The sequence below is a fragment of the Streptomyces sp. LARHCF249 genome (genome assembly GCF_052871255.1).
In genome coordinates this window covers 320,828-378,498 of sequence record NZ_JBIXJQ010000008.1, presented here as the reverse complement: position 1 = coordinate 378,498, position 57,671 = coordinate 320,828, and the positions used below count along the sequence as shown (strand labels likewise).

Annotated in this window: 34 protein-coding genes, 1 pseudogene and 1 riboswitch (2 of these 36 running past the window's edge); of the genes and pseudogenes, 15 read left to right on the top strand and 20 right to left on the bottom strand. The window is 73.8% G+C overall.

Annotated features, from left to right (window positions below):
• Both ACIPUC_RS24895 and ACIPUC_RS24890 read right to left on the bottom strand, forming a co-directional pair.
• On the bottom strand, positions 1-1,804 hold part of the coding region annotated (locus ACIPUC_RS24895) for an SDR family NAD(P)-dependent oxidoreductase (RefSeq protein ID WP_446592266.1) (this coding region is incomplete at its 3' end). Its footprint begins 7,062 nt before the window's first position; 1,804 of 8,866 annotated nt are visible.
• Between the two features lie 34 nt (positions 1,805-1,838).
• Positions 1,839-18,218: a type I polyketide synthase gene (locus ACIPUC_RS24890; protein ID WP_446592265.1), complete on the bottom strand. Its 16,380-nt coding sequence runs from the start codon at positions 18,216-18,218 to the stop codon at positions 1,839-1,841.
• A 328-nt stretch (positions 18,219-18,546) separates the two neighbouring features.
• Between ACIPUC_RS24890 and ACIPUC_RS24885 the strand changes: the two genes are divergently transcribed.
• From ACIPUC_RS24885 to ACIPUC_RS24875, 3 genes are read left to right on the top strand one after another with little or no spacing between them, the layout of a single operon-like run.
• Entirely contained in the window at positions 18,547-20,106 is a 1,560-nt protein-coding gene (locus tag ACIPUC_RS24885; protein ID WP_446592263.1) for an acyl-CoA carboxylase subunit beta, read from the top strand.
• 39 nt (positions 20,107-20,145) lie between these two features.
• Complete coding sequence (locus tag ACIPUC_RS24880; protein ID WP_446592262.1) at positions 20,146-20,343, top strand: acyl-CoA carboxylase epsilon subunit; 198 nt, start codon at positions 20,146-20,148, stop codon at positions 20,341-20,343.
• Positions 20,344-20,371: 28 nt separating this feature from the next.
• On the top strand, positions 20,372-21,133 hold the full coding sequence (locus ACIPUC_RS24875) for a thioesterase II family protein (protein WP_446592260.1): 762 nt from the start codon (positions 20,372-20,374) through the stop codon (positions 21,131-21,133).
• Positions 21,134-21,171: 38 nt separating this feature from the next.
• Here ACIPUC_RS24875 and pqqB read toward each other — a convergent pair whose 3' ends face one another.
• The 6 genes from pqqB to ACIPUC_RS24845 form a co-directional block, all read right to left on the bottom strand.
• Entirely contained in the window at positions 21,172-22,083 is a 912-nt protein-coding gene (gene pqqB / locus ACIPUC_RS24870) for a pyrroloquinoline quinone biosynthesis protein PqqB (RefSeq protein ID WP_446592258.1), read from the bottom strand.
• A complete protein-coding gene (gene pqqE / locus ACIPUC_RS24865; RefSeq protein ID WP_446592256.1) occupies positions 22,080-23,192 on the bottom strand; it encodes a pyrroloquinoline quinone biosynthesis protein PqqE in 1,113 nt (370 codons plus the stop codon). The genes pqqB and pqqE overlap by 4 nt, the downstream gene beginning before the upstream one ends.
• Positions 23,183-23,437: a pyrroloquinoline quinone biosynthesis peptide chaperone PqqD gene (gene pqqD, locus ACIPUC_RS24860; protein WP_446592254.1), complete on the bottom strand. Its 255-nt coding sequence runs from the start codon at positions 23,435-23,437 to the stop codon at positions 23,183-23,185. Before pqqD ends, pqqE begins: the two co-directional genes overlap by 10 nt.
• A gap of 26 nt (positions 23,438-23,463) precedes the next feature.
• A complete protein-coding gene (pqqC, locus tag ACIPUC_RS24855) occupies positions 23,464-24,159 on the bottom strand; it encodes a pyrroloquinoline-quinone synthase PqqC (protein ID WP_446592252.1) in 696 nt (231 codons plus the stop codon).
• Between the two features lie 58 nt (positions 24,160-24,217).
• Complete coding sequence (gene pqqA, locus ACIPUC_RS24850; RefSeq protein WP_215146397.1) at positions 24,218-24,322, bottom strand: pyrroloquinoline quinone precursor peptide PqqA; 105 nt, start codon at positions 24,320-24,322, stop codon at positions 24,218-24,220.
• Between the two features lie 171 nt (positions 24,323-24,493).
• Positions 24,494-24,769 (bottom strand): hypothetical protein, encoded by a 276-nt coding sequence (locus tag ACIPUC_RS24845; protein WP_446592287.1) that lies wholly within the window; start codon positions 24,767-24,769, stop codon positions 24,494-24,496.
• Between ACIPUC_RS24845 and ACIPUC_RS24840 the strand changes: the two are divergent.
• Positions 24,684-25,504 (top strand): annotated as a pseudogene (locus tag ACIPUC_RS24840) (ion transporter). The gene ACIPUC_RS24845 and the pseudogene ACIPUC_RS24840 sit on opposite strands and share 86 nt — an antisense overlap.
• A 20-nt stretch (positions 25,505-25,524) precedes the next feature.
• Here ACIPUC_RS24840 and ACIPUC_RS24835 read toward each other — a convergent pair.
• A complete protein-coding gene (locus ACIPUC_RS24835; RefSeq protein WP_446592250.1) occupies positions 25,525-26,574 on the bottom strand; it encodes a phosphatidylinositol-specific phospholipase C domain-containing protein in 1,050 nt (349 codons plus the stop codon).
• A 197-nt stretch (positions 26,575-26,771) separates the two neighbouring features.
• Between ACIPUC_RS24835 and ACIPUC_RS24830 the strand changes: the two genes are divergently transcribed.
• Together ACIPUC_RS24830 and ACIPUC_RS24825 are read left to right on the top strand one after the other, a co-directional pair.
• Positions 26,772-27,716: a trypsin-like serine peptidase gene (locus ACIPUC_RS24830; protein WP_446592248.1), complete on the top strand. Its 945-nt coding sequence runs from the start codon at positions 26,772-26,774 to the stop codon at positions 27,714-27,716.
• A 77-nt stretch (positions 27,717-27,793) separates the two neighbouring features.
• Positions 27,794-28,408: a TetR/AcrR family transcriptional regulator gene (locus tag ACIPUC_RS24825; protein WP_446592246.1), complete on the top strand. Its 615-nt coding sequence runs from the start codon at positions 27,794-27,796 to the stop codon at positions 28,406-28,408.
• Positions 28,409-28,669: 261 nt separating this feature from the next.
• On the opposite strand, the gene ACIPUC_RS24820 is transcribed toward ACIPUC_RS24825, so the two are convergent.
• Positions 28,670-29,602, bottom strand: a complete 933-nt coding sequence (locus tag ACIPUC_RS24820; RefSeq protein ID WP_446592244.1) for an oxidoreductase — start codon at positions 29,600-29,602, stop codon at positions 28,670-28,672.
• A 189-nt stretch (positions 29,603-29,791) separates the two neighbouring features.
• Between ACIPUC_RS24820 and cbiE the strand changes: the two genes are divergently transcribed.
• The 4 genes from cbiE to ACIPUC_RS24800 all read left to right on the top strand — a co-directional run bounded on the left by cbiE (position 29,792) and on the right by ACIPUC_RS24800 (position 33,119).
• Positions 29,792-31,045 carry a precorrin-6y C5,15-methyltransferase (decarboxylating) subunit CbiE gene (cbiE, locus tag ACIPUC_RS24815; RefSeq protein ID WP_446592242.1) on the top strand — a complete coding sequence of 418 codons (1,254 nt, stop codon included), beginning with the start codon at positions 29,792-29,794 and terminating at the stop codon, positions 31,043-31,045.
• Positions 31,042-31,791 (top strand): precorrin-4 C(11)-methyltransferase, encoded by a 750-nt coding sequence (gene cobM / locus ACIPUC_RS24810; protein ID WP_446592240.1) that lies wholly within the window; start codon positions 31,042-31,044, stop codon positions 31,789-31,791. The genes cbiE and cobM overlap by 4 nt, the downstream gene beginning before the upstream one ends.
• Positions 31,781-32,662: a cobalt-precorrin-6A reductase gene (locus ACIPUC_RS24805; protein WP_446592238.1), complete on the top strand. Its 882-nt coding sequence runs from the start codon at positions 31,781-31,783 to the stop codon at positions 32,660-32,662. Before cobM ends, ACIPUC_RS24805 begins: the two co-directional genes overlap by 11 nt.
• 64 nt (positions 32,663-32,726) lie before the next feature.
• Entirely contained in the window at positions 32,727-33,119 is a 393-nt protein-coding gene (locus ACIPUC_RS24800) for a hypothetical protein (protein ID WP_446592236.1), read from the top strand.
• 81 nt (positions 33,120-33,200) lie between these two features.
• Here ACIPUC_RS24800 and ACIPUC_RS24795 read toward each other — a convergent pair whose 3' ends face one another.
• From ACIPUC_RS24795 to ACIPUC_RS24785, 3 genes are read right to left on the bottom strand one after another with little or no spacing between them, the layout of a single operon-like run.
• On the bottom strand, positions 33,201-34,700 hold the full coding sequence (locus ACIPUC_RS24795; RefSeq protein ID WP_446592235.1) for a precorrin-2 C(20)-methyltransferase: 1,500 nt from the start codon (positions 34,698-34,700) through the stop codon (positions 33,201-33,203).
• The gene (locus tag ACIPUC_RS24790; protein ID WP_446592233.1) at positions 34,697-35,344 is read right to left on the bottom strand and encodes a precorrin-8X methylmutase; all 648 of its coding nucleotides are present in this window, start codon (positions 35,342-35,344) and stop codon (positions 34,697-34,699) included. The genes ACIPUC_RS24795 and ACIPUC_RS24790 overlap by 4 nt, the downstream gene beginning before the upstream one ends.
• A complete protein-coding gene (locus ACIPUC_RS24785; protein ID WP_446592286.1) occupies positions 35,341-36,573 on the bottom strand; it encodes a cobalamin biosynthesis protein CobG in 1,233 nt (410 codons plus the stop codon). The genes ACIPUC_RS24790 and ACIPUC_RS24785 overlap by 4 nt, the downstream gene beginning before the upstream one ends.
• Before the next feature lie 574 nt (positions 36,574-37,147).
• Positions 37,148-37,253: riboswitch (cobalamin riboswitch) on the top strand.
• 53 nt (positions 37,254-37,306) lie between these two features.
• Here ACIPUC_RS24785 and cobN point away from each other — a divergent pair.
• The 3 genes from cobN to ACIPUC_RS24770 all read left to right on the top strand — a co-directional run bounded on the left by cobN (position 37,307) and on the right by ACIPUC_RS24770 (position 45,648).
• Positions 37,307-40,924: a cobaltochelatase subunit CobN gene (gene cobN / locus ACIPUC_RS24780; RefSeq protein WP_446592231.1), complete on the top strand. Its 3,618-nt coding sequence runs from the start codon at positions 37,307-37,309 to the stop codon at positions 40,922-40,924.
• Between the two features lie 371 nt (positions 40,925-41,295).
• Complete coding sequence (locus ACIPUC_RS24775) at positions 41,296-43,320, top strand: ATP-binding cassette domain-containing protein (protein WP_446592229.1); 2,025 nt, start codon at positions 41,296-41,298, stop codon at positions 43,318-43,320.
• A 111-nt stretch (positions 43,321-43,431) separates the two neighbouring features.
• Entirely contained in the window at positions 43,432-45,648 is a 2,217-nt protein-coding gene (locus ACIPUC_RS24770) for a terpene synthase family protein (protein WP_446592227.1), read from the top strand.
• 45 nt (positions 45,649-45,693) lie between these two features.
• Here the strand turns inward: ACIPUC_RS24770 and ACIPUC_RS24765 are convergent, their stop codons facing one another.
• From ACIPUC_RS24765 to ACIPUC_RS24735, 7 genes are all read right to left on the bottom strand, one after another.
• Positions 45,694-46,926: a GNAT family N-acetyltransferase gene (locus tag ACIPUC_RS24765; protein ID WP_446592225.1), complete on the bottom strand. Its 1,233-nt coding sequence runs from the start codon at positions 46,924-46,926 to the stop codon at positions 45,694-45,696.
• A 116-nt stretch (positions 46,927-47,042) separates the two neighbouring features.
• Positions 47,043-48,290, bottom strand: a complete 1,248-nt coding sequence (locus ACIPUC_RS24760; protein ID WP_446592224.1) for a YncE family protein — start codon at positions 48,288-48,290, stop codon at positions 47,043-47,045.
• 139 nt (positions 48,291-48,429) lie between these two features.
• Positions 48,430-49,677 carry an XdhC family protein gene (locus ACIPUC_RS24755; protein WP_446592222.1) on the bottom strand — a complete coding sequence of 416 codons (1,248 nt, stop codon included), beginning with the start codon at positions 49,675-49,677 and terminating at the stop codon, positions 48,430-48,432.
• A 112-nt stretch (positions 49,678-49,789) separates the two neighbouring features.
• Positions 49,790-51,253: an NCS2 family permease gene (locus tag ACIPUC_RS24750; protein ID WP_446592220.1), complete on the bottom strand. Its 1,464-nt coding sequence runs from the start codon at positions 51,251-51,253 to the stop codon at positions 49,790-49,792.
• A 322-nt stretch (positions 51,254-51,575) separates the two neighbouring features.
• Positions 51,576-53,981 carry a xanthine dehydrogenase subunit D gene (gene pucD / locus ACIPUC_RS24745; protein WP_446592218.1) on the bottom strand — a complete coding sequence of 802 codons (2,406 nt, stop codon included), beginning with the start codon at positions 53,979-53,981 and terminating at the stop codon, positions 51,576-51,578.
• Positions 53,982-53,983: 2 nt separating this feature from the next.
• On the bottom strand, positions 53,984-54,592 hold the full coding sequence (locus ACIPUC_RS24740) for a (2Fe-2S)-binding protein (protein WP_446592216.1): 609 nt from the start codon (positions 54,590-54,592) through the stop codon (positions 53,984-53,986).
• A gap of 2 nt (positions 54,593-54,594) precedes the next feature.
• Positions 54,595-55,491 carry an FAD binding domain-containing protein gene (locus tag ACIPUC_RS24735; protein WP_215146374.1) on the bottom strand — a complete coding sequence of 299 codons (897 nt, stop codon included), beginning with the start codon at positions 55,489-55,491 and terminating at the stop codon, positions 54,595-54,597.
• A 254-nt stretch (positions 55,492-55,745) separates the two neighbouring features.
• On the opposite strand from ACIPUC_RS24735, the gene ACIPUC_RS24730 reads away from it, so the two are divergent.
• Positions 55,746-57,425 (top strand): PucR family transcriptional regulator, encoded by a 1,680-nt coding sequence (locus ACIPUC_RS24730; RefSeq protein WP_446592214.1) that lies wholly within the window; start codon positions 55,746-55,748, stop codon positions 57,423-57,425.
• Between the two features lie 165 nt (positions 57,426-57,590).
• Positions 57,591-57,671, top strand: partial view of a hypothetical protein gene (locus ACIPUC_RS24725; protein ID WP_446592213.1) — the beginning only. 705 nt of this gene lie beyond the right edge of the window; 81 of the gene's 786 nt are visible here — the first part of the coding sequence; it begins with the start codon at positions 57,591-57,593; its stop codon lies beyond the right edge, outside the window.

The window sequence follows — 57,671 nt, the reverse complement described above, 5'->3', positions numbered from 1 at the left end:
CGTTCAACGCCTCCGCATCCTCACCCCACACCACCTCCCGCAGCGACCGCCCCAGCAACGGGTCGACCTCCGCACACACCGCGTCGAAAGCCTCCGCGAACACCGGGAAGGACGCGTACAACTCCCGCCCCATCCCCAACCGTTGCGCACCCTGCCCCGTGAACAGGAACGCCGTCCGCCCACCCGACTGCGGCCGGCCGGTCACCACCCCCGGGTGGGACTCGCCCGCCGCAAGGGCGGCCAGTGCGCTCTCCCGGTCACCCACGACCACGGCCCGGTGTTCGAACAGGGACCGGGAGCTCGCCAGGGAGTGGCCGACGTCCGCGGGCCGGAGCTCTTCTCCGTGCACCCGCGCGAGCAGTGCCGCCGCCTGGTCCGCCAGCGCCCGCTCGGACTTCGCGGAGAGCACCCACGGCGCCACCGTGGGCAGTGGGCCCACCGGGTCCTCGGCGGCCGCCGCCTCGGCGGGTGCCTGCTCCACGATCACGTGCGCGTTGGTCCCGCTCAGCCCGAACGAGGAGATGCCCGCGCGCCGCGGCCGGCCCTCGGTCCGCCACTCGCGGGCCTCGGTCAGCAGTTCCACGCTCCCCGCCGACCAGTCCACCTGATCCGAGGGCGCGTCCACGTGCAGAGTCCGGGGCAGCACGCCGTGCCGCATCGCCATGACCATCTTGATGATGCCCGCGACACCAGCCGCGGCCTGGGTGTGCCCGAAGTTGGACTTGACGGAGCCCAGCCACAGCGGCCGGCCTTCGGGCCGCTTCCTGCCGTACGTGGCCAGCAGCGCCTGTGCTTCGATCGGGTCGCCCAGGCGGGTGCCGGTGCCGTGCGCCTCCACCGCGTCGACCTCGGCCGCCGTCAGCCCGGCGTCCGCCAGGGCCTGGCGGATCACCCGCTGCTGCGCCGGACCGTTGGGGACGGTCATGGCGCTCGACGCGCCGTCCTGGTTGACGGCGGAACCGCTGACCAGCGCGAGCACCGGATGGCCGTTGCGCCGCGCGTCGGAGAGCCGCTCCAGCAGCAGGACGCCCGCGCCCTCGCCCCAGCCCGTACCGTCCGCGGCCGCCGCGAACGGCTTGCAGCGGCCGTCCGGCGCGAGCCCGCGCTGCTCGCTGAAGTACACGAGCATGTCGGGGGTGGACATCACGGTGACGCCGCCGGCCAGGGCCAGGGAGCACTCCCCCGACCGCAGCGCCTGGGCCGCCATGTGCAGGGCCACCAGGGAGGAGGAGCAGGCCGTGTCGACGGTCACGGCCGGGCCCTCGAGGCCCAGCGTGTACGCGGTGCGTCCCGAGACGAAGCTGCCCGCGCTCCCGTCGGCGTAGTCGTGGTACATCACACCGGCGTAGACGCCCGTCCGGCTGCCCTTCAGCGTGGTCGGATCCACCCCGGCCCGCTCGATGGCCTCCCAGGAGATCTCCAGCAGGAGCCGCTGCTGCGGGTCCATGGCCAGTGCCTCGCGCGGGCTGATCCCGAAGAACGCCGGATCGAACGCGGCCGCGTCGTAGAGGAACGCGCCGTCCCGGGCGTACGACTTGCCCGGCACCCCCGGCTCCGGGTCGTACACGCCCGGGTCCCAGCCCCGGTCGGCCGGGAACCCGGACACCGCGTCGGTGCCGTCGGCGACCAGCCGCCACAGGTGCTCCGGCGTGCCGGCCCCGCCGGGGTAGCGGCACGCCATGGCCACGATCGCGATCGGGTCGTTGCTCGCGGCGGTGAGCCGGGCGTTCTCCTCGCGCAGCCGCTCGTTGTCGGTGAGTGACTTGCGCAGGGCTGCGACGACCTGTTCCACCGATGTGCTCACGTCATCCTCATCATTCAGATCGGGGATCAGGGGATCAGCTGGGTTCGCCGCCGGCCAGGGCGGCGCGTACGAGGTCGTCCACGTCCATCTCCTCGATGGCCGGGCCCTGTTGCGCCGGAGCGACGGCGGTCACCTCGGCAGGGCCGGTCTCGCCCGGTCCGGTCTCGCCCGGTCCGGACTCCGCCAGGCCGAGCAGTGCGTCGAGGAGGCCGGACGCGCGCAGCCGCGCGGCCGGGATCGACAGCAGGGCCCGCCTGATGCCGTCCTCGTCGAGCGGCTCCCCCGCCGGGTCGGGGTCCGCCTCGGGCTCCAGTTCCTCCCGCAGGAACCCGGCCAGGGCCGCCGAGTTGGGGTAGTCGAACATCAGCGTGGCGGGCAGCCGCAGCCCGGTCGCCTTCTGGAGCCGGTTGCGCAGTTCGATGGCCCCGAGGGAGTCCAGGCCGAGTTCGGTGAAGCCGCGGTCGGCCGCGATCCCCGCCGGGTCGCCGTGGCCGAGTACGGCGGCCGCGTGGCCCCGTACCAGTTCCTCCAGGTAGCGGACCCGCTCCGGCCCGGCGGTCAGCCCGGCCAGCTTGCGCCGGACCAGGGAGCCGCCGGTGTCGCCGGAGCCCGCGGACGGGACCACCGTGGGCTTGGCGGCCTTGCGGACCGGCGGTCCCGCCAACGCCCTGAGCAGGGCCGGGATTTCGTCGGCCCGCTCGCGCAGTGCGGCACGGTCGAGCCGGACCGGGGCGAGCAGGGCCTCGTCCCGTGCGAGCGCCGCGTCGAACAGGGCCAGCCCGTCGTCGAAGGACAGCTCCAGCACCCCGGAGCGGCCCATCCGGCGCAGGTCTGCCTCGGTGAGCTCCGGGCCCTCGCCGACCGTGCCCTCCCACAGGCCCCAGGCCAGCGAGGTGGCCGCGAGACCGGCGGCGCGGCGGTCGGCGGCCAGTGCGTCGAGGAAGACGTTCGCCGCCGCGTAGGTGGCCTGTCCGGCGGACAGGATCTGGCCGCCGGCCGAGGAGTAGAGCACGAAGGCGGCCAGCCCGAGGTCCTTGGTCAGCTCGTGGAGGTGCCAGGCGGCGTCCACCTTGGGCCGCAGGACCCGGCTCACCTGCTCCTTGGTGACCGCGCCGACCAGGGCGTTGTCCATGACCCCGGCCGCGTGCACGACACCGGTCAGCGGGTGCGCGGCGGGGATCTCGTCGAGCAGGGCCGCCAGCGCGTACCGGTCGGCGGCGTCGACCGCGACGATCCGTACGGTGGCGCCCGACTCGCCGAGTTCCTTGCGGAGTTCCTCGGCGCCCGGAGCCTCCGTACCGCGCCGGCTGGTCAGTACGAGATGGCGTACGCCGTGCTCGGCGACCAGGTGCCGGGCGAGCACCCCGCCCAGCAGGCCGGTGCCGCCGGTGATCAGTACGGTGCCGTCCGGGTCCCAGTGCGGGGCCGCGGCGTCCGCGGGTGCGGTGAGGGCGTAGCGGGGTACGAGGATCCGGCCGGCCCGCAGGGCGATCTCGGTCTCGGCGGTGGCGACGGCCGCGGGCAGGGCCCGCACCGACTCGTCCGTCCCGTCGAGGTCGACGACGGTGAAGCGGCCCGGGTTCTCGGCCTGCGCGGCGCGCAGCACGCCCCACAGCGGGGCCTGTACGCAGTCCACGGTGTCGGCGGGGCCCACGGGCACGGCGTTGCGGGTGACGAGCACCAGGCGGGAGTCGGCGAACCGCTCGTCGGCCAGCCACTGCCCGAGTCCGTCGAGGAGCCGGCCCACGGAGGTGCGGACCTGCTCGGGAACGCCGCCCGTGGTTCCGAAGACGTCGGAGACATCGGAGACGTCGGGCGCGGTGAGCACGACCGTGCCGGGCGCGTGCGGCGCCGGGGCGAGGTCGGCGAGCGAGCCGACCGTCCGCAGGCCGGGGAGAGCGGACCCCACGACCACCCAGTCGTCGACGGAGTGCGCCGCCCCGGACGGCTCGTGCGGCTGCCAGTCGACGCGGTAGAGGCCGGCGCCGCGGTGGCCGCCGCCCGCCAGCTGCTCGGCGGACACCTCGCGCACCACCAGGGACTCGACCGTGGCCACGGGCTCACCGGTCGGCGCGGTGATCCGCAGGGCGACGGCGTCGGGGCCGGGCTTGGTCAGCCGCACGCGCAGGGCGGCGGCGCCGGAGGCGTGCAGGGTGACGCCGTTCCACACGAAGGGCAGGGCGGCCCGGACGGGTCCGTCCCCGTCCCCGTCGAAGATGCGCTCCGCGTGCAGGGCCGCGTCGAGCAGTGCGGGGTGCAGGGCGAACGCGGCGGCCCCGGTCCGGGCGTGGTCGGGCAGCGTGATCTCGGCGTACAGCTCGCCGCCGCGCCGCCAGGCGGCCGTGAGGCCCTGGAACACCGGCCCGTAGCCGTACCCGAGTCCGGCGAGGTCCTCGTACATCCCGCTCACGTCGACCGGGTGGGCGCCGGCCGGGGGCCAGGCCTCCGGATCGGTGTCGGGGACCGCCGGCTCGGGGGCGAGCACACCACGGGCGTTGCGGGTCCACGGGGCGTCGGGATCGAGGTTCTCGGCGCGTGAGTAGAGGGTGACGTCGCGCCGCCCCGTAGCGTCCGCCTCGCCCACGACGACCTGCACGGCGACTCCGGTGTTCCCGGGCAGCAGGAGCGGGGTCTCCTGGGTCAGCTCCTCCAACCGGGCGCAGCCCGCCTCGTGTCCGGCGCGCAGCGCCATCTCGACGTACGCGGTGCCGGGCAGCAGCACGCTGCCGTGCACGGCGTGGTCGGCGAGCCAGGGGTGGGTGGGGACGGAGATCCGGCCGGTGAGCACGGGGGCGCCGGTCTCGGGCGAGACGACGACCGCGCTGAGCAGCGGGTGCCCGGCGGGCTGCTGGCCCAGTCCGGCCGCGTCACCGACGGCGGCGGGGGCGTCGAGCCAGTAGCGGGTGCGCTGGAAGGGGTAGGTGGGGAGGTCGACCCGGCGGCGGGTGCCGGTACCGGCGAAGAAGGCCTGCCAGTCGACGGCCACGCCGTGTACGTGGAGCTGTGCGAGGGAGGTGACCAGGGTCTGCGTTTCGGGCCGGTTCTTGACGAGTCCCGCGACGAGTACGGCGTCGGCGGCGCTCTGCGCGGCCAGCCCGGTCAGGATGCCGTCGGGGCCGATCTCCAGGAACCGGGTCACTCCCTGCTGTTCCAGCGTGCGGACGGCATCGGCGAAGCGGACGGCCTCGCGGACCTGGCCGACCCAGTACTCGGGAGACTGCCAGGCTTCGGACGACTCGCCGGTCACCGTGGAGACGACGGGGACGCGCGGCGGGCTGAACCTCAAGTCCCCGGCCACGGAACGGAACTCGTCCAGCATCGGATCCATCAGGGCGGAGTGGAAGGCGTGCGAGACGGCCAGACGGCTGGTCTTGCGACCCGCCGCGCCGAAGTGCTCACCCACGGCCAGGACCGCCGCCTCGGCACCCGACACCACCACCGACCGCGGACCGTTGACCGCCGCGATGCCCACCCCGTCGGTCAGCAGCGGCAGGACCTCCGCCTCCGTCGCCTGGACGGCGAGCATGGCGCCCCCGGCGGGGAGTTCCTGCATCAGCCGGCCACGGGCGACCACCAGCCGGGCCGCGTCCGCGAGGGACAGCACCCCGACCGCGTGAGCGGCGGCGAGCTCGCCGATCGAATGCCCGGCCACCACGTCGGGCCGTACGCCCCACGTCTCCACCAGCCGGAACAGCGCCACTTCGAGGGCGAACAGGGCGGGCTGGGTGAGCGCGGTCTCGTTCAGCGCCTCCGCGTCCCCGCCCCAGACGACCGCACGCAGCGACCGTCCCAGCAGCGGGTCGATCTCCGCGCACACCGTGTCGAAGGCGGCCGCGAAGACGGGGAAGGACGCGTACAACTCGCGCCCCATTCCCAGCCGTTGCGCTCCCTGCCCGGTGAACAGGAACGCCGTCCGCCCACCGGACCGGGCGGAGCCCCGTATGCCGTCACCGTCACCCTCGATCTCCTCGAGGAAGGCCTCGAGCCCGCTCAGCGCGCTCTGCGCGTCCGCGGCCAGGACGGCTCCGCGGTGTTCCAGCGCCGCCCGGCCCGTGGCCAGGCTGTAGGCGAGGTCGCCGAGGTCCGGTGCCGGGCCGGCGAGCAGCCGGGCGTGGAGCTCCCGTGCCTGGCGTGCCGGGCCGTCCGCGTCGGAGCCGGACAGCAGCAGCGGCCATACCGCAGGGGAGGTCGGGGCGGGGAGCGGGGCCGGGTCCGGGGCCGGCTCCGGTGCCTCCTCGACGATCAGGTGGGCGTTGGTGCCGCTGAGGCCGAACGAGGAGACGGTGGCCCGGCGCGGCCGGTCCGCCCGCCGGGGCCAGGGCCTGGCCTCGGTGAGGAGCCGTACGTTCCCGGCCTCCCAGTCGACCTCGGGCGACGGCTCGTCCACGTGGAGGGTCTTGGGCATCAGGCCGTTGCGGAGGGCCATGACGGACTTGATGACACCGCTGACGCCGGCCGCGGCCTGGGCGTGTCCGATGTTGGACTTGATGGAGCCCAGCCACACCGGGTCGTGGGCGGGCCGCCCGCGGCCGTAGGTGGCGAGCAGGGCCTGGGCCTCGATCGGGTCGCCGAGCCGGGTGCCCGTGCCGTGGCCCTCGACCAGGTCCACGTCGGAGGTGGTGAGGCCGCAGGTGGCCAGCGCGCGCTGGATGACGCGCTGCTGCGAGGGGCCGTTGGGGGCGGTCAGTCCGTTGCTGGCGCCGTCCTGGTTGATGGCCGAGCCGCGGATCACGGCGAGGACCTCGTGGCCCAGGAGCTGTGCGTCGGAGAGCCGTTCGACCAGGAGCAGGCCGACGCCCTCCGCCCAGCCCGTGCCGTCGGCGGCGCCCGCGAAGGCCTTGCACCGGCCGTCGGCGGACAGGCCGCGCTGCTGGGCGAACTCGACGTAGATCTCGGGCGTGGACATCACCGTCACACCGCCGGCGAGCGCCATGCCGACCTCGCCGCGGCGCAGCGCCTGGCAGGCCATGTGGAGGGCGACCAGCGACGAGGAGCAGGCCGTGTCCACGCTGACGGCGGGGCCTTCGAGGCCGAGGGTGTAGGCGACGCGGCCGGTCAGGATGGAGGCCGCGGTGCCGTTGCCGAGGTAGCCGGCGACGTCGTCGGGGATGTGCTGGAGGCGCGAGCCGTAGTCGTGGTACATGACGCCCGCGTAGACGCCGGTCTGGCTGCCGCGCATGGTCGTGGGGTCGATGCCGGCGCGTTCGAAGGCCTCCCAGGCCGCCTGGAGCAGGAGGCGCTGCTGCGGGTCCATGGCGATGGCCTCGCGGGGGCTGATGCCGAAGAACGCGGGGTCGAACTCGGCGGCGTCGTAGAGGAATCCGCCGTCGCGGGCGTACGTCTTCCCGTGCAGGCCGGGCTCCGGGTCGTAGAGGGCGTCGGTGTCCCAGCCCCGGTCGGCGGGGAATCCGGCGATGGCGTCGCGTCCTTCGGCGACGAGTTCCCACAGGTCTTCGGCGGAGCGCACCCCGCCGGGGAAGCGGCAGCTGATCCCGACGATGGCGATGGGTTCGTCATCGGAGAGTCCTGCCGGGACCGCGGGCTGCTCCGGGGCCGCTTGCGGCTCTCCGCCGCCGAGTTCGGCGTCGAGGTGGTCGGCGATGGCGCGGGTGGTCGGGTAGTCGAAGACGAGGGTGACGGGCAGGCGCAGTCCGGTGGCGGTGTTCAGCGCGTTGCGCAGTTCCACGGCGGCGAGCGAGTCGAAGCCCAGTTCCTTGAAGGCGCGGTCCGCTCCGACGGCCTCCGCCGATGCGTGCCCGAGGACGGCCGCGACCTGGGCGGCCACGAGGTCGAGTAGGGCCCGGCGGCGTTCGGTGGCGCCGAGTGCGGCCAGCCTGCGGGCGAGGCTGTCGCCGACGGGTGCGCCGTTCGCCGCGCCGCGGCGGGTGGCGGGCCGGCCGGCGGCCGCGGCGGCGCGCAGCAGCGGCGGGAGGTCGGCGCCGCGGGCGTGCAGGGCGGCGGGGTCGACCTGGAGGGGGGCGAGCAGGGCGTGCCGGGTGCGCAGGGCCTCGTCGAAGAGGGTGAGGCCGCGGTCGGCGGGGAGGGCGGGGAGGCCGAGCCGGTTCATCTTCTCGACGTCGGCGTCGGTGAGTTCGCCGCCGAGGCCGGTGTTGACCGCCCACAGCCCGTACGCGAGGGAGGTGGCGGGGAGGCCGGCCGCTCGGCGGTGGGCGGCGAGCGCGTCCAGGAAGACGTTCGCCGCGGCGTAGTTGCCCTGTCCTGCGGGCAGGACGAGTCCGCCGGCCGAGGAGAACATCACGAAGGCGGACAGGTCGAGGCCCTCGGTGAGTTGGTGCAGGTGCCAGGCGGCGTCCGCCTTGGGCCGCAGGACGGTGTCCAGGCGGTCGGGGGTGAGCGTGCCGATCAGCCCGGGGTCCACCACGCCCGCCGCGTGGACGACGCCGGTGAGCGGGTGCTCGTCGGGGACCGACCGGAGTACGTCGGCCAGTGCGGTGCGGTCGGCGGCGTCGCAGGCGGCGACGCGGACGTCCTGGGCTCCGGCTTCGAGGAGCCGCTCGCGCAGTTCGGCGGCGCCTGGGGCCTGCGGGCCTCGGCGGCTGGTGAGCAGCAGATGGCGCACGCCGTGGCGGGTGACGAGGTGGTGGGCGAGGCGGGCGCCGAGTCCGCCGGTGCCGCCGGTGATGAGGACGGTGCCGTCGCCGGTCCAGGGGGCGTCCGCCTCGGGTACGGGGGTCGGCAGCAGCCGTGGGACGAGGAACCGGCCGTCGCGCAGGGCGAGTTCGGGCTCGCCGTGGGCCAGGGCGGCGGCCGCGGCGGCGGGGAAGTCCGCCGGGTCGATGTCCGGGTCGGTGTCGAGCAGGATGATCCGGCCCGGGTTCTCGGCCTGGGCCGCCCGGACGATGCCCCACACGGGGGCCTGGGTGAGGTCGGGGGCGGTGTCCGCGGTGGTGGCGACCGCGCCGCGGGTGACGACGACCAGGGTGGTGAACTCGAACCGCTCGTCCGTCAGCCAGGACTGCAGCAGGCCCAGTACGTACGAGCTGACGGTGCGCGTGGCTTCGAGTACGGGCCGGCGCACCGGGGTGGGGCAGCAGGCCAGGACGACGGCCGACGGGTCGCCGAGGATGGCCAGGCCGTACTCGTCGAGCACCACGAGGGAGGAGGTGCGGACGGGTTCGGCCGGCTCGGGGAGCGGGGTCCACTCGATGTGGTGAAGGGCGTCGGAGAGGGGACCGTCGGCCGGTTCCAGCTGGGCGGCGGAGACGGGCCGGCAGATCAGCGAGGCCACGGTCATCACGGGGCGGCCGGTCTCGTCGGCGACGACCATCGCCGACTCCTCGGCGCCGCGGATCCGGCGTACGTACACGCGCAGGGCCGCGGCTCCCGTCGCGTGCAGGCAGACCCCGCTCCAGGCGAAGGGCAGCAGCGCCTCGGTGCCGCCCTCGCCCTGGTCGACGAGGACGTCCACGTGCATGGCGGTGTCCAGGAGCGCCGGGTGCAGCCCGTAGCCGGCGGCCTCGCCGCGCACCGAGTCGGGCAGGGCGACTTCGGCGAACAGTTCGTCGCCGCGCCGCCAGGCGGCCGTCAGGCCCTGGAAGGCGGGCCCGTAGCCGTATCCGCGCTCGCGCAGGCTCTCGTACGCCCCGGTCACCTCGACGGGGGTGGCGCCGCGCGGCGGCCACTGGGTGAGGTCGGCCTCGACGTGCGGGGGCGTGCCGGTGGCGAGGAAGCCGGTGGCGTGGCGGGTCCAGGCGCCTTCGGGGGCGCCGTCCGGCCGGGAGTGGATGTGCAGGGGGCGGCGGCCGGACGCGTCGGGGGCCCCGGCGGTGACGCGCAGGGCGGCGGCGCCGGCGGCGGGCAGCACCAGCGGCGCTTCGAGGGTCAGTTCCTCCAGGAGGTCGCAGCCCACCTGGTCGCCGAGGCGTACGGCGAGCTCGACGAAGCCGGTGCCGGGCAGCAGTACGGACCCGTGCACGGCGTGGTCGGTGATCCAGGGCTGTCCGGCGGCCGAGAGCCGGCCGGTCAGGACGACGGAACCGGAATCGGGCGCCACGACGGCCGCGCTGAGGAGGGGGTGTTCGACGGGGTCGAGACCGGCCGAGCCGAGGTCTCCGGTGGCGGCGGGTACGTCGAGCCAGTAGCGCTCCCGCTGGAAGGCGTAGGTGGGCAGGTCGACGAGGGTGCCCGGGCGGGCCTGACCGCCGAGCACGGCGGGCCAGTCGACGGCGCTGCCGTGCGCCCAGGCCGAGCCGATGCCGGTGAGGGCTTCGCGGGCCTCGTCGCGGTCGCGGCGCAGCAGGGGGACAAAGGCGGTGTCCTCGTGGCCGGCCGAGCCGGCGCCCAGCGCGGTGAGCACGGCGTCGGGGCCGATCTCGACGAAGGTGCGGACGCCCCGTTCCTCGGCGCGGCGCACCGCGTCGGCGAAGCGGACGGGCTCGCGGACCTGGCGGGCCCAGTAGGCGGGCGACTGCCACGGTGCGGAGGTGTCGCCGGTGACGGTGGAGACGACGGGGATGCGCGGTTCGTGGAAGGTCAACCGTGCGGCCACGGCGGCGAGTTCGTCGAGCATGGGTTCCATGAGCGCCGAGTGGAAGGCGTGCGAGACGGAGAGGCGGCCGGTCTTGCGGCCGGCGGCGGCGAAGTGCTCGCCGAGTGCGAGGGCGGCCGCCTCGGTACCCGACACCACCACCGACCGGGGCCCGTTGACGGCCGCTATGCCCACTCCGTCGGTGAGCAGCGGCAGGACCTCCTCCTCCGTGGTCTGGACGGCGACCATCGCGCCGCCGGCGGGCAGGGCCTGCATCAGCCGGCCGCGTGCGACGACGAGTTCCGCCGCGTCGGCGAGGGACAGGATGCCCGCGGCGTGCGCGGCGGCCAGCTCGCCGATCGAGTGCCCGGCCACCAGGTCGGGCCGCAGGCCCCAGGTCTCGGCCAGCCGGAACAGCGCCACTTCGAGGGCGAACAGGGCGGGCTGGGCGAGGGCGGTGGCGTTCAGCGCGTCCGGGTCCGCGCCCCAGACCACCGCGCGCAGCGGCTGCCCGAGGTGCCGGTCGAGCTCCGCGCACGCGGCGTCGAAGGCCGCGGCGAACACGGGGAAGGCGGCGTACAGCTCCCGGCCCATGCCGAGCCGCTGGGCTCCCTGGCCGGTGAAGAGGAAGGCGGTCTTGGCGTCCTGGGCCGCCGCGGCGCCCGCGAGGAGTTCCAGCGAGCGGGACAGCTCGGCCCGGTCGGCGCCCAGGGCGACGGCGCGGTGCTCCAGCGCCGCGCGGCCGGCGGCCAGGACGTGGGCGGCGGGGGCCAGTTCCCCGTCGGAGAGCGAGTCCAGGCGTGCCCGGAGCCGGTCGGCCTGGGCCCGCAGGGCCTCGGGGGTGGCCCCGGAGACCGGCCAGGGGACGGCGGGGAGCGCGGCGCCCGGCAGGGCCTCGACGGCCGCCTCTGCCGGTTCCGCTTCCGCCTCCGGTGCCTGCTCGATGATCACGTGGGCGTTGGTGCCGCTGATCCCGAAGGAGGACACACCGGCCCGCCGCACCCCGGCCGGCGCGAGGGCCCATTCCCGGGCCTCGGTGAGCAGTTCCACCTCGCCGGCCGACCAGTCCACCTGGTCGGACGGGCTGTCCGCGTGGAGGGTGCGGGGCAGCACGCCGTGGTCCATGGCCAGGACCATCTTGATGATGCCCGCGACACCGGCCGCGGCCTGGGTGTGGCCCATGTTGGACTTGACGGAGCCGAGCCACAGCGGCCGGCCCTCGGGGCGTTCCTGCCCGTAGGTCTCCAGCAGGGCCTGCGCCTCGATCGGGTCGCCCAGCCGGGTTCCCGTACCGTGCGCCTCCACCGCGTCGACCTCGGCGGCCGTCAGCCCGGCGTCGGCGAGGGCCTGGCGGATCACCCGCTGCTGCGCCGGACCGTTCGGGGCGGTCAGGCCGTTCGACGCACCGTCCTGGTTCAGCGCCGAGCCACGCACGACGGCCAGCACCCGGTGCCCGTTGCGCCGCGCGTCGGAGAGCCGCTCCAGCAGCAGCACGCCCGCGCCCTCGCCCCAGCCCGTACCGTCCGCACCCGCGCCGAACGACTTGCAGCGGCCGTCGGAGGCGAGGCCGCGCTGACGGCTCATGTCGAGGAAGGTGTCCGGGGTGGACATGATCGTGACCCCGCCGGCGAGGGCCAGCGAGCACTCCCCGGCGCGCAGCGAGCGGGCGGCCATGTGCAGGGCCACCAGCGAGGAGGAGCAGGCGGTGTCCACGCTGATCGCCGGGCCTTCGAGGCCGAGGGCGTAGGCGACCCGGCCGGAGACCACGCTCGCCAGGCTGCCGTTGCCGTGGTAGCCGGCCACGTCCTCGGGGAGCGGGCCGAGCCGCAGCCCCCAGTCGTGGTACATCACCCCGGCGAAGACGCCGGTGCTGCTGCCCTTGACGGACCGGGGGTCGATCCCGGCGCGTTCGAAGGTCTCCCAGGCGACCTCGAGCAGCAGCCGCTGCTGCGGGTCCATGGCCTGGGCCTCGCGCGGGCTGATCCCGAAGAACGCCGGGTCGAACCGGGCGGCGTCGTAGAGGAATCCGCCCTCGGTGGAGTACGTCTTGCCGGGCTTGCCGATCTCCGGGTCGTAGAGGTCGTCCGCCCAGCCGCGGTCGGCGGGGAAGGGACCGATGGCGTCGGCGCCGTCCGCGACGAGCTGCCACAGCTCCTCGGGGGAGGTCACTCCGCCGGGGTAGCGGCAGGCCATGCCGACGATCACGACCGGGTCGGCGGCGGTGTCGGCGCCCGCGGCCGCCGGGGCGGGAACGGCGGCCGGGGCCGGGGCGGCCGAGCCGACGAGCTTGGTCACGAGGTGCTCGGCCAGCGCGGTCGCCGTCGGGTAGTCGAAGGTCAGGGTGGCGCTGAGGCGCAGGCCGGTCGCGGCGCCGAGCCGGTTGCGCAGTTCGACGGCGGCCAGCGAGTCGAAGCCGGTCTCGGTGAACGCCCGGGTCGCGGTGACCTCTTCGGCGCTCTGGTAGCCGAGGACGGCCGCGGCCTCGGTGCGCACCAGCCGCAGTACGGTGGCGAGGCGGTCGGCCGCGCCGAGTTCCGCGAGGCTCGCCGCGAGCGGCACGTCTGCGTGGCGCGTGGAGCCCGCGGCCGCCGGGCGGCGTGCGGCGGCCCGTACGAGTCCCCGCAGCAGGGTGGGCGTGCCGTCGCCGCGGCTCCGTACGGCACGGTGGTTCACGCGTACGGGGACCACCGCCGGCTCGTGGCCGGCCAGCGCCCGGTCCAGCCGGTCCAGGTTCTCCTCGAAGGTCAGCGAGTCGAGGCCGAGGCGCTCGATGCGGGTGAGGGCGGCCGCGTCGAGGGTGGCGCCCATGCCGCCGCCACCCGCCCACAGGCCCCAGGCGAGCGAGGTGACGACCTGGCCGGCCGCCGCGCGGCGGGCGGCGAGGGCGTCCAGGAAGAGGTTGGCGGCGGCGTAGTTGCCCTGGCCGGCGCCGTCGAGGACGGTCGAGGCGGAGGAGAACAGGACGAAGGCGGTCAGGTCCAGGCCGGCGGTCAGTTCGTGGAGGTTCCAGGCGGCGTCCACCTTGGGCCGCATCACGGTGTCGAGGCGCTGCGGGGTGAGGTCGCCGGTCAGGCCGTCGTCGATGACCCCGGCGGCGTGCACCACGGCGCGCAGCGGGTGCGCGGCCGGGATCGCGGCGAGCAGTGCGGCCAGGGCGTCCCGGTCGGCGGCGTCGGTGGCCGTGACGGTGGCCTCGGCGCCCGAGGCGGCGAGTTCGGCGACGAGTTCGTGCGCGCCGGGCGCGTCCGGGCCGCGTCTGCTGGTGAGCAGGAGGTGGCGCACGCCGTGCCGCCGGACGAGGTGGCGGGCGAGTGCGGCGCCGACGCCGCCGGTGCCGCCGGTGATCAGTACGGTGCCCGTGCCGTCCCAGGGGGCGGGGCGCTCCTCGTCGGGGGCGGGTACGGCGGCCAGCCGCGGCACGTACGACCCGGGTCCGCGCAGGGCCAGTTCGGGTTCGGTGGCGGCGGCGAGCGCCCGGCCGAGCGAGGGCGGCGCGGCCTCGTCGGTGTCGACGAGGGTGAAGCGGCCGGGGTTCTCCGCCTCGGCGGAGCGTACGAGGCCCCAGACGGGCGCCTGGGCGAGGTCGACGTCGGTACCGGGGACGGCTGCGCCGTTGCGGGTGACGACGGCCAGGCGGGAGTCGGCGTAGCGGTCGTCCGCCAGCCAGGTCCGCAGGGCGGCCAGCGCGTCGGCGGCCACGGTCCGGACGGCGACGGTCAGGTCGTCGCCGTCCGGGGTCGGGAGGGTGCGGTACACGACGACGGGCGGCACGGGGCCGCCGGCGGGATCCGCCACGTCCGCGAATTCCGTCAACTCGACGGCTTCCGAGGGCAGTTCGAGGGCGTTCCACTGGACGTGCAGCAGTGGATCGGGCCGGTCTCCCGCGAGCTGCGCCCCGGTGACGGCGCGCAGCAGCAGTGAGTCGACGCGGGCGACGGGGGCGCCGTCGGCGTCGGCGACCGTCACCGCGAGCTCCTCGCGGCCGCGCGCGGTGATCCGTACGCGGACGGCGGCGGCGCCGCCCGCGTAGAGCGCGACCCCGTTCCAGGAGAAGGGGATCCAGGTCCCCTCGGGGCGGTCGCCGCCGGCGGCGAGGGCGTGGTCGGCGGGGTGGAGTGCCGCGTCCAGCAGGGCCGGGTGCAGACCGTAGCCCGCGGTGTCCGCGCGGGTCGGCTGCGGGGGCTCGACCTCGGCGAAGACCTCGCCGTCGCGGAGCCAGGCGGCCCGTACGCCGTGGAAGGCCGGCCCGTAGCCGTAGCCCTCGTCCGCCATGTCCTCGTAGAGGCTGCTGACGTCCAGCGGGACGGCTCCGGCCGGGGGCCACGGTCCGGAGAGGGCGCCCGTGTCCGCGTCGGGGGCGGCGGGTGCCAGGACGCCGGTGGCGTGGCGGACCCACTCGTCGTCGAGGTGGTCGGGGTCGTCGACGTGCCCGGCGCCGTCCGGGCGGGAGTAGCAGGCGACGGCGCGGCGGCCGTCCGCGTCGGGGGCGTCGACCACGACCTGGAGCGCCACTGCGCCGGAGGCGGGCAGGACCAGCGGCGACTGGAGCGTCAGCTCCTCGACCAGCGCGCAGCCGCTCTCCGCGGCGGCCCGCAGGGCGAGTTCCACGAAGGCGGTGCCGGGCAGCAGGGTGACCCCGGCGATGGTGTGGTCGGCGATCCACGGGTGGGTGCGCGGCGACAGGCGGCCGGTCAGTACGGTGCCCCCGGCGCCCGCGAGGTCGACGACCGACCCCAGCAGCGGGTGCCGGGCGGCGAGCTGGCCCAGGCCGGACGGGTCGCCGCCGGCCCGCTCGGGGGCGAGCCAGTACCGCCGGGTGCGGAAGGCGTAGGTGGGCAGGTCGGCGCGGCGCGTGGCGCGGCCCGCGTAGACGGCGTCCCAGTCGAGCAGGGCGCCGCGGGTGTGGGCGAGGGCGGCGGCCCCCAGCGCCTCGCGGACCTCGTCCTTGCCCGCCCGCAGTACGGGCGCGAAGACGGTGTCGGCCTGGCGCTCCTCGGGCAGGCAGTGCTGGCCGAGCGCGCTGAGGACGCCGTCGGGGCCGAGCTCCAGGAAGGTGCGTACGCCGCCCTGTCCGGTCAGCCAGTCGACGGCGTCGGCGAAGCGGACGGCCTCCCGGGCGTGGCCGGTCCAGTAGTCGGGGGAGGTGAGTTCCGCGGTGGTCGCGAGCCGCCCGGTGACCGTGGAGACGAGGGGGATGCGCGGGGCGCGGTAGCCGAGGATGGCCGCGATCCGGCGGAACTCGGCGAGCACCGGTTCCATCAGCGGCGAGTGGAAGGCGTGGCTGACCTGGAGCCGCTTGGTCTTGCGGCCCTGGGCGGCGAACCGTTCGGCGAGCGCGAGTACCGCGTGCTCCTCGCCCGAGAGGACCACGGAATCGGGGCCGTTGACGGCGGCGACGGCGACCTGGGGACCGGCCCCGCCCCCGGCTTCGAGGAACGGGAGTACCTCCGCCTCGGCGGCCTGGACGGCGACCATGGCGCCGCCCCGGGGCAGCTCCTGCATCAGCCGGCCGCGCGCCCCGACGAGGGTGGCCGCGTCCTCCAGGTTCAGGACGCCCGCGGCGTGGGCGGCCGCGATCTCGCCGATGGAGTGGCCGGCCAGGAAGTCGGGGCGGACGCCCCAGGATTCGACGAGCCGGAACAGGGCGGTCTCGACCGCGAAGAGGGCGGTCTGCGCGTAGCGGGTCTCGTCGAGGAGCGCGGCGGCCCCGGTGCCCGGTTCGGCGAAGAGGACCTCCCACAGGGAGGTGTCGAGCTGGAGGTCGAGCCAGCCGATGGCGTCGGCGAGGGCGTCCGCGAACACGGGGTGGGTGTCGTACAGCTGCCGGCCCATGGCCAGGCGCTGGCTGCCCTGGCCGGTGAAGAGGAACGCGAGACGCCCGGAGGGGACAGTTCCGGTCCGGGTGGACGGGGTGGCCTCCCCTTCCGCCAGGGCGCGCAGGCCGGTCAGGAGCTCCTCCCGGTCGGCCGCCAGGACGGTGGCCCGGTGCTCGAGGGCGGCCCGGCCGGTGCCCAGGGAGTGGCCGAGGTCCTCGGGCGTGAACTCGGGCCGCTCGGCGAGGAACTGCGCCAGCCGCCCGGCCTGCGCGCGCAGGCCTTCGCCGGAGCGCCCGCTGACGGGCACCAGGGCGGGCGCCGCCGGCCGCCCGGCGGCCGCGTCCGCAAGGGCGGCGGCCCCGTCCGGCAGGGCGGCGGCCCCGCCACCGGGCTCGCGCGGCGGCTCCTCCACGATGACGTGCGCGTTGGTCCCGCTGATCCCGAAGCCGGAGACGCCCGCCCGGCGCGGCCGGTCCCCGTCCGCCGGCCACGGCACGGGTTCGGTGAGCAGCCGTACGGTCCCGGCGGACCAGTCGACGTTGCCGGTGGGGGCGTCGACGTGCAGGGTGCGCGGGAGCACGCCGTGCCGCATCGCCATGATCATCTTCATCAGTCCGGCCACCCCGGCCGCGGCCTGGGTGTGCCCGAGGTTGGACTTCACCGAGCCGAGCCACAGCGGCCGGTCCTCGGGGCGGTCCTTGCCGTACGTGGAGATCAGCGCCCGGGCCTCGATCGGGTCGCCCAGGGTGGTCCCGGTGCCGTGCGCCTCGACCGCGTCGACCTCGTCGCCCGACAGCCCGGCATCGGCGAGGGCCTGGAGGATGACGCGCTGCTGCGCGGCGCCGCTGGGGGCGGTGAGCCCGTTGCTTGCGCCGTCCTGGTTGACGGCCGACCCGCGGATGACGGCGAGCACCGGGTGCCCGTTGCGCTGGGCGTCGCCGAGCCGCTCGACCACCAGCAGGCCGACGCCCTCGGCGAAGGAGGTGCCGTCGGCGGCCGCCGCGAAGGCCTTGATCTGCCCGTCCGGGGCGAGCCCGCGCTGCCTGCTGAACTCGGTGAACAGGCCGGGCGTGCTCAGGACGGTGACACCGCCGGCCAGCGCCATGGAGCACTCGCCGCGGCGCAGGGACTGCACGGCCAGGTGCAGGGAGACCAGCGATCCGGAGCAGGCGGTGTCGACGGTGAGCGCCGGACCCTCCAGGCCCAGCGCGTAGGCCACGCGCCCGGAGGTGACGCTGAGCGCGCCGCCGGTGACGAGGTAGCCGGTCAGGCTCTCGGGGGCGTCCTGCACCCGCGGCCCGTACTCGGAGGGGCCGGCGCCGATGAACACGCCGGTGCGGCTGCCGCGCAGCGAGGTGGGGTCGATGCCGGTGCGCTCCAGCGCCTCCCAGGCCGTTTCCAGCAGCAGCCGCTGCTGCGGGTCCATGGCGAGCGCCTCGCGCGGGCTGATCCCGAAGAACTCGGCGTCGAACTCGGGTGCGTCGTGCAGGAATCCGCCGGTGCGGGTGTAGCAGGTGCCGGGCACGGCGGGGTCGTCGTCGAACAGTGCGTCGAGGTCCCAGCCGCGGTCGTCGGGGAAGGGGCCGACGGCGGTTTCACCGCGGGCGACGAGGTCCCACAGCTCCTCCGGCGAGCGCACGCCGCCGGGGAAGCGCCCGCCGATGCCGACGACGGCGATGGGCTCCCCGTCGAAGGCCGCGCGGGCCTCCGGGCCGGAGGCGGTGGCAGCGGTGCGCGGGGCGGCCGGCTCGGCGGGCGCTCCGAGGAGTTCCGTGCGGACGTACGCGGCCAGCAGTTCGGGGCTGGGGTGGTCGAACGCGGCGGTCACCGGCAGGCTCAGCCCGGTCGCGGCGTTGATCCGGGCGTGCAGGTCGACCAGGGCTATGGAGTCCAGGCCCAGTTCCTTGAAGGAGATGCCGGTCGGGACCACCGGTTCGGTGTCCGGGTGGGCCGCCCGCAGGATGTCGGCGGCCTGCGCGCAGACCAGGTCCAGGAGCAGCCTGGACTGCTCGCTCCCCGGAAGTCCGGCCAGCCGGGCGGCCAGTTGGGCCCCGGGGCGGACCTCCGCGCCGGACAGGTCATCAGCGACAGGATCGAAGCCCGCGGACATCTGCACGCTCCCAGCTCGGTATCGATTGCCCCGGGTCAGTTCCGGCCACGAGGTGATCGCACGCTAGGTCGGCCCCGAAGGGGGGCGACACCCCTATCCCCCCAGGTGTTGACCCTGCCCGCGGCCCGCCCGGCGGCGGCGCCGGACGCCGCCCGTCCGCGCCGCGCGTCGCGACGTGCCTGCTCGGCGGGGGTGGGAGCGGGCCCCGGAGCGGTCAGGGGGGTGGTCGGTGTTCTCCGCGCACGCCCCGGACGCCTTCAATGGCACGCACTGCTGCCCAGGGTGCGCCTGTGCCTGCGTCCCCGAAGGCCGAAGAGACGGGTGGAGCATGACAGTTGCCGATGTCAGTGTCCGAGTGGCCGAACTAGGAGCGATCAAGGAGTCCGTCGAGCTGGGCCCGTCCGCGGGCGCTTCCGAGGCGCAGCACGCCCGCGGCAAGCTGACCGTGCGCGAGCGGCTGGACCTGCTGTTCGATCCGGGCACCTTCCGGGAGATAGAGCAGCTGCGCCGGCACCGGGCGACGGGATTCGGCCTGGAGGACCGCAGGCCGCACACCGACGGAGTGGTGACCGGCTGGGGCAAGGTCGACGGCCGCCGGGTGTTCGTGTACGCGCACGACTTCCGGATCTTCGGCGGCTCGCTCGGCGAGGCGCACGCGCAGAAGATCCACAAGGTGATGGACCTCGCGGTGGCGGCGGGCGCCCCGCTGGTGTCGCTCAGCGACGGCGCGGGCGCCCGTATCCAGGAGGGCGTCACCGCGCTGGCCGGGTACGGCGGCATCTTCCGCCGCAACGTGGCCGCGTCCGGGGTGATCCCGCAGATCAGCGTGATGCTCGGGCCGTGCGCGGGCGGGGCGACGTACTCCCCCGCCCTGACCGACTACGTGTTCATGGTGCGCGACATCGCGCAGATGTACATCACCGGCCCCGACGTGGTGCAGGCGGTCACCGGGGAGAAGATCAGCCACAACGACCTGGGCGGCGCGCAGGTCCACTCGTCGGTCTCCGGCGCGAGCGCGTTCCTGTACGACACCGAGGAGGAGTGCCTGGAGGAGGTGCGCCACCTGCTGTCGCTGCTGCCGTCCAACAACCGCGAGCTGCCGCCCGCCGTGCCCGCCACGGACCCGGCCGACCGTCGCACCGACGAGCTGTCGCGGCTGGTGCCGGCCGACCCGAACCGCTCGTACGACATGCGGGCCGTGATCGAGGAGATCGTCGACGACGGCGACCTGTTCGAGGTCCACGCCAACTGGGCGACCAACATCATCTGCGGTCTGGCCCGGCTGGACGGGCACGTGGTGGGCATCGTCGCCAACCAGCCGGCCTCGCTCGCCGGGGTACTGGACATCAACGCCTCGGAAAAGGCGGCGCGCTTCGTCCAGACCTGCGACGCGTTCAGCATTCCGCTGGTGACCCTGGTGGACGTACCGGGCTTCCTGCCGGGCAGCGACCAGGAGCACAGCGGTGTCATCCGGCACGGCGCGAAGCTGCTGTACGCGTACTGCGCGGCGACCGTGCCCCGGGTGCAGATGATCCTGCGCAAGGCGTACGGCGGCGCGTACATCGTCATGGACTCCCGCTCCATCGGCGCGGACCTGTCCTTCGCTTGGCCGACGAACGAGATCGCGGTGATGGGCGCGGAGGGCGCCGCCAACGTGGTCTTCCGCCGGGAGATCGCCGCGGCGGACGACCCGGAGGCGGCGCGCGCGCAGCGCGTCAAGCAGTACCGCCAGGAGCTCATGCACCCGTACTACGCCGCCGAGCGGGGCCTCGTCGACGACGTGATCGACCCGGCCACGACCCGGCAGGTGCTGGTGGACGCGCTGGAGGCGCTGCGGGCCAAGCACGTGCCGCTGCCCGAGCGCAAGCACGGCAACCCGCCCTTCTGACCGGCATCCCCAACCCCCTACCGCAGAGGAGCACGCCCGATGAGCGAGCGGGCCGAACCCCACCTGAGGATCGTGCGCGGCGCCCCGGACAGCACCGAACTCGCCGCCGTCCTCCTCGTGCTGCTCTCCACCGCCCGGGGCGGGGACCACACCGGGGAGCAGGACGCGCCCCGGCCCCGGGCCTCCTGGGGCCCCGCGCGCGGCTGGCGCCCGCCGGGCACCTGGACCGCCCTGTGAACCGACGAGCTAAGGACACCGACCACCCATGAACCGTACGACCACCACGACCGTGCGGGCGCCCAGTGCCTGGCTGCGCCGCTTCCACCCCGCCGAGGAGGCTCCCGTACGCCTGTTCTGCTTCCCGCACGCGGGCGGCTCGGCCAGTTACTACTTCCCGGTGTCCCGGGCCCTGTCCCCGCAGGCGGACGTGGTGGCCGTGCAGTACCCGGGCCGCCAGGACCGCCGCCACGAGGCGTGCGTGGACGACGTACGAGGCCTCGCGGACCGGGTCTTCGCGGAGCTGCGGCCGTGGTGCGACCGGCCCGTCGCGCTGTTCGGGCACAGCCTGGGCGCGACCCTGGCCTTCGAGGTGGCGCTGCGGCTGGAGGCGGCGGGCGTGACGCCGGCGGTCCTGTTCGCCTCGGGGCGGCGGGCCCCCTCCCGGCACCGGGAGGACGAGCGGCTCCACCTGGCACCGGACGATCGGCTGCTGGCCACGATCCGGCGGATGAGCGGCACGGACCCGGCGGTCCTGGCCGACGACGAGCTGCTGCGGGCGGTACTCCCGGCCATCCGCGGCGACTACAAGGCCGCGGAGACCTACCGCTGCCTCCCCGGCCCGGCCCTGGCCTGCCCGGTGGTGGTGCTCAACGGGGACAGCGACCCGGAGGTGACCGCGGAGGAGGCCGCCGCCTGGGCCGGCCACACCGGCGGGCCCTGCTCCTTCCACCTGTTCCCCGGCGGCCACTTCTACCTGAACGAGCACGCCTCCGAGGTGATCGAGCTGGTGCGGCAGCAGCTCGCCTGAACCACGTACCCGACCCGCTCGACGCATCGCTGACCCTGTCAGAGCTCGATGCGGGTTCCGTCGGCCGGGATCTCCGCCCCCGCCGCGCACACCTCGCGGTGGGCCGCGGACCGCGGATCGGCCATCGGGTTGGTGTTGTTGAGATGGGTGTAGGCGAACCGCGCGCCCGGCCGCTCCGCCCGCAGGCGCCCGACGTGCGCCAGGCTCCCGCCCTCCCCGGTCACCGGCAGGTGCCCCATCGCGGCCTGCGCGCCGCTCGCACCGGCCGCACGCGTGGCGCCGCCGAACTCCCGCGCCGAGTGGAACGTGCCGTCGAGCAGGACGTACCCGGCCCCGGCGGTGAACTCGTCGAAGCCGGGCGGCCAGGAGGCCAGGCAGGGGGCGTACACGAGGGCTCCGCCCGTGGCCGGGTCCTCGAAGCGGTAGGCGACCACCCAGGGGCCGGCCGGACCGGGCAGCGTGCGCGCGTACTTGGGGCGTTTGTCTCCGACGGCGAAGGCGGTGACCCGCAGCCCGCCGACCTCCTGCTCCTCCCGCTCCCTGCCCGCGGCCAGCTCGGACCACTCCCATCCGCCGTAGCCGCCGAGGATCCCCCGCACCGGGAACCCCGCGTCCAGCGCCCCGAGCACCGCCGCCGGCGCCCACACCCGCAGCCCGTCCCCTTCCCTGAGCATCATCAGGCCCAGCGTGTGGTCGAGTTCGGCGTCCGTGAGCAGTACGCCGCGCACCGGCGTCTCGCGCGGCCCGGGACCGGCCGCCAGCTCGGCGGTGGCGAGCAGCTGCGCGCGGATGTCGGGCGAGGCGTTGACCAGGTACCACCCGAGGCCGTCGGCGCTGACCGCGAGGCCGTCCTGACAGCGGGCGGGCGCCCCCGACGTGCACACCGGGCAGGCGCAGTTCCACTGCGGGCAGCCGCCTCCGGCTGCGGTGCCGAGCAGGACGGCCCTCATCGGCGTACCGCCGCCGGTCCGCGCATCACCAGCTCGGGCGGTGTCGTGGGGATGCCCGCCAACAGCAGGTCCACGGTGTCGCGCCCCGCGGACCGCGAGCACACCGGGTCGGTGGCCGCGGCGTCCCCGGTGAGCAGGAAGGCCTGGCAGCGGCAGCCGCCGTGGTCGAGGGAGCGCCGGTCGCAGCTGCGGCAGGGGTCGGACATCCATTCCTCGCCCCGGTAGGCGTTGAAGGAGCCGGACGCGTACCAGATCTCGGCCAGCGGCTTCTCGGTGACGTTGTCCAGGTCCAGGGTGGTGATCGCGCCGGCCGCGGGGCAGGGCAGCACGGTGCCGTCGGGGGCGACCGTGAGCTGGATCGCCCCCCACCCGTGCATGCACGGCTTGGGGTACGGCTCGTAGTAGTCGGCGAGGACGTACACGATCTCCATCGTGCCCTTGAGCCGTTCCATCGCGGCCCGGACGACCGGTTCGGCCGCGGCCAGCTGCTCGCGGGTGGGCATCAGGGCCTCGCGGTTGCGCAGCGCCCAGCCGTAGTACTGGGTGTTGGCGAGCTCCAGCCGGTCCGCGCCCATGGCCTCGGCCAGGTCGATGAGGCCCGCCAGCTGGTCGTGGTTGGCGCGGTGCAGTACGGCGTTGACGGTGAGCGGCAGGCCCTGCTCGCGGATCAGCGCGGCGGCGGCGATCTTGTGGTGGTGGGCCCTGGCCCCCGCGAGCAGGTCGGCGCGGGCGGCGTCGGCGCCCTGCACCGACAGCTGTACGTTGTCCAGCCCGCGCCCGACCAGGTCCGCGAGGCGGGCTTCGGTGAGGCCGAGTCCGCTGGTGACGAGGTTGACGTAGCAGCCGAGGCCGCTGACGTGCGAGACGAGCTCGGGCAGGTCGGGGCGGGCCAGGGGCTCGCCGCCGGACAGGTGCACCTGGAGCACGCCGATCTCGCGCGCCTGGGTGAACACCTCAGCCCATTGCTTCGTGGTCAACTCGCGCTCCCGCTCGATGAGTTCGAGCGGGTTGGAGCAGTACGCACAGTGCAGCGGACAGCGGTGGGTGAGCTCGGCTAGCAGCCCGAGCGGCGGGGCCGCGCCGTCCGGCCCGGTGGCGGTCAGATCCATCGCACGACGCCCTTCTCGGTGAGCCGCTCCAGGACGGTGCCGACCTCGGTCTCGCGCACTCCGGCGTACCGGGCGCCGAGCGCCGCCGCGATCTGCGCGACGGTCGTGGTCCCGTCGCAGAGTTCGAGCACCGAGACGGCGGTCCCGTTGGGCACGAGCACCCCTTCCGGATGCAGTACGACATGGGTCTGCCGCGTCCTGTCGTAGATGAGCCGCACTCCGCGGCCGAGCACGGGCCGGTCCACGGCCACTCCTTCTGCGGTTGCGGCCACTACTCGGCCGTGGCGGTGGCGCGTTCGACGGCGTCCAGCATCAGCCACAGCAGGTCGCACTTGAACCGGAGCGCGGCGACGGCCGCGTCCTGCTGCTCCCGTGTCGTGCAGTGCCGGACGACGATGTCCAGGGTGCCCTTGCCCTCACCGGACACGGCCTCGATGCGGTCCGTGAAGTAGGCCAGGTCCGCCGGGCGGATCCAGTCGTAGTGGGCGAGCATGTCGGCGACCCTGCGGGTCATCAGGTGCCCGGCGAACATCTCGGTGAGGCCGGAGGCCACGGCCTCGGCCCACGGCTTGGTCCGGGCGAAGTTCACGTACGCGTCGACCGCGAAGCGCACGCCCGGGACCACGTGCCGCTCGTCGAGCACCTCTTCCCGGCCGAGCCCCACGGCCTCGCACAGCCTCAGCCAGCGCGCGATGCCGCCCTCGTCCCCGGCGGTCCCGTCGTGGTAGGCCAGCCGCTCCACCCAGACCCGCCGGATCTCCGGGAGCGGGCAGTTGCTGATGATCGCCGCGTCCTTCTGCGGCAGCATCCGCTGGTAGTACCAGCGGTTGGCGGCCCACAGCCGCAGCGCCCGCCGGTCGAGCTCGCCGCCGTGCAGCCGCCGGTGGAAGGGGTGGCTTCCCCAGTAGGAGGAGGACAGCGCGCGCAGGGCGCTGATGAACTCGGACTCGTCCAGTGGTGACGTCATGTGGTCTCCCGCCACGGCGGGAGCCGGTCGCCCGGACTCCCGCCCGCAGACAGTGGGTTCACTTCTCCAGACGCGCGGCGTACGCGGTGACCTCGAACGCGGTCTCGTACGCGACGAAGTCCGGGGTGGTCCACGCTTCGGGGGTCTCCGTGACCTCGGCCATGGGGGTGCTCCTTCGCTCGGTGCCCTTCGGTTTCCGCCAGGAACCTATGTCCTGGCCGGGGCTCCGGAGATCCCCTAACCGCCCCTAACCCCGCACTTTCACCCCTGCGGCCCTCCGCCGCCCGGCGCGTTGACGTGCGCGCCGGACGGAAACCCGATCGGGTGTGTGCCGTTAGTAGGAACGACCACCGCGTCCCGCCGGGCGCGGGCCTGCGGCGAAGACGCGTACGAGGAGCAAGATGAGAGTCCCGATCCCGGCCCGGCGCGGCCGCGTGGAACTGGCGGCCCGGTGCCGGGCGCTGACGGAGGCCTCCGCCTTCGGCCTCGCCGTCTTCGGTGTGATCCTGCTCAACGCGGCGCTGATGGGCGTGGAGACGTACAGCGGGCCGGCGCGGGAGTACCGGCAGGCGCTGGAGGCCGCGGAGGCCGCCTGCCTGATCGTGTTCACGCTGGAGATGCTGCTGCGGATGGGCGCGCCGACCGGCCGAAGGCGTTCTTCCGGGACCCCTGGAACCTCTTCGACCTCGCGGTCGTGGCCTCCGCCTTCATCCCCCTCGTCCGCGAGAACACCACCCTGCTGCGGCTGCTGCGGCTGGCCCGCGTGCTGCGCACCGCGCGTTTCCTGCCGCACCTGCGCATCCTGCTGATCGCCGTGGGCCGCAGCCTGCCCGGCACCGCCAGCTTCCTGTTCGTCGGCGCGCTGGTGCTGTACGTGTACGCCATGGTCGGCTGGGTCTGCTTCGCGGAGTCCGACCCGCAGCACTACGGCTCCGTGGGCCGCGCCATGCTCACCCTGTTCCTGCTGACCACCCTGGACGGGCTCACCGACGCGGTGCGGGCCGGGCTGCAGATCTCCCGGCTCAGCATCCTCTACTACGCCTCGTACGCCCTGCTCGCCTCCTTCGTGCTGGTGAACGTGCTGATCGGCGTCGTGCTGAACTCCCTCGACGAGGCGCGCGAGATCGAGGCGGAGGCGGACCGGACGGCGGACCCGGCCCCCGGCCCGGCACCGGGCGGGCCCGACGTCCCGGACACGAAGGACGTGAGGGAGCGGATCGCGACCGCCCGCCGGGCGCTGGACGAGATCGAGGCGAGCCTCGCCGCCGCACCCGCCGACCCCGCCGGCGCCGCCGGGGACCGGCCGAAGGCCCGGCAGCTGGAGGCCTCGCACACGGGTCCCTAGTGCCGTGGCCGCCGCCGGCCTCAGCCGCGCGGCACGACCGCGGCCAGGACCTGGGGCAGCGGGTACCAGTCGGCGGAGACGATGGACGCGTGGTGTCCGGCGAGGAGCGCCAGGCGGTCGCGGGCCTGCGCCTCCGTCGGGCGGGTGGAGTCGATGGCCGGGGCGACGTTGTGGGCGTCCGTGGCGATCACCAGGTAGTGGTTGCGGTCGTACCAGCCGGTGTCGATCGATCCCCCGGCATAGGCGCCCGCGTCCCCGTCGAAGACCACGAACCAGGGGCGCAGGGAGGCGTCGGCGTAGCGGGCGACGCGCGGGTCGCCCGCCTCGGCCCGGTGCACGGCCGGGAACGCGGCGGCCTGGCCGAGCCGGCCCTGGGCGGCGAGGGAGCGCAGGTGGGTGGCGTACTCCCGGTCCGTCCACAGGGTGTCGGAGCTGTTGCCCTCCTCGACGGTGCCGGGGATCAGCTCCACGATGAACTTCCCGGCGAGCCCGACGCGGCTGGGCCAGGCTCCGGCGCGGGCGGCGGTGTCGAGGTCGGGGTGGCCCGCGGCAAGCTGGCCGGGCCGGTAGACGGCGTCGCCCAGCTTGGCGGTCAGCAGCGCGTCGAGGTCGGCCGGGCCGCGGCCGAGGTTGGCGGCGAAGCCGTCCTTGAGTTCCAGCTTGAGGACGACGGGCCGGTGGCCGGGGTGGGCGTCGTGCCAGCTGCGGATGTCGGAGAGGCAGCCCGCCAGGTTCTGGTTGCGGGCCTTGGTGCGCAGCTGGGCGGGGGTGGTGGCGTTCTCGCAGTTGTTGTCGTTGCCGAAGGGGTTGTTGTGCGAGACCCGCCACGAGCTGCCGAAGAAGTTGGTCCACACGTCGAGCTCGAGCATGGCGGCGCCCGAGTCGAGGGCGTCCGCGAAGTACGGGTACTTGGCCTTCTCGTAGGCGTTGTGCACGCCGACTCCGGTCGATCCCGCGTAGGACAGCCCGTCGGAGGCACCCGCCGCGCCGGCGGGGGACGTGCCCAGGACGAGGGCGGCGGCCGCCAGTCCCGCGGTCACCGCGCCCGCCATCCGGTTTCGCAGTCTCATGCTTCGGCTCCTGTCGCTCCAGTGCGGCTCAAGTCGCCTGGAGCGTAGGGGAGTTGAATGACGCATGGAAGGCCGGGGAGTGACGCGCGGACGGCCGGGGACCCGCTGTGAGGACGGACACGTCCGGATTGCGGAACCCGACCCGTGCCTCTCCCCATCGAACGAGGAGTCGGACGCGTTTGCGGGGGGAGTGCCACATGGTCAGCAAGGTGCACGGGCGGGCCGTACGGGCCACCGTGCTGGTCGGCGTGCTCGGCGCCCTCGCCCTCGTGGGCGGGTGGTACCTCTGGGAGCTGCGCGGCCTGGTCGCGAACCGCGCGGACGGGGACGCGGCGCGGGGCGTCTACCAGCAGGACCCCGAGCGTGCAGACCGGACGGCGGCCGCGGTGCTGGACGGGATCGTCCGCGAGGACCCGAACCCGCCGACGGACGGCAAGGCCTTCGCCGGCGACGGCTCCTCGGTGGACTGGCGGTCCGACGGGTGGCAGGCCTCGGACCCGCTGGAGGCCCGCCCCGCGCCGGCCGAGCCCGCCGTCGGGGCCCTCTTCTCCCCCGGCACCGACGGCGACCCCGACCACCACTGCTCGGCCGTCGTGGTCCACTCCCCGCACGGCGACCTGATCGTCACCGCCGCGCACTGCGTGTACACCGGCGGCTTCCGCACCAACCTGGCCTTCGCCCCCGGCTACCAGGACGGGGTGGCTCCGTACGGGATCTGGGTGCCCACCCGGATCGACGTGGACCCGCGCTGGAGCGAGGACCAGGACCCCGACCACGACGTCGCCTTCATCCGGCTGCGCCGCCCCGGCTACCCGGGCCAGCGGCTGGAGGACGTCACGGGCGCCCAGACGATCGCCTTCCGGCCCGAACTGCCCCTTCCGGCACGGCTCGTGGGCTATCCGAACGCCTCCGAGCAGCCGCTCGACTGCCGCAACACCGCCCGCGCCGCGGGGCCGACGCAGCTGCGCTTCGACTGCGCGGACGTGCCGAACGGCACCAGCGGCGGCCCGGTGCTGACCGACGGGCACACGCTGATCGGGGTGGTCGGCGGCCGCGACGGCGGCGGTGACGAGGAGACCTCGTACAGCAGCTACTTCGGTGACGCCGTCCGGTCCCTGTACGAGCGCGCCACGACCTCCTAGGACCGGGACGGGGTTGCTAGGCTCTGCGGCACGGCCGGCAGGGGGCCGCCACCCCACCGCACACCGACGGGACCCACATGTCTCCCAAGCAGCAGCGCGGCGAGGCCACCGTCGACCAGCTCCTGACCGCCGCACTGCGGGTGTTCGCCGAGTCCGGCCAGCAGGGGTTCACCGTGAACGCGGTCGTCTCGGCCAGCGGGGTGAGCCTGGGCAGCCTCTACCACCACTTCGGCAATTTCGACGGCCTGGCCGCCGCCCTCTACATCCGGTGCATGGACCTGCTGTGCGAAGACATGACCGCCGCCCTGACCCGCTGCCGGACCGCCCGCACCGGCATCCAGTCCTGGGTGGCGTCCTACCTGCGCTTCACGCAGGAGCACCGCGACGTCGCCCTGTTCCTGCACGCCTCGGCCTACTCCGGCTACCTCGTGGGCCACGCGGAGGAGATCGCCGCGGCCAAGGCGGAGAAGTTCGGGGCCATCATGCAGTGGCTGAAGGTGCGCATGGAGCGCGGCGAGATCGCCCCGCTCCCGGCCCCCGTGATCGAGGTCATGGTCATGGGCCCCCTCACCGAGGCGGCCCGCCGCTGGCTGTCCAGCACGTACGAGATCGACCTGCCGGACGTCGCGCGCCACCTCCCGGAGCTCATCTGGCGCTCCCTGCGCCCGGACCCCGACCCCGACCAGCCCTAGGCGGCTCGCCGCAGGACCTGCGGCGGGCGGGGGCGCCGCACCGAGGACCACCGCATGTCGCGGGGGGATTCTGGGTGGTTGTCCGGAGTGTCGTCCATGGCATCGAGTGTCGGGCGCCCGGCGCGTCCCGGTCAGGTCCCGTCCGGGGCGCCCGGAGGCGTCCCGGGGGCGGACGGGGGCGCGCCGATGCCACGGCAGGCGCCGCGCCGTCGGCATTCCTGCGGGGGGGGAAGGGCACTTCCGGGAAGCGTGCTGTCGGGATCAGCGCGGCAGGGATGCGTACGAGACTCCCGTGAGCTTCTCGGAGGCCGCCCAGAGGCGTTCGCCCGACGCGTCGTCCAGGGTCCACTTCGCCCGCCAGGAGGGCGCGGGCGCCCCGCGCCAGCCGAACCGCGGGCCGATGAACGCGTCCGGCCGGACCCCCGGCGCGGTGGCCGCGTAGAGGGTCGGCAGCGCGCCCGAGGCCGCGGGCTGGGCGACGGCCGCGTTGCCGAACGCCGCCACGCGCGAGTTGAGGGTGGGACCCTCCAGCCGGGACGCTCCGGCGTGCAGGTTGCTGGAGGCGTAGCCGGGGTGGGCGGCGGCGGCCACGAGGGTGGATCCGGCGGCGGTGAAGCGGCGGGCCAGCTCGTGGGTGAAGAGCAGGTTGGCGGTCTTGGAGCGGCCGTAGGCGATCCAGCGGCGGTAGCCGTCCTCGCCGCCCAGGTCGTCGAGGTCGATGTCGGAGAGCGCGTGGAACCCGCTGGAGACGTTGACGATCCGGGCTCCGGCGGCCGCGGCCCGCAGTCTCGGCAGCAGCAGCCCGGTCAGGGCGAAGTGGCCGAGGTGGTTGACCCCGAACTGGGTCTCGAACCCGTCGGCGGTGCGCCCGAACGGCAGGGCCATCACCCCCGCGTTGTTGACCAGCAGGTCCAGGGATTCCCGGCGCCGCCCGTACGCCGCGGCGAACTCCCGCACCGATGCCAGGTCGGCCAGGTCCAGCGCGGCGAACTCCACGTCCGCGCCCGGCACTTCGGTGCGCAGCCGGACGTCGGCGGCCTTCCCGCGGGCGGCGCTGCGGCAGGCCAGCACCACGCGCGCCCCGCGCCGCGCGAGTTCCCGGGCCGTGACGTAGCCGATCCCGCTGTTGGCCCCGGTCACGACGGCTGTCCGGCCGCTCTGGTCGGGGATGTTCGTGGCGTTCCAGCCCGGCATGGCGGCAGCTCCCTCGCGAACGATTGGGTTACCGAGGGTAGACGGGCCCGGCCGCGGCCGGGAGCGGGGGGCGCCAGGGGCCGGGAGCGGGGGTCGTCCGGGCAGGCGTAGGCGCAGGCCAGTAGGCTGCGGTCCGCACGTCTTCCGCTTCCCTCTCCCCGTTCCCCTCCCGTTCCGAGGTACCGCGCAGTGAGCTCCGCACCGCCCCCCATACCCGTCACGGTCGTCGGCCTCGGCGCCGACGGCTGGGCCGGGCTCACCGCCGCCGCGCGGTCCGCGCTCTCCTCCGCCGAGGTGCTGATCGGCGGGCCGCGCCAGCTGGACCTGCTCCCCGCGGCCGCGTGCCCCGGCGAGCGGGTCGCGTGGCCGAGCCCGCTGCGGCCGGCCGTGCCGAAGCTGATGGCCGAGCACGCGGGCCGCCGGATCGCGGTACTGGCCAGCGGCGACCCGATGTTCTACGGGATCGGCCGCGCCCTCGCCCAGGAGCTCGGCCCGGACGCCCTCGCGGTCCACCCGCACCCCTCCTCCGTCTCGTACGCCTGCGCCCGCCTGGGCTGGCCGGTGGAGGAGACCGAGGTGGTCACGGTCGTCGGCCGCCCGGTGGCCCGGCTCGCGGCCGCCCTGTACGAGGGGCGGCGGGTGCTGGTGCTCAGCGCCGGAGCGGCGTCCCCGAACGAGATCGCTGCTCTGCTTCGAGAGCGGGGCTTCGGCCCGAGCCGGATCCGGGTGCTGGAGCAGCTCGGCTCCGAACGCGAGGACGCGTACGAGGGCCTTGCCGACGGCTGGCAGCACCCGCCGGGCGATGCCCTGAACGTGGTGGCCGTGGACTGCCGCCGGGACCCCGCCCACCCGGCGCCCCGGCTCGGCGCGACCCCCGGCCTGCCGGACGCCGCGTACGAGCACGACGGACAGCTCACCAAGCGCCGGGTGCGCGCCGCGACCCTGTGCGCGCTGGCCCCGGCCCCCGGCGAGCTCCTGTGGGACATCGGCGGCGGCTCCGGCTCCATCGGCATCGAGTGGATGCGCACGCACCCCTCCTGCCGGGCGGTGGCGGTGGAGCGCGTACCGGAGCGGGCGGCCCGCATCACCCGCAACGCGGCGGCGCTCGGCGTGCCCGGCCTGCGCGTGGTGGTCGGCGCCGCGCCCGGCGCGCTCGACGGACTCCCCGCCCCCGACGCGGTGTTCATCGGCGGCGGGCTGACCGCGCCGGGACTGCTGGACGCGGCCTGGGCGGCGCTGGCCCCCGGCGGCCGGCTGGTGGTCAACACCGTCACCCTGGAGTCGGAGGCGGTCCTCGCCGAACGCTACCGGCGCCACGGCGGCGAACTGGTGAAGCTCTCGGTCGCGCACGCGGTGCCGGTCGGCGGTTTCACGGGCTGGCGGCAGGCGATGCCCGTCACCCAGTGGTCGGTTACCAAGGAAAAGGATCAGGACCAGACATGACCGTGTACTTCATCGGTGCCGGCCCCGGCGCCGCCGATCTGATCACGGTGCGCGGTGCCCGGACGCTGGCCGCCGCCCCCGTCTGCCTCTACGCGGGCAGCCTGGTCCCGCGCGAACTGCTGGCCGAGTGCCCGCCGGACGCCCGGCTGGTCGACACCTCGCAGCTGAACCTGGACCAGATCATCGCCGAGTGCGTACGGGCGCACGCGGCGGGCCAGGACGTCGCCCGGCTCCACTCCGGCGACCCGTCGATCTTCAGCGCCGTCGCGGAGCAGATGCGGCGGCTCGACGCGGCCGGCATCCCCTACGAGGTCGTCCCGGGCGTCCCCGCCTTCGCCGCCGCGGCCGCCGCGCTGAAGCGGGAGCTGACGGTCCCCACCGTCGGCCAGACGGTGATCCTGACCCGCGTCGCCCAGCAGGCCACGCCGATGCCGCCCGGCGAGGACCTGGCCACCCTGGGCCGCAGCGGCGCGCTGCTGGTGCTGCACCTGGCCACGCGCTACGTGGACCGGGTGGTGGACGAACTGCTGCCGCACTACGGGGCCGAGTGCCCGGTCGCCGTGGTGGCGATGGCCAGCCGCCCCGACGAGCTGATCCTGCGCGGCACCCTGGCCGACATCGCGGCCCAGGTGAAGCAGCACGGGCTGGTCCGCACCGCCGTCATCGTGGTGGGCCGCACGCTGGGCGCCGAGCAGTTCCGCGACAGCCACCTGTACTCCCCCGAGCGCGACCGGCATGTCTGCTGAACCGGGCCGCGCGCCGGACCGGCACGTCCTGATCCTGGGCGGCACGACGGAGGCCCGCCGCCTCGCCGTCGAGCTGGCCGCAGCCGGTACGCGCGCCGGGGCCGCGGCGGACGGCGCCCACGCGGGCTCAGCCCCCGACGCGGGCACGGCCCGGCGCGGGCCGGCGGAGAGGGTCCGGGTGACCACCTCGCTCGCGGGGCGGGTTGCCGCCCCCGTGCTCCCGCCGGGCGAGACGCGGATCGGCGGCTTCGGCGGGCCCGCCGGGCTGGCGGCGTGGATCAGCGCCCACCAGGTCACCCACCTGGTGGACGCCACCCACCCCTTCGCGGAGCGGATGAGCTTCAACGCGGCCGAGGCGGCAGCCCTTTCGGGGGTCCCGCTGCTGGCGCTGCGCCGCCCCGGCTGGACGCCGGAGCCCGGCGACGCCTGGACCTACGCGGACTCCCTGGCCGACGCGGCCGAGCTGCTCCCCGCCCTCGGCACGCGTGCCTTCCTCACCACCGGCCGGACGGGACTGCACGGCTTCGCGCACCTCACCGAGACCTGGTTCCTGGTGCGCTCGGTGGACCCTCCCCCAGACTTCGTCCGGGGGGACCCCCAGGCCTCTCCGGTGCCGCCGCGGCTGGAAGTCCTGCTGGCCCGCGGGCCGTTCACGCTGGCCGACGAGCGGGAGCTGCTGGCCCGGCACCGTATCGACGTACTGGTCACGAAGGACAGCGGAGGAACGGCCACCTCCCCGAAGCTCACCGCCGCCCGCGAGGCCGGCATCCCGGTCCTCGTCGTACGCCGGCCCGCGGTCCCGCAGGGCGTGGTGGAGGCGGAGTCCGTGGCCGCGGCGCTGCACTGGCTGCGCTACGATCACGCGCACTGATCGTTCAGGTGTGCGAAGTATGAGGGGGGCGGGCATGGGGTCCGGCGGCAGAATCCCGGGAGCCGTGACGGCTCTGCTGGTCGGCGGCCTGCTGGCCGGCGGGTGCTCGGGCGGCGGACCGGCCGGGAAACCGGCCGCGGTTCCGGCGACGACCGCCCCGGCCTCCCCGGCCGAGCCGTCCGCGTCGCCGACGGCCTCCGCCGCGTCGCCGTCGCCCGCTCAGGCGCCCTCGGCCGCCCCGACCCCCGGCCCCGCGCAGGGGCAGGAGTCGCGGCGGCCGACCGCCGCGGCGCCCCGGCCGACCGCGCAGCGCACCTCATCGGTGCCGCAGAACCCCCACCGCGGCCCCACTCCGCCGCCGGCGCCGCCCAAGCCCCCGATCGAGCCCTGGACGCCGCCGCCGTTCGACCCGAACGACCCGTCGATCCCGAAGGTGACCCTGCCGCCGCTGCCGTAGGCCGGATGCCGTCCAACGGGTCCCGGCCAACGGGTCCCGTTGGCCGGCCCCGGTCAGCCGACCCCGGTCAGCCGGTCCCGGTCACGGGTACCGGCGCGGCGTCCACGTGATCCGCGAGCCGTCGGCCCGCTCGGTGACCTGCGTCTGCGAGGACCCGATCAGCAGGAGCGTGCGCATGTCCACCTCGGACGGCTCCAGTTCGGCGAGGGTGACGGTCCGCACCGACTGCTCCGGCCCGCCCACGTCCCGGGCGACGACCACCGGGGTCTCGGGGGCGCGCAGTTCCAGCAGCAGCTCGCGGGCCTTCGCCACCTGCCACGTCCGGCTGCGCGAGCCGGGGTTGTACAGGGCGAGGACCAGGTCCGCCGAGGCCGCGGCGCGCAGCCGCTCCGCGATGACCTCCCAGGGCTTGAGCCGGTCCGAGAGGGAGATGGTGGCGTAGTCGTGGCCGAGCGGGGCGCCGGCCGCGGCGGCCGCCGCGTTGGCCGCGGTCACCCCCGGCAGGACCCGTACGGGCACGTCCTTGTACTCGGCCTGCCCGGCGACCTCCAGGACCGCCGTGGCCATGGCGAAGACCCCGGGGTCGCCGCCGGAGACCACGGCCACCCGCTGCCCGCGCCGGGCGAGGTCGAGGGCGAACTCGGCGCGCTCGGACTCCACCTTGTTGTCGGAGCCGTGCCGGATCTGGCCCGGCTTGACCGGGACCCGGTCCAGGTAGGTGGTGTAGCCGACGAGCACCTCGGCGTCGGCCAGCGCCCGCCGGGTCTCGGGGGTCAGCCACAGCGGCCCGGCGGGTCCGGTGCCGACGACCACGACCTCGCCGGGGCCGGACGGCACGCTGCCCGGGTTGCCGATCCGGCTGGGCACGACGGCGACGGCGAAGTACGGCACGGACTCCGGGTCGGTCTCCGCCAGGATCCCGGTCCGCTCGCCGGCCATGGTGGCGCGCTCGACGTAACGGGCCTCGGCCAGCCGGCCGCTGCGCTCCATCGCCCCGCGCACGGCGGGGAAGGTCCGGCCGAGCTTCATCACGACCGCCGAGTCGGTGGCCGCCAGGCGGGCGGTGAGCTCCTCCTCGGGCAGGGTGCCGGGGAGGATGGTCAGCACCTCCTCGCCCTCCACGAGCGGGGTGCCGAGCCGGGCGGCGGCGGCGCTCACCGACGTCACACCGGGGATCACCTCGGTCTCGTACCGGTGCGCGAGCCGCTTGTGCATGTGCATGTACGAGCTGTAGAAGAGCGGATCGCCCTCGGCGAGGACGGCGACGGTCCGGCCGGCGTCGAGGTGCACGGCCAGCCGGGCGGCGGCGGACTCGTAGAACTCCTCCATCGCGCCCTGGTAGCCGCCGGGGTGGTCGGTGGTCTCGGTGGTGACCGGATAGACCAGCGGTTCCTCGATCTGGTGCTCCCGCAGGTGCTCCGCGGCGATCGACCGGGCGATGGACCGCCCGTGCCGCGCACTGTGATAGGCCACGACATCCGCCGCGCCGATCACCTCGACGGCCCGCAAGGTCATCAGCTTCGGATCGCCGGGCCCCAGCCCGACCCCGTACAGCCTCCCCTTGCCGCTCATCTCGCTCATTCGGCCACGCTCGCAATGGCGTTGACCGCGGCGGCGGCGATGGCGCTGCCGCCCCGCCGCCCGCGCACGACCAGGTGGTCGAGCCCGGAGGCGTGCGCGGCGAGGGCGTCCTTGGATTCGGCGGCGCCGATGAAGCCGACGGGCACACCGATGACGGCGGCGGGACGCGGGGCCCCCTCCTCGATCATCTCGAGCAGCCGGAACAGCGCGGTCGGCGCATTGCCGACGGCGATGACCGAGCCCTCCAACAGACCCCGGTCGCGCCAGACTTCGAGCGCGGCCGCGCTGCGCGTGGTCCCCATCTTCGCGGCGAGCTCCGGCACCGCCGGGTCGGACAGCGTGCAGATCACCTCGTTGTCGGCGGGCAGCCGCTTGCGGGTGACCCCGCTGGCGACCATCTGCACGTCGCACAGGATCGGCGCCCCCGCCTCGAGCGCGGCCCGGGCCCGCAGCACCACCTCGGGCGTGTACCCGAGGTCCTTCGTCAGGTCGGTCATCCCGCAGGCGTGAATCATGCGCACCGCGACCTGGGCGACGGAGGCGGGCAGCCCGGAGAGGTCCGCCTCGGCGCGGATCGTGGCAAAGGACTGGCGGTAGATCGAGGCGCCGTCCTTCTCGTACTCGAACACTGTGTACTCGCTCATTTCTTCACTACGTCGGGATCGATGCGGGCGTCCGCGAGGACCGCGGGAAGTTCGGGGGCCGGTACGTCGTGCCGTGCGGGCCGGCCGGGGGCGCCGACCCGGTACCCGCCCGGAGTCGCGACCACGTCCACCCAGGCGGTGCCGCGCGGGTGCCCGCAGCGGCGTTCACACCCGGACCAGTGCACGGGCAGCGCTCCGCGCGTCCGCCGTACGACGTCTCGCGCGTCGGCGCGCACGTCCGCAAGGGACTTGGCGCAACCGGGCTTTCCCGTACAGCCGGTGACGGACCGCCAGGGATCGCCGGGGTCGGTGACCAGGCCGGCGTGGACGGCCGGGGCCTCGCCGCCGACGACGATGCTGCGCCACGGGGTAATCCGCAACTCGCCGGGCAGGGTCCGCCATTGGGCGGTGGTGAGCCGCCCCAGGGGGACCAGTACGCACAGCGCGTCCGCGTGCATCCCGGGCGCGGGCGGCGGCGCGTACGGCCGGGGCGCGTCGGGCACGTACCGCGCGGCGATGCCCGAGGCGGCGAGCCGGCGCACGAACTCGGCCTCCCCGAGCGCGTGTTCGGGGGGCAACTCGACGACACGCCACGCCCGCGTACCTGCGTCGGCGGCGGCGTCGAGGAACAGGTGGGCGGCCACCAGGGCGGCCCCGGGCGCGTCCTCTTCCGCGACCTCGACGGCGTCGCGGGCCGACCCTAGGCGCAGCAGCGTACGGCCGCCCGCGTCCGGGCCGAGCAGGGTGACGTCGGGTTCGAGCGCGGCCACGTCACCCCGTCCGTCATCGACGGCGAACAGGAACCGCCCGGACAGGGCGGCGGCCTTCGGGTCCGCACAGAGCAGCGCGTCCAGCGCCCGCACCGGGCCGGGGTCGGCGAGCGGGGTCGCGACGATGTTCCGGACCCGCTCGTGGGACGGGGCGGGCAGCAGCCCGGCCCCGTCGAGCAGCTCGGCGAGCCCGGCGCCGCAGCCGTCGGGGAGCCCGCGCAGCTGCACGTTCCCCCGCGAGGTCAGCTCCAGGTGCCCGTCCCCGAACCGGTCGGCGGCCACGGCCAGCGCGGCGGCCTGCGAGGCGCTGAGCAGCCCGCCGGGTATCCGCACCCGCGCGAGGAACCCGTCGTCCGCGGCATGCAGCCGCAGCGCGCCAGGGCAGGCGTCACCGCGCTCCCGTATGACGGGCTCGTCCCGCGATGCGGCGGCAGGGGGCTGTGACATGGCGGCGAGCATACCCACGATTCCCTCCCCCCGACCTGTGTCCGTCACCACCCCACCCCCTCCGACCAGCCCAATCCGGCCCCACCACCCCAATCCAGCCGCACCCCGCCAACCCCGCCCCACCGGACCCCATCCAGCCCCACCGGACACAACCCAGCCCCACCGGACCCCACCCAGCCCTACCTCGCCAACCCCCCGGCCCACCGGACCCCATCCGCCCCGCCGGACACAACCCCGCCCCACCGGACCCCACCCAGCCCTACCTCGCCAACCCAGCTCCACCGGGCCCCATCCAGCCCCGCCGGCGTTTGAGGCGCGGGGGCCCGGGGGCAGAGCCCCCGCAACGGCGCCGCACCCGACTCCGCCCCACCGAGCCCGATCCAGCCCCACCGGCAGGGGCACGGCGGAGCCCCGGCAACGGCCCCGCACCCGACCGCCCCGGCTCCCGACCGCCCACGCCACCCCCGACCCCGGGAACGCCCGAGCCCCCAACCCCCGCACCGGCGCGAACCCGACCACCCCCACCCTCCCGGCAACGGCACGCGCCCCCGTAGGATGATCCCCGGCGGCGCCACACGGCCCGCCATCGCCGAGGACGGCGACATGGGAGGAAGCCCGGTGCAATTCCGGCGCGGTCCCGCCACTGTGAACCCCGCGGAGCGACCCGCTCGGCCGGGGTGAGTCAGGAACTCCCGCCGTCCTCACTGCCCGGGGCGCGGAAACCCCGAGGAAGGCCTGCCGCCGCATGATCCTGCTGCTGTCGACGTCCGACACCGATCTGCTCAGCGCCCGTGCCGCGAACACGGCCGACGGCCCCGTCCCGTACCGGTTCGCGAACCCCTCCCGCCTTCCCCTCGACGACCTCCCCGGCCTCCTCGACGGCGTCGACCTGGTCGTCGTACGCCTCCTCGGCGGCCTGCGCGCCTGGCAGGAGGGCCTCGACCTCCTCCTCGCCCCCGGCCAGACCCGCCCGGTCGTGGTACTGACCGGCGAACAGGCCCCGGACGCCCAGCTGATGGAGGCCTCCACGGTGCCGATCGGCATCGCGGCCGAGGCCCACGGCTACCTCGCGCACGGCGGCCCCGCCAACCTCGACCAGCTGGCCCGCTTCCTCTCCGACACCGTCCTCCTCACCGGCCACGGCTTCGAGCCGCCGGCCGCCTCCCCCACCTGGGGCCCCCTGGAGCGCGCTCCCCACACCTCAGCCGGCCCCCCCATCGCCGTGCTCTACTACCGCGCCCACCAGATGAGCGGCAACACCGCCTTCGTACACGCCCTGTGCGAGGCCATCGAGGCCCACGGCGCGCAGCCGCTCCCCCTCTACGTCTCCTCCCTCCGCACCCCGGAGCCGGAGCTCCTCGCCGCACTGTCCGGCGTCGACGCCGTCATCACGACGGTCCTCGCGGCCGGCGGCACCCGCCCCGCCACCGCCTCCGCCGGCGGTGACGACGAGTCCTGGGACGCCGGCGCCCTCGCCGCCCTCGGCGTGCCGATCCTCCAGGCCCTCTGCCTGACCGGTTCCCGCTCCACCTGGGAGGAGAACGACGAGGGCCTGTCCCCCCTCGACGCCGCCACCCAGGTCGCCGTACCGGAGTTCGACGGCCGCCTGATCACCGTCCCGTTCTCCTTCAAGGAGCTCGACGAGGACGGCCTGCCCGCCTACGTGGCCGACCCCGAGCGCGCCGCCCGCGTAGCCGGCATCGCCGTGCGCCACGCGCGCCTGCGCCACATCGAGCGCCGCGACAAGCGCATCGCCCTCGTCCTCTCCGCGTACCCCACCAAGCACTCCCGCATCGGCAACGCGGTGGGCCTGGACACCCCGGCCAGCGCGGTGGAGCTCCTCCGCACCCTGATCGCCGAGGGCTACGACTTCGGCCCGGTCCCCGAGATCCCGGGCCTGGTGTCCGGCGACGGCGACGAGCTGATCCGCGCCCTGATCGAGGCCGGCGGCCACGACCAGGACTGGCTCACCGAGGAGCAGCTGGCCCGCAACCCGGTCCGCATCCCGGCCGCGGACTACAAGCGCTGGTTCGCCGAACTCCCCGCCGACCTCCGTGCGAACGTCGAGGAGCACTGGGGCGAGGCCCCCGGCTCGATGTTCGTCGACCGCTCGTCCAACCCCGAGGGCGACATCGTCCTGGCCGCCCTGCGCCGCGGGAACCTCCTCATCCTCATCCAGCCGCCGCGCGGCTTCGGCGAGAACCCGATCGCGATCTACCACGACCCGGACCTCCCCCCGTCGCACCACTACCTGGCCGCGTACCGCTGGATCCAGGCGAGCGCCGCGGACGGCGGCTTCGGCGCCGACGCGATGATCCACCTGGGCAAGCACGGCAACCTCGAATGGCTCCCGGGCAAGAACGCCGGCCTGTCCGCCTCCTGCGCGCCCGACGCGGCCCTCGGCGACCTCCCCCTCATCTACCCGTTCCTGGTCAACGACCCGGGAGAAGGCACGCAGGCCAAGCGCCGCGTGCACGCGACCCTCATCGACCACCTGGTCCCCCCCATGGCCCGGGCCGAGTCCTACGGCGACATCGCCCGCCTGGAACAGCACCTGGACGAGTACGCGCAGATCTCCGCGATGGACCCGGCCAAACTCCCGGCCATCCGCGCCCAGATCTGGACCCTGATCCAGGCCGCGAAGCTCGACCACGACCTGGGCCTGGCCGAACGCCCCGACGACGACGGCTTCGACGACTTCCTCCTCCACGTCGACGGCTGGCTGTGCGAGGTCAAGGACGCCCAGATCCGCGACGGGCTGCACGTCCTCGGCGGCGCCCCGACCGGCGCGTCCCGCGTCAACCTGGTCCTCGCCATCCTCCGCGCCCGTCAGATCTGGGGCGGTACGACGGCGCTCCCGGGCCTGCGCGAGGCCCTGGGCCTCGACGAGTCGGCGGCCACCCGCACCTCGGCGGACGCCGTGGAGGAACAGGCCCGCGCCCTGGTCCAGGCGATGGAGGACGCGAACTGGTCCCTGGACGCCGTCCCCTCGGTCGCGGCGGGCCATTCCGCGGAGGTCGCGGCGGTCCTGTCCTTCGCGGCCCGCGAGGTGGTCCCGCGCCTGGCCGGCACCACGGACGAGATCGCGCACGTCGTGTCGGCCCTGGACGGCTCGTTCATCCCGGCGGGCCCCTCCGGCTCCCCTCTCCGCGGCCTGGTCAACGTCCTGCCGACGGGCCGCAACTTCTACTCGGTCGACCCCAAGGCCGTCCCCTCCCGCCTCGCGTGGGAGACGGGCCAGGCCCTGGCTGAGTCCCTCCTCACCCGCTACCGCACGGACAACGGCGAGTGGCCGGCCTCCGTCGGCCTCTCCCTCTGGGGCACGAGCGCGATGCGCACGGCGGGCGACGACGTCGCGGAAGCCCTCTCCCTCCTCGGCATCCGCCCGGTGTGGGACGAGGCCTCGCGCCGCGTCACCGGCCTGGAAGCCATCCCCCTCGCCGAACTCGGCCGCCCCCGCATCGACGTCACCCTCCGCATTTCGGGCTTCTTTCGCGACGCGTTCCCGCACGTCATCGGCCTCCTGGACGACGCGGTCCGGCTGGCGGCGTCCCTCGACGAGCCGGCCTCGGACAACTACATCCGCGCGCACGCCCAGGCGGACATCGCTCTGCACGGCGACGAACGGCGTGCCACGACCCGCATCTTCGGCTCCCGCCCGGGCACCTACGGCGCGGGCATCCTCCAGCTGATCGACAGCCGCGACTGGCGCACGGACGCCGACCTGGCCGAGGTCTACACGGTCTGGGGCGGCTACGCGTACGGCCGCGGACTGGAGGGCCGCCCGGCCCGCGACGAGATGGAAACCGCCTACAAGCGCATCACCGTCGCCGCAAAGAACACGGACACCCGCGAACACGACATCGCCGACTCGGACGACTACTTCCAGTACCACGGCGGCATGGTGGCCACGGTCCGCGCCCTGCGCGGCACGGCCCCCGAGGCGTACATCGGCGACTCGACCCGCCCCGAAACGGTCAAGACCCGCACCTTGGTCGAGGAAACGTCCCGCGTCTTCCGCGCCCGCGTCGTGAACCCCAAGTGGATCGAGGCGATGCGCCGCCACGGCTACAAGGGCGCCTTCGAACTCGCCGCCACGGTCGACTACCTCTTCGGCTACGACGCCACGACGGGCGTGGTCGCGGACTGGATGTACGACAAACTCACGGAGACCTACGTCCTGGACCCGGAGAACCGCGCCTTCCTCGAAGCGGCCAATCCCTGGGCCCTGCACGGCATCGCGGAACGCCTCCTCGAGGCCGAATCCCGCGGCATGTGGGAAAAGCCGGACCCCCAGATCCTCGAATCCCTCCGCCAGGTCTACCTGGACACGGAAGGCAACCTGGAAGGCGAGTCCGACTAGCAACGCCGGCACCCCGACCCCCGGCGCCGCACACGAAGGCCGGCCCCCTCACCCACCCAAAGGGCGAGGAGGCCGGCCTTCTCGCCGTCATGCCCACGGGCCGTCGGCGACGTCCCGCAGCCGCCGGGGCTGCGCGCAATCCCTCGAAGGGGGGCATCGACACCTGCGGGTGATTCGAACGGGGCCTTTCTCAGCGGCCCCGGCCGGGCAGGACATCTGTGCGGGCTTTCGCTCCCCGCGCCCCGTGACGCCGCTCTGAGCAGCCACGTTCTTGCGTCGTCAGTTCGCGGCCGCGGCACCTCGGGAGGAATCTTGCGATCCGTGCACGTTCATGTGGCGTTCGACCCGGCAGCGGGCGGGGGTGGCCGCGGATGAGTCTGCGCATCAGGCTGCTCAAGCGGCCCGCGCCCGCCGAGCCGGCCGTCTCCGAGAGTGAGCGGCGGCTCTTCGGCGGGCCCCTGCGGTACGACGCCGGCTGGGCCAACCACGACTACGCCCGGCTGGAGAGCCGGCTCCTGACCACCCTGCGCTCCATGCCCCGGATGGCCGGCGGGACGATGCGGCTCGCCTGGGACACCGACCGGCGGGCGCTGCTCACCGTCGCCTTCGCCGAGGCCGGGCAGGGAGTCACCTCCGCCGTCGGGCTGCTCGTCCTGAGCCGGGTGCTCCGCACGCTGCTCGGGGCGGGCAGCGCCGCCGACCGGCTGCACGGCGCCCTGCCCGCCCTCGCCGCGGGCGCGCTGGTCGCCGTACTGGGCGCCGTACTGGCCTCGTGGTCCACGGCGGCCGCCGGGCGGCTGGAGCCCAAGGTGGAGCGGGCCGCGCACGAGCAGTACCTCAAGGCGGCCGTCGAGGTGGAGCTCGAGGCCATCGAGGACGGGGAGTTCCGGCGGCTGCTCGACAGCGCCCAGTGGGGTCCGCCGTCGGCCCGCCGGACCGTCGGGGCCTGCGTGGCCACCCTCGGCGGGCTGATCTCGCTGGTCGCCACCGCCGGGGTGCTCACCGTGCTGCACCCGCTGCTGCTGCCCATGCTGCTGCTGATCGCCGCCCCGCGCGGCTGGGGCGCGATGCGGGTGGCCCAGCGCCGCTACCTCTCCATGATCACCTGGGTGGAACACGTCCGCGCCGCCCGCCTCATCGGCCAGCTGCTGATCTCCCGTACGTCGGCCCCCGAGGTGCGGGTGCACGGAGTCGGGCGCTACCTCCTCGGCCACTACCGCAACATGGCCGAGCACGCCGAGGGCGAGGCCACCCGCCTCGCCAAGGACAAGGCGGCCACCGAACTGCTCGCCGCCGCGCTCTCCGGCGTCGCGGCCCTCGTCACCTACACGGCGATGGGCGTGCTCATCGTCACCGGCCGGATGGACCTCGCCGTCGCCGGCACCGCCGTGATCGCGGTGCGCACCGGCTCGGCCAGCCTCGGCTCCCTCGTCGCCACCACCAACACCCTGCACGAGGAGTCCCTGTACGTGAGGGACTTGGAACGGTTCGTCGCCGAGGCCGGCCGCCGCGCCGTCCCGGCCGGCGGAGCGCCCCTGCCCGAGCGGCTCGGCACGCTGCGGCTCGAAGACGTCTCCTTCAGCTACCCGGACCGCGAAGAGCCGGCCCTGAGCGGCGTCTCCCTCACCATCGAGGCGGGCACCGTCGTCGCCCTCGTCGGCGAGAACGGCTCCGGCAAGAGCACCCTCGTCAAACTCCTCGCCGGTCTGCACCTGCCCGACTCCGGCACGCTGACCTGGGACGGGGTCGACGTACGGGAGGCCGACCGGGAGCAGGTCTTCGACCGGGTCTCGCTGCTCACCCAGGACTTCGAGCGCTGGCCGGTGACCGCCCGTACCAACATCGCCATCGGCCGGCCCGGCACCGGGAGCGAGGACGGCTCCCCGGAGCAGACCGCCGGCGTGGCGGCCGCGGCCCGGTACGCGGGCGCCGACCGGGTCGTCGAGAAGCTCCCGCACGGCTACGAGACGCTGCTCGCCCGCATGTTCAGGGGTGCGTCGGAGCTGTCCGGCGGCCAGTGGCAGACGTTCGGACTGGCCCGCACCCGCTTCCGCGACGCGCGCGTGCTGGTCGTGGACGAGCCCACTTCGGCGCTGGACCCGGAGGCGGAGATCGCCGCCTTCGACAGCATCCGCGGCCTGGCCGGCCCGCAGCGCGCGGTCGTCCTGGTCACCCACCGCATGTCGGGGGTGCGGTACGCCGACGTGATCTACGTGCTGCACGAGGGGCGGCTCGTCGAACAGGGCGGCCACGAGGAGCTGCTGGCCCTGGGCGGCCGCTACGCCACCATGTTCCGGATCCAGGCCGCCCAGTACCGCGACAGCGACACGTCCGGGCGAGAGGTCCCTATCCCCTGCCAGGCGGCCGCGCCGCTGAACGACCCGTCCGTCACCTGAAGCAGTGAACTCCCCCTTATCCCAAGGCCACCAGGGGTAGGGCACTGCTGATCTCGTGCGGGGGCCGGGCCCACCGGCCCCCGCACCCATGGACGAAAGGCCGGCCCTGCCGTGACGCAGCCGTTTCAACTGCCGGATTTCTATGTGCCTTATCCGGCGCGACTGAACCCCCACCTGGAGGACGCGAGGGTCCACACCAAGCAATGGGCGCGCGCACTCGGGATGCTGGAAGGTTCCGGCGTCTGGGAGGAGAGAGACCTCGACTCGCACGACTACGCGCTGCTGTGCTCGTACACCCACCCCGACTGCGACAGCGAGGCGCTGTCGCTGGTCACCGACTGGTACGTCTGGGTCTTCTTCTTCGACGACCACTTCCTGGAGATGTACAAGCGCTCGCAGGACCGCGACGGGGCCAAGGACTACCTCGACAGGCTCGCCGCCTTCATGCCGATGGATCTGGCCGACGGCTTCCCCGAGCCCACCAACCCCGTGGAGGCGGGCCTCGCGGACCTCTGGCGGCGTACCGTTCCTGCCATGTCGGTGGACTGGAGGGAACGGTTCTCCGAGTCCACGAAGAACCTCCTCAACGAGTCCATGTGGGAACTGGCCAACATCAACATCGGACGCGTGGCGAACCCCCTCGAGTACATCGAGATGCGCCGCAAGGTGGGCGGCGCCCCCTGGTCCGCCGGCCTGATCGAGTACGTCTCCGCCGAGGTCCCGGCCCGCGTGGCGCACTCGCGGCCGCTCGGCGTGCTCCGCGACGCCTTCTCCGACGCCGTGCACATCAGGAACGACATCTTCTCCTACCAGCGCGAGGTCGCCGACGAGGGTGAACTCTCCAACGCGATCCTGGTGTTGGAGACCTTCCTCGGCTGCACCACCCAGGAGGCCGCTGAGTCCTCCAATGACCTGCTCACCTCCCGCCTCCAGCAGTTCGAGCAGACCGCGCTCGGCGAGCTCCCCCAGCTCTTCGCCGACCACGCCATGAACCCGGCCGAGATCGCCGCCGTCCTCGCCTACGCCAAGGGCCTGCAGGACTGGCAGTCGGGCGGCCACGAGTGGCACATGGTCTCCAGCCGCTACATGAACAAGGAGGCCCGGGCCACCGCCCCGCTCACCCTGCCCTTCCTCCCGTCCGGGCTCGGCACCGCCGCGCTCGACCTGCGGTCCGTCTTCACCCAGCGCTCGATGGACATGCGGCGCCGCTCCTTCACGCACGTCCCGTTCGAGAAGACGGGGCCTTCCGTCATTCCCGACATCTACATGCCGCACCAGCTGAACCTCAGCCCCCACCTCGCGCACGCGCGCGAGGAATCGGTGGCGTGGTCCAAGCGGATGGGCCTGCTCGACCCCCAGCCCGGCGACCCGGGCTCGGCGATCTGGACCGAAGCCAAGCTGCGGGGCTACGACTTCGCGGTCTGCTCGGCCGGACTCGACCCGGACGCCACCCCGGAGGAGCTGGCCCTCAACGCCTCCTGGCTGACCTGGGGCACCTACGGGGACGACTACTACCCGGTGGTGTTCGCGCAGGCCAAGAACCTGCCGGCGGCCAAGGCCACCACGGCGCGGCTCGTCGCGATGATCCCCGTCGACCACGCGGACCAGCCGGAGCCGGCGACGGCGATGGAGCGGGCGCTGGCCGACCTCTGGGTGCGCACCAGCGCCGGCATGTCCGCGCAGCAGCGCACCGAGTTCCGGGCCACGCTGGTGGACATGCTGGAGAGCTGGCTGTGGGAGGTGGACAACCAGATCCAGAACCGCATCCCGGACCCGGTGGACTACGCCGAGATGCGCCGCCGCACCTTCGGCACCTATCTCACGATGTACCTGTGCCGGCTGGGGCACCAGGGGCGGGGCGTTCCGGAGGAGATCTACTCCTCGGGGACGATCCGGTCGCTGGAGAACGCCGTCGCGGACGCCGCCTGCCTGATCAACGACGTCTTCTCCTACCAGAAGGAGGTGGAGGTCGAGGGCGAGGTCCACAACTACATCCTCGTCACACGGAACTTCTTCGACATCGACTACGCGGAGGCGCTGCACATCTGCCATGCGCTGATGACCCAGCGCACGGAGGAGTTCGAGCACATCGTCGCGAACCAGCTGCCGCTGCTCTACGACGACTGGAAGCTCGGCGACGAGGCGCGGGGCGCCCTGGACGCGTACGTCGGCGAGCTGAAGGACTGGCACGCCGCGATCCTCAACTGGCACCAGAAGATCGCCCGTTACCGCCCGCAGGACCTGCACGGGCTGCCCGACGCGCTGTCCACCGGCGTCCTGGACTCCGGTTTCGGCATGTCGGCCGCCCGGATCTCGCTGCCCGTCTGAGCCCGGAGGCGGAGGCGGTCCCCGCGCCCGCCCCCGCTTCGCCGGTCAGAACTCGTCGCTCGTGTGCGGCAGCAGATCGGTCCGCAGAGCCGCGTCCAGCGCCGCCGCCGCGCCGGGCGTGTGCTCGGCGACCAGCCCGGCGGCGACCAGCTCGACGGCCCGGGTCCCGCCCAGGTAGCAGGCGGCCAGCTCCCGTACGTCCAGGACCAGGTCCGGCGCCGCCCGTGCGGGCTCGTACGCGGCCCCGCCCGGCCCGGCCTTCAGCCGGAAGCGCCCGGCGTTCGCGGGCAGCCGTACGTCGGTCAGCTCCAGCACCAGTTCCACCGGCGCGGCCCAGGACCGCTCGGTCAGCGCCGCCCGTACGTCGACCAGGCGCAGCCAGAGCGCCGGGAACTGGCCGGTGACCCGCACCTGGTCCCGGTCGGCGGCGAAGTGCAGCAGCGGGTCGTCGGCCGGGCGGCCCCAGGCGGTGACCCGGCCGGTGAGGTCGAGGGCGGCGAGGCACTCCCACAGGGCGGCGGCGACCGCCGGGGTGTCGGCCTCCAGCTCCTCCACGCGGACCAGGCCCGGTGTGCGGACGGGCCCGCTGTCGTCCTCCGGCTTGGTGCGGTAGAGCACGTAGCCGGCGATGGGCTCCCCCGGGTCGCCCAGGACGATGATCCGCGGCGGGCTCAACTCCTCGTCGTCCTCGTCCTGTTCGGCCAGCCACTCCTGGCTCCACCGCTCGGGGCTGCGGGTCGGCCGGCCGGCCCGCCCGGCTCGGGCGGCCTCGTGGAAGGGCCCGATGACGGCGAGCGCCTCGTCCGGGGCGACGAGGCGCAGCGGACGCCGGTCCGGGGCGATGCGCAGGGGCAGCGGCCGGGTGGAGTCGATCTCGATGGTGACGCCGGTGGTCGCGCCGCCGTAGCCGAAGCGGCCGTAGATGGCGGCCTCGGAGGCCCAGAGGGCGGCGAGGGGGCTGTCGGCGGCCGAGGCGCGCCGCAGCTGCTCGGCCATGAGGGCGGTGAGTACGCCGCGGCGGCGGTGGGTGGGGGCGACGGAGACGAAGGTGAGCCCGGGGCAGCGCAGGTCTGCCCCGGGGACCGAGAGCCGGAAGTCGTGGGCGGCCATGAAGCCGACCAGGGTGTCGCCGTCGTAGGCGCCGATCCGGCTGCAGCGCTCCAGCAGGGCGTGGTGCCGTTCGCGGCCCTCCTTCTCGGGCCGGTCGTTGAAGACCAGGTACGCGAGCTCCAGAGCACGGTCGATGTCGGCCTCGGGTACCTCGCGGATGTCCACCATGATCACGAGACTAATCGGTCATCGGGGGACCGGTCACCTCATAGTGGCTGGATCTGCGCGTTTGACCAGTTTGCAGCGGGCGCGCAGGTCCGTGTGTCCACCCGGCCGCGCACGCGTCACCCGGTGGTGGGACCCGTCCAGCCCGCCGGGACGTGTCCGATCCGGACGCGTTGCGGGTGGTCGCCGACGGGCACGGACACCCGCTTGGCTCCGGTGGCGAAGTCGATGGCGGTCACCCGGTCCGAACCGCTCTCGGAGATCACGCAGGCCGTGCCGTCGCCGTCGACGGTGGCCCAGTACGGCTTGTCGGCGGGCACCAGCGGCCCCTCGGTGAGGGTGGCCCGGTCCACGACGGTCACGTAGTCGTCCATGGTGCCGGCGACGCAGAGCTTGGTCCCGTCGGGGCTCATCGACATGCCGTGGTGGCGGGAGTCGTTGACCCACTTGGTGCGGTCGGTGCTGGTGGCCGGGTTCTCGGGGAGGGTCTTGAGGCGGGTGATCCGGTCGGCGGCCACGTCGTACTCCAGGAAGCCGTTGAAGAACGACACCTGGAAGTAGAGCTTCGACTCGTCGGGGCTGAAGGAGACGGGGCGCACGGCGTCGGACAGGTCCCGGCGGCCGAAGGCGTCCAGCCGCTCGCGCATGTCGATCACCTTGACCGTGCGGAAGGTCTGCGCGTCCACCACCGTGATCTTCCGGTCGCCCTTCGTCCAGTCCAGCCAGGACGCGTCGAGGGCGGAGGTCACGTCGCCGATGGAGCTGTTCCACAGGTAGCGGCCGCCGTCGGTGAAGCTGTTCTCGTGGGGCTTGTCGCCGGTGCCGAAGGAGCCGACCTGCCGGCCCGTGGCGATGTCGAGGACGTGCACGGTGTCGGCGGTGGAGGCCGATACCGCGATCCGGGTCCCGTCGGGCGAGACGGCCATGTGGTCGGCGCGGTAACCGGCCACGGGGAAGCGCCAGTTGATCCGCCCGGTCCGTACGTCGATGGACACGACGTCGGCGAAGCTGGGCCGGGAGGCGACGACGGCCGAGCCGTCGGGGGTGGTGTACATGTCGTCCACGAACTGGTCGTGGCCCTCGCCGGCGGTTTCCCGGATGCCGAGGAAGAAGCCGAGCTTGATCGGGTTGAGGTAGATCTCCCGCAGCCGCTCCTCCTTGTCGGGTATGACGTTGATCCGGCCGACCTTGGCGAGATCGCCGGTGGAGGCGAGGACGTCGGCGGTCCCCTCCCAGTTGTTCCCGACGAAGAGCACCTCGCGCAGGCCGCCGTCGCCGGGAGCGGCCGCGGCGGGCGCGCCGGGAGCGAGGGAGGACAGCAGGGTGGCCGCGGCGAGCGCGCCCAAGGTGCGGAGGGTACGTGACATCCGTTCAACTCCGGTGGGGGGAAGGGATGGAGAAGGTGCCTCCTGTTACCGGCCGGTAAAATAGGCGGAACGCGAAAAGGGCGCAACCCCTAAGCGGTCTCGGGGGTTGCGCCCTTCCTCACGTACGCGGTTCAGCCCTTCAAGCGACGGAGCCGATCCGGCCGATCACGGCGCTCGAGACGCCCTGCGGATCGGGGTGGATCGGGATGTGCGCGCCGGTCAGCGCGACGCCGCTGCCGCCGCGGCGGTTCGCGACGATCTCTGCGCCGATGGACAGCGCGGTCTCCTCCGGGGAGCGGGCGCCGAGGTCCAGGCCGATCGGGGAGCGCAGCCGGGCCAGTTCGAGCTCGGTCACGCCGACCTCGCGGAGCCGCTTGTTGCGGTCCTCGTGGGTGCGGCGGGAGCCCATGGCGCCGACGTAGGCGACGGGCAGCCTGAGGGCCAGTTCGAGGAGCGGGACGTCGAACTTGGCGTCGTGGGTGAGCACGCACAGGACGGTGCGGCCGTCCACCGAGCCCTCCGAGGACTGCGACTCCAGGTAGCGGTGCGGCCAGTCGACGACGATCTCGTCCGCCTCGGGGAAGCGGGTCTTCGTCGCGAAGACGGGCCGCGCGTCGCAGACGGTGACCCGGTAGCCGAGGAACTTTCCGATGCGCACGAGGGCGGAGGCGAAGTCGATGGCACCGAAGACGATCATCCGCGGGGGCGGGACGCTGGCCTCGACCAGCACCTTGAGCGGCTCTCCGCAGAGCCGGCCGTCGGCGCCGATCTCCAGCACGCCGGTCCGGCCGGCGTCGAGCATGGCCCGGGCCTCTTCGGCGACGGCGCGGTCCAGCTCGGGGTGTCCGCCGAGGGCGCCGTCGGCGCCGGGGGCCGGGTCGGTCCCCCCGCTACCGCTGGGAGGTGCCCCCAGCGGCCGCGCACGGAGCGTGCCCTCGTACGAGCCGTCCGGGCGGACCAGGAGCGCTCCGCCGGTCAGGTCCGCGGGGCCCTCGGCGATGCGGGCGACCGCCGCCGCCTCCCCACGGGCGGCGGCGGCCAGACCGGCCGCGAACACCTCCCGCACGGGAGAGCCCACGGGGACCGGGGTCACCAGGATGTCGATGATTCCGCCGCAGGTCAGACCCACGGCGAAGGCATCGTCGTCGCTGTAGCCGAAGCGCTCGCGGACGGTCTCGCCGTCCTCCAGCGCCTGTCGGCACAGCTCGTACACCGCGCCCTCCACGCATCCACCGGATACCGAGCCGATGGCCGTGCCCTCGCCGTCGACGGCGAGCGCGGCCCCGGGCTGCCGGGGCGCGCTCCCGCCGACCGCCACCACGGTGGCGACGGCGAAGTCACGCCCCTGCTCGACCCACCGGTTCAGTTCTTCGGCGATGTCCAGCATGGGGGGCCTCCTCGGAGAGGTTCGGTTTCCAGTATCGGATACGTGAAGAGCGCGGTTCTTGGTACGGATCGAGCCGAGCTGATCAAGCCGTACGGATCGGCTGCGGCGCGGGTCAGCCGACCCCGAGCCAGCCCTCGATCGGGTGGAGCGCGAAGAAGACCAGGAAGATTCCGGTCAGCGCCCACATGAAGCCGCCGATCTCACGGGCCTTGCCCTGAGCGATCTTGATGGCGACGTAGGAGATGACACCCGCGGCGACACCGGCGGTGATCGAGTAGGTGAACGGCATGATCACCACGGTCAGGAAGACCGGGATCGCCGTCGAGCTGTCGGCCCAGTCCACGTGGCGGGCGTTCTGCATCATCATCGCGCCGATGACGACCAGCGCCGCGGAGGCGACCTCACCCGGGACGATCTGCGTGATCGGGGTGAAGAAGAGGCAGGCGGCGAAGAACAGGCCGGTCACGACGGAGGCGAGACCTGTGCGGGCTCCCTCGCCGACGCCGGTCGCGGACTCGACGAATACCGTCTGGCCGGAGCCGCCCGAGACGCCACCGATGGCTCCACCGGCGCCGTCGATGAACAGGGCCTTGGACAGGCCCGGCATGCGGCCCTTGTCGTCGGCGAGCTTGGCCTCGGTGCCGACGCCGATGATGGTGGCCATCGCGTCGAAGAAGCCGGCGAGCACCAGGGTGAAGACGATCATGCCGACCGTCATGTAGCCGACGTCGCCCCAGCCGCCGAAGGAGACGTCACCGAAGAGCGAGAAGTCCGGCATCGAGACCGCGGAGCCGCTGAGCTCCGGGGCACCGTTCTTCCAGGCCTTCGGGTCGATGTCCACGATGGCGTTGAGGATCGCGGCGAGCACGGTGCCGCCGACGATGCCGATCAGGATCGCGCCGGGAACCTTGCGGGCCTGGAGCATGAAGATGGCGATCAGGGTGACGGCGAAGAGCAGCACGGGCCAGCCGGACAGCTCACCGGTCGCGCCGAGCTGGACGGGGGGCATGAACTCCCCGCCGTTGCCGACGAACCCGGCCTTCACGAAGCCGATCAGGGCCACGAACAGGCCGATGCCCATGGTGATGGCGTGCTTGAGCGCGAGGGGGATCGCGTTCATGATCATTTCCCGGAGGCCGGTGACGACCAGGAGGCAGATCACGACGCCGTAGACCACACACATGCCCATGGCCTGCGGCCAGGTCATCTGGGGGGCTACCTGCGAGGCCAGCACGCCGGAGACGGACAGGCCGGCGGCGAGGGCCAGCGGCACCTTGCCGACGAAGCCCATGAGGAGGGTGGTGACGGCCGCGGCGAAGGCGGTGGCGGTGATGATCGCCGATCCGTCCATCACGGTGCCGGCGGCGTCCTTGCCGGAGAGGAGCAGGGGGTTGAGCAGGAGGATGTACGCCATCGCCATGAAGGTCGTGATACCGCCACGAACTTCATTGCCGATGTTGGAACCTCTGTGCGTTATATGAAAGTACCGATCGAGCCAAGAACGCCCCGCGGGGGGACGAGAGCCGTCGCCGGCCTCTTCCGCGGTGGTCTTGGGCTCCACAGACGACTGGGTCATGGTGCCTAACTCCCAAGGTTCAAAGGGGCACCCGCATAAAGATTGGAGACGCGGGATTTGGGAAACTGCGTTGGCTGCACGACCCGGGGTGACGGCCCGAGGCGACGCGAAGGTGCACTGCGTGTACTGCGGGTAGCGCGGGGGTGACCGCTGGTACTACGTGGGGGTTCTTGCAGGGGTACTGCCGGGTGAAGCGGACCGCGAGCGGTGCGGTACTTCGAGTACTCCGGGCGGCGCGGTGTGAAGTGTGACGTTCCCATGTCGCACCGCCCGGAGAGTTTGAGGAGGTCCGGGGGCCTCGCGGCCCCCGGACCACGCCGTCCTAGAGGGTCCCGGTAAGGGCTTCCGGACGGATCGGCGTCTTGTTGAGCTCCAGACCGGTCGCCTGCCGGATCGCCGCGAGGACGGCCGGGGTGGACGACAGGGTCGGGGCCTCGCCCATACCGCGAAGGCCGTACGGCGCGTTCGGGTCGGCGAGCTCCAGGACGTCGACCGGGATGGTCGGGGTGTCCAGGATGGTCGGGATCAGGTAGTCCGTGAAGGAGGGGTTGCGCACCTTCGCGGTCTTCGGGTCCACGATGATCTCTTCCATGATCGCCACGCCGAGGCCCTGGGTGGTACCACCCTGGATCTGGCCGACCACGGAGAGCATGTTCAGGGCCTTGCCGACGTCCTGGGCGGTCGCCAGCTCCACGACCTTGACCAGGCCGAGCTCGGTGTCCACCTCGACGACCGCGCGGTGCGCGGCGAAGGTGTACTGGACGTGGCCGTCGCCCTGGCCGGTCTTCAGGTCGAAGGCGACGGTCGGCCGGTGCCGGAACTCCAGCTCCAGGTCGATCGCGTCCTCGCCCTCGAGGATGTCCGCCAGGTCCGCGAGGACCTCGCCGCCGTCGGTGACGACCTTGCCGCCCTCGAGGAGCAGCTCGGCGGTCGCCCACGCGGGGTGGTAGGAGCCGTTCTTGCGGCGGCCGATCTCCAGGACCTTCTCGCGGACGGCCTCACAGGTGTTCTTCACCGCGCCACCGGTCATGTACGTCTGCCGCGAGGCGGACGTGGAACCGGCGGAGCCGACCTGCGTGTCGGCCGGGTGGATGGTCACCTGCGTGACGCCCAGCTCGGTACGGGCGATCTGCGCGTGGACGGTGACGCCGCCCTGGCCGACCTCCGCCATGGCCGTGTGGACCATCGCGACGGGCTCGCCGTTGATGACCTCGAGCCGCACGCGGGCGGTCGAGTAGTCGTCGAAGCCCTCGGAGAAGCCGACGTTCTTGATGCCGACCGCGTAGCCGACGCCGCGGACGACGCCCTCGCCGTGGGTGGTGTTGGAGAGGCCGCCCGGCAGCGCGCGGACGTCCGCGCCCTCGCCGGCGGTCTCCCACTGGCGCTCCGGCGGCAGCGGGCGGGACTTGACCCGGCGCAGCAGCTCGGCGACCGGCGCCGGGGAGTCCACGACCTGGCCGGTGGGCATGATGGTGCCCATCTCCATGGCGTTCAGCTGGCGGAACTCGACCGGGTCCATGCCCAGCTTCGCCGCGAGCTTGTCCATCTGGGCCTCGTACGCGAAGCAGGCCTGGACGGCGCCGAAGCCGCGCATCGCGCCGCAGGGCGGGTTGTTCGTGTAGAGCGCGATCGCCTCGATGTCGACGTCTTCGACGACGTACGGGCCCACCGAGAGGGAGGACGCGTTGCCGACGACGGCCGGGGAGGCCGAGGCGTAGGCACCGCCGTCGAGCACGATCTTGCACTTCATGTGCGTGATCTTGCCGTCCTTGGTGGCGCCGTGCTCGTAGTAGAGCTTCGCCGGGTGGCGGTGCACGTGGCCGAAGAAGGACTCGAACCGGTTGTAGACGATCTTGACCGGCTTGTTCGTGGCCAGGGCCAGCAGGCAGGCGTGGATCTGCATCGAGATGTCCTCGCGACCGCCGAAGGCACCGCCGACGCCGGAGAGCGTCATGCGCACCTTCTCCTCGGGGAGACCGAGGACGGGGGCGATCTGCTTGAGGTCCGAGTGCAGCCACTGGGTGGCGACGTAGAGGTCGACACCGCCGTCCTCGGACGGCACGGCCAGGCCGGACTCCGGGCCGAGGAAGGCCTGGTCCTGCATGCCGAAGGTGTACTCGCCCTCGACGATGACGTCGGCGCGCTTGCGGGCCTCCTCCACGTTGCCGCGGATGATCGGCTGGCGGTGCACGATGTTCGGGTGCGGGACGTGACCAGAGTGGTGGTCGTCGCGGCCCTCGTGGATCAGCGGCGCGTCGGGAGCGAGGGCGGAGGCCTCGTCCGTGACGACCGGCAGCTCACGGTAGTCGATCTTGATCTTGGCGGCCGCGCGGCGGGCCGTCTCCGGGTGGTCGGCGGCCACGAGGGCGACCGGCTCACCGTGGTGGCGTACCCGGCCGTTGGCGAGAACCGGGGTGTCCTGGATCTCGAGGCCGTAGTTCTTCATCTCGGCCGGCAGGTCGTCGTACGTCAGCACCGAGTAGACGCCCGGCATGGCCAGGGCCTCGGAGATGTCGATGGACGCGATCTCGGCGTGGGCGACGGTGCTGCGCAGGGTCTGGCCCCACAGCATGTCCTCGTGCCACATGTCCGAGGAGTACGCGAACTCACCGGTCACCTTGAGCGTGCCGTCCGGGCGGAGCGTGGACTCGCCGATGCCGCCCTTGGTGTGCTTCTGCGTGACGTTGGTCGGCGTACCCGCCGGAACCGTGCGCGTGTTCTGGGCCATGGTCAGACCGCCTCTGCCTGACGGGCGGCCGCCAGGCGGACCGCGTCGAGGATCTTCTCGTAGCCCGTGCAGCGGCAGAGGTTGCCGGACAGGGCCTCACGGATGTCCTGGTCGGACGGGGAGGAGTTCTCCTCGAGCAGCGCGTCCGCCTGGACCAGGAGGCCCGGGGTGCAGAAACCGCACTGGACGGCGCCGGCGTCGATGAACGCCTGCTGGATGGTGGAGAGCTCGACGCCCTCACCGGTCTGCGAGTCGCCGGGCTTGGCCTGCCACTGCTTGGCCGCGTCCAGGGAGACGCCGCCCTTGCCGCCGCAGCCGCCGCCGGTGCCGCAGGCACCGCCGTGGCCGTGCTCCTCGCGCTGCTTGGCGAACTCCGCCAGGCCCTCGACGGTCACGACGTCGCGACCCTCGACCTGGCCGGCCGCGACCAGGCAGGAACAGACCGGCACGCCGTCGAGGCGGACGGTGCAGGAACCGCACTCGCCCTGCTCACAGGCGTTCTTCGAACCCGGCAGGCCCAGGCGCTCGCGCAGGACGTAGAGGAGGGACTCGCCCTCCCACACGTCGTCGGCTTCCTGCTGACGGCCGTTGACCGTGAAATTGACGCGCATGATTACGCAGCCCCTTCAAGCGAGCGGCCGTTGCCGGTACCGCGGTACTGCTCCCAGGTCCAGACGAGCTGGCGGCGAGCCATGATGCCAACCGCGTGACGGCGGTACTTCGCCGTGCCGCGGACGTCGTCGATCGGGTTGGCCGCGCCGGAGGCGAGGTCACCGAACTGCTTGGCGATCGACGGGGTGATGACCTTGCCCGACTCCCAGAAGCCGCCCTCTTCGAGCGCGGCGTTCAGGAACTCCTCGGCGGCCTTCGCACGGATCGGGGTCGGCGCGGCCGAACCGATACCGGTGCGGACCGTGCGGGTCTCCGGGTGCAGTGCCAGACCGAACGCGCAGACCGCGATGACCATCGCGTTGCGGGAGCCGACCTTGGAGTACTGCTGGGGACCGTCCGCCTTGTCGATGTGGATGGTCTTGATGAGCTCGTCGGCGGCGAGCGCGTTGCGCTTGACGCCGGTGTAGAACTCGTCGATCGGGATCAGGCGAGAGCCGCGTACGGACTCCACCTCGACCTGCGCGCCGGCGGCGAGCAGCGCGGGGTGGGAGTCACCGGCCGGCGAGGCGCAACCGAGGTTGCCGCCGACACCGCCGCGGTTGCGGATCTGCGGGGACGCGACCGTGTGCGAGGCGAGCGCGAGACCCGGGAGCTCCGTCCGGAGGTTCTCCATGATCTGCGTGTACGGGACGGAGGCGCCCAGACGAACCACGTCCTCGCCGACCTCCCACTCCCGCAGCAGACCGATGCGGTTCAGGTCCAGGAGATACTCCGGCCGGCGGTGGTCGAAGTTGATCTCGACCATCACATCGGTGCCACCCGCAATCGGCACAGCTGTGGGGAACTCGGCCTTAGCGGCGAGCGCCTCCTCCCAGCTGGCGGGGCGAAGGAAGTCCATGTGCGGCTCTCTTCTTCTTCATCGTGTCGTTCACTTCAAGCCAGGAGGCCTAAGGGCCCTCGACTGGTCGTTCACGTGCTGTTAACGCGGTGTGGACTCAGTACACCGGCCGCCTGTCCCCCGGGTGCAGTCACCGAAACCATGAAGGAGTTGGCTGACGGCCTCCCTCGTCTTGTAGATTCGTATGAAAGGCAGGATGCGACGACCTGCCCGATTTCCAACGGCAACAATCGAGACAGATCGGCGGCGACATCATGCGGCTGCGCGCACTGCTGGAAACCGAGGCGCTGGGGCTGCGGCTGCTGGGCGGCGAGGAAGAGCTCGACCGGACGGTCCGCGGGGTCATGACGACCGACCTGCGTGATCCCAGCCGATACCTGACCGGGGGCGAACTCGTCCTCACTGGCCTGGCCTGGCGTAGAAATTCAGCCGACTCCGAGCCGTTCGTACGAATCCTGGCGAGCGCGGGCGTCGCCGGGCTCGCGGCCGGCGAGGCGGAGCTGGGAGCCATCCCGGACGATCTGGTATCAGCCTGTCGGCGCAACCGCCTGCCGCTGTTCGCCGTGAACGAAAGCGTTGCATTCGCCACCATCACCGAGTACGTGGTGAGGCAGGTCTCCGGAGAGCGCGCGGGCGATCTCGCGGCCGTCGTGGACCGCCACCGCCGCCTGATGACCTCGGGTCCGGCGGGCGGTGGACCGGACGTGGTGCTTGATCTGCTCACCACCGACCTCGATCTCCGGGCCTGGGTGCTGTCCCCCACCGGCCGGCAGATCGCCGGGGCGGGCGAGCCGCTGGCACCGGGCGTGTGCGCGGCCCTGGCGAGCGAGCACCTCGCGGCGGTCCGGACGGGCCGCAGGGGCCCGCACCGGATCTCCATTCAGGGTATTACCTACTCGCTCTTCCCGATCAGGGGACACGGCCGGGGCGCCACCGGTCCGGGCTCCCGCGACGTGCGCGAGACCGTGCTCTCGGACTGGCTGCTGGCCGTGGAGGCGGACGCCGGCGACTGGCCCGCCGAGCGCCTGGACCTGCTCCAGGGCGTCACCCAGCTGATCGCCGTCGAGCGGGACCGGCGCGACGCCGCCCGCACCGTGCGGCGCCGCCTGGCACAAGAGGTCCTCGAACTGGTCCAGACGGGTGCTCCGCCCGCCGAGATCGCCGCCCGCCTGCGGGTGGCGGCGCCGGTGCTGCTGCCCGGCCTGGGCGCGGCCCCGCACTGGCAGGTCGTCGTGGCCCGGGTGGACTGGGAGGGCGGGGACATCGCCGGCGGCCCGGTGGCCCAGTCGCTGCTGGAGGAGATCCTCGTCGACCCGTCCCTCTCGGGGCCGGAGCCCTCGGACCGGATCGCCGTCGCCCACGCCGGGGACGAGGCCATCGCCCTCGTGCCGCTGCCCTCGCTGACCGGGGAGGGCGGGGAGGACAAGGGCCCCGATACGGCCCTGCACGCCGACGAGCTCCTCACGGCCGTACGCGACCCCCTGCAGGCCGGTCTGGGCGACGACGGCCGGCTCACGCTGGGCGTCAGCGCGGCCGTGCACTCCGCCGAGGGGCTGCGCGGGGCGCTGGAGGAGGCCCGGCACGCCCGCCGGGTCGCCGCTGCCCGCCCGGGCCGGGTCTGCGCTGCCGGCCACCACGAGCTGGCCTCGCACGTGCTGCTGCTGCCGTTCGTACCGGACGACGTGCGGCGCGCCTTCACGGCCCGGCTGCTGGACCCGCTGCGGGACTACGACCGGCGCCACCGCGCGGAGCTCATTCCGACGCTGGAGGCCTTCCTGGACTGCGACGGTTCCTGGACCCGCTGCGCGACGCGGCTGCACCTGCACGTCAACACGCTGCGCTACCGGGTCGGGCGAATCGAGCAGTTGACGGCGCGCGACCTGTCCCGGCTGGAGGACAAGCTCGATTTCTTCCTGGCACTGCGCATGAGCTGAGAAGATCCGCCCCGCGGCCGGCGGGGTCCGGCCGGGGGCCGCTGATGATCCGTCCGGACTTTGTGAAAGAGTTCACCCGACCCCTTGGCCGGAGCCGCCGATCCGTGCTCTCATTTCGCCCCAGGGCTCAACGATGTGCTGCTTGATTGCTTTGGGGAGGGCAATGTGGCGGATACCGCCATGTCGGGTGCCGGAACTACCGGGGGAGACGACCCCCTCCAGCGGGCGATATGGCGGCTGCGCTCG

Coding starts and splice junctions, on each gene's coding strand:
- ACIPUC_RS24890 (WP_446592265.1), bottom strand. CDS start 18,218: ATGTCCGCGGGCTTCGATCCTGTCGCTGATGACCTGTCCGGCGCGGAG.
- ACIPUC_RS24885 (WP_446592263.1), top strand. CDS start 18,547: ATGACAGTTGCCGATGTCAGTGTCCGAGTGGCCGAACTAGGAGCGATC.
- ACIPUC_RS24880 (WP_446592262.1), top strand. CDS start 20,146: ATGAGCGAGCGGGCCGAACCCCACCTGAGGATCGTGCGCGGCGCCCCG.
- ACIPUC_RS24875 (WP_446592260.1), top strand. CDS start 20,372: ATGAACCGTACGACCACCACGACCGTGCGGGCGCCCAGTGCCTGGCTG.
- pqqB (WP_446592258.1), bottom strand. CDS start 22,083: ATGAGGGCCGTCCTGCTCGGCACCGCAGCCGGAGGCGGCTGCCCGCAG.
- pqqE (WP_446592256.1), bottom strand. CDS start 23,192: ATGGATCTGACCGCCACCGGGCCGGACGGCGCGGCCCCGCCGCTCGGG.
- pqqC (WP_446592252.1), bottom strand. CDS start 24,159: ATGACGTCACCACTGGACGAGTCCGAGTTCATCAGCGCCCTGCGCGCG.
- pqqA (WP_215146397.1), bottom strand. CDS start 24,322: ATGGCCGAGGTCACGGAGACCCCCGAAGCGTGGACCACCCCGGACTTC.
- ACIPUC_RS24835 (WP_446592250.1), bottom strand. CDS start 26,574: ATGAGACTGCGAAACCGGATGGCGGGCGCGGTGACCGCGGGACTGGCG.
- ACIPUC_RS24830 (WP_446592248.1), top strand. CDS start 26,772: ATGGTCAGCAAGGTGCACGGGCGGGCCGTACGGGCCACCGTGCTGGTC.
- ACIPUC_RS24825 (WP_446592246.1), top strand. CDS start 27,794: ATGTCTCCCAAGCAGCAGCGCGGCGAGGCCACCGTCGACCAGCTCCTG.
- ACIPUC_RS24820 (WP_446592244.1), bottom strand. CDS start 29,602: ATGCCGGGCTGGAACGCCACGAACATCCCCGACCAGAGCGGCCGGACA.
- cobM (WP_446592240.1), top strand. CDS start 31,042: ATGACCGTGTACTTCATCGGTGCCGGCCCCGGCGCCGCCGATCTGATC.
- ACIPUC_RS24805 (WP_446592238.1), top strand. CDS start 31,781: ATGTCTGCTGAACCGGGCCGCGCGCCGGACCGGCACGTCCTGATCCTG.
- ACIPUC_RS24795 (WP_446592235.1), bottom strand. CDS start 34,700: ATGAGCGAGATGAGCGGCAAGGGGAGGCTGTACGGGGTCGGGCTGGGG.
- ACIPUC_RS24790 (WP_446592233.1), bottom strand. CDS start 35,344: ATGAGCGAGTACACAGTGTTCGAGTACGAGAAGGACGGCGCCTCGATC.
- ACIPUC_RS24785 (WP_446592286.1), bottom strand. CDS start 36,573: ATGCTCGCCGCCATGTCACAGCCCCCTGCCGCCGCATCGCGGGACGAG.
- cobN (WP_446592231.1), top strand. CDS start 37,307: ATGATCCTGCTGCTGTCGACGTCCGACACCGATCTGCTCAGCGCCCGT.
- ACIPUC_RS24775 (WP_446592229.1), top strand. CDS start 41,296: ATGAGTCTGCGCATCAGGCTGCTCAAGCGGCCCGCGCCCGCCGAGCCG.
- ACIPUC_RS24765 (WP_446592225.1), bottom strand. CDS start 46,926: ATGGTGGACATCCGCGAGGTACCCGAGGCCGACATCGACCGTGCTCTG.
- ACIPUC_RS24760 (WP_446592224.1), bottom strand. CDS start 48,290: ATGTCACGTACCCTCCGCACCTTGGGCGCGCTCGCCGCGGCCACCCTG.
- ACIPUC_RS24755 (WP_446592222.1), bottom strand. CDS start 49,677: ATGCTGGACATCGCCGAAGAACTGAACCGGTGGGTCGAGCAGGGGCGT.
- ACIPUC_RS24750 (WP_446592220.1), bottom strand. CDS start 51,253: ATGACCCAGTCGTCTGTGGAGCCCAAGACCACCGCGGAAGAGGCCGGC.
- pucD (WP_446592218.1), bottom strand. CDS start 53,981: ATGGCCCAGAACACGCGCACGGTTCCGGCGGGTACGCCGACCAACGTC.
- ACIPUC_RS24740 (WP_446592216.1), bottom strand. CDS start 54,592: ATGCGCGTCAATTTCACGGTCAACGGCCGTCAGCAGGAAGCCGACGAC.
- ACIPUC_RS24735 (WP_215146374.1), bottom strand. CDS start 55,491: ATGGACTTCCTTCGCCCCGCCAGCTGGGAGGAGGCGCTCGCCGCTAAG.
- ACIPUC_RS24730 (WP_446592214.1), top strand. CDS start 55,746: ATGCGGCTGCGCGCACTGCTGGAAACCGAGGCGCTGGGGCTGCGGCTG.